Origin of the sequence: Pseudofrankia coriaricola, assembly GCF_032027725.1 — a bacterium.
Classification (GTDB): domain Bacteria; phylum Actinomycetota; class Actinomycetes; order Frankiales; family Frankiaceae; genus Pseudofrankia.
Genome location: NZ_JASNFO010000041.1, coordinates 1 through 57,671 on the forward strand (window position 1 = coordinate 1; position 57,671 = coordinate 57,671).

42 protein-coding genes and 3 rRNA genes (1 of these 45 running past the window's edge) are annotated in these 57,671 nt (G+C 71.5%); 23 read left to right on the forward strand and 22 right to left on the reverse strand.

Annotated elements, in window-relative coordinates; genetic code table 11:
• The first annotated feature begins 210 nt into the window (after positions 1 to 210).
• The 3 genes from QOZ89_RS22285 (at position 211) to rrf (ending at position 5,426) form a co-directional block, all read left to right on the forward strand.
• A 16S ribosomal RNA gene (locus QOZ89_RS22285) occupies positions 211 to 1,717 on the forward strand.
• 389 nt (positions 1,718 to 2,106) lie between these two features.
• A 23S ribosomal RNA gene (locus tag QOZ89_RS22290) occupies positions 2,107 to 5,215 on the forward strand.
• Between the two features lie 94 nt (positions 5,216 to 5,309).
• Positions 5,310 to 5,426, forward strand: a 5S ribosomal RNA gene (rrf, locus tag QOZ89_RS22295).
• The 16S, 23S and 5S rRNA genes sit together here, the layout of an rRNA operon.
• Positions 5,427 to 5,621: 195 nt before the next feature.
• Here the strand turns inward: rrf and QOZ89_RS22300 are convergent.
• The 3 genes from QOZ89_RS22300 to QOZ89_RS22310 all read right to left on the reverse strand — a co-directional run bounded on the left by QOZ89_RS22300 (position 5,622) and on the right by QOZ89_RS22310 (position 8,791).
• Entirely contained in the window at positions 5,622 to 6,920 is a 1,299-nt protein-coding gene (locus QOZ89_RS22300) for a hypothetical protein (protein WP_312624973.1), read from the reverse strand.
• Between the two features lie 279 nt (positions 6,921 to 7,199).
• Complete coding sequence (locus QOZ89_RS22305; RefSeq protein ID WP_312624975.1) at positions 7,200 to 8,180, reverse strand: NAD(P)-dependent alcohol dehydrogenase; 981 nt, start codon at positions 8,178 to 8,180, stop codon at positions 7,200 to 7,202.
• Positions 8,177 to 8,791, reverse strand: coding sequence for a hypothetical protein (locus QOZ89_RS22310; RefSeq protein WP_312624976.1), 615 nt, complete (start codon positions 8,789 to 8,791; stop codon positions 8,177 to 8,179). The genes QOZ89_RS22305 and QOZ89_RS22310 overlap by 4 nt, the downstream gene beginning before the upstream one ends.
• A 228-nt stretch (positions 8,792 to 9,019) precedes the next feature.
• On the opposite strand from QOZ89_RS22310, the gene QOZ89_RS22315 reads away from it, so the two are divergent.
• Entirely contained in the window at positions 9,020 to 12,049 is a 3,030-nt protein-coding gene (locus QOZ89_RS22315) for an AfsR/SARP family transcriptional regulator (protein ID WP_312624978.1), read from the forward strand.
• A gap of 46 nt (positions 12,050 to 12,095) precedes the next feature.
• Here QOZ89_RS22315 and QOZ89_RS22320 read toward each other — a convergent pair whose 3' ends face one another.
• On the reverse strand, positions 12,096 to 12,692 hold the full coding sequence (locus QOZ89_RS22320) for a CGNR zinc finger domain-containing protein (protein WP_116271702.1): 597 nt from the start codon (positions 12,690 to 12,692) through the stop codon (positions 12,096 to 12,098).
• Positions 12,693 to 12,801: 109 nt separating this feature from the next.
• Between QOZ89_RS22320 and QOZ89_RS22325 the strand changes: the two genes are divergently transcribed.
• Positions 12,802 to 13,254 carry a VOC family protein gene (locus QOZ89_RS22325; RefSeq protein WP_071051549.1) on the forward strand — a complete coding sequence of 151 codons (453 nt, stop codon included), beginning with the start codon at positions 12,802 to 12,804 and terminating at the stop codon, positions 13,252 to 13,254.
• Between the two features lie 39 nt (positions 13,255 to 13,293).
• Complete coding sequence (locus QOZ89_RS22330) at positions 13,294 to 14,181, forward strand: pyridoxamine 5'-phosphate oxidase family protein (protein WP_071051550.1); 888 nt, start codon at positions 13,294 to 13,296, stop codon at positions 14,179 to 14,181.
• A gap of 36 nt (positions 14,182 to 14,217) precedes the next feature.
• Here QOZ89_RS22330 and QOZ89_RS22335 read toward each other — a convergent pair whose 3' ends face one another.
• Entirely contained in the window at positions 14,218 to 15,039 is an 822-nt protein-coding gene (locus tag QOZ89_RS22335) for a maleylpyruvate isomerase family mycothiol-dependent enzyme (RefSeq protein WP_312624985.1), read from the reverse strand.
• A 77-nt stretch (positions 15,040 to 15,116) separates the two neighbouring features.
• Positions 15,117 to 15,950: a CTP synthase C-terminal region-related (seleno)protein gene (locus tag QOZ89_RS22340; RefSeq protein ID WP_312624986.1), complete on the reverse strand. Its 834-nt coding sequence runs from the start codon at positions 15,948 to 15,950 to the stop codon at positions 15,117 to 15,119.
• A gap of 106 nt (positions 15,951 to 16,056) precedes the next feature.
• Between QOZ89_RS22340 and QOZ89_RS22345 the strand changes: the two genes are divergently transcribed.
• The 5 genes from QOZ89_RS22345 to QOZ89_RS22365 all read left to right on the forward strand — a co-directional run bounded on the left by QOZ89_RS22345 (position 16,057) and on the right by QOZ89_RS22365 (position 24,071).
• Positions 16,057 to 16,944 (forward strand): LysR family transcriptional regulator, encoded by an 888-nt coding sequence (locus tag QOZ89_RS22345; protein ID WP_071051552.1) that lies wholly within the window; start codon positions 16,057 to 16,059, stop codon positions 16,942 to 16,944.
• Positions 16,945 to 17,106: 162 nt separating this feature from the next.
• Positions 17,107 to 17,322, forward strand: a complete 216-nt coding sequence (locus QOZ89_RS22350) for an antitoxin (RefSeq protein ID WP_312624987.1) — start codon at positions 17,107 to 17,109, stop codon at positions 17,320 to 17,322.
• 1,051 nt (positions 17,323 to 18,373) lie between these two features.
• Positions 18,374 to 18,883, forward strand: coding sequence for a MarR family winged helix-turn-helix transcriptional regulator (locus QOZ89_RS22355; protein WP_071051555.1), 510 nt, complete (start codon positions 18,374 to 18,376; stop codon positions 18,881 to 18,883).
• Positions 18,880 to 22,986, forward strand: a complete 4,107-nt coding sequence (locus QOZ89_RS22360) for an ABC transporter ATP-binding protein (RefSeq protein ID WP_312624988.1) — start codon at positions 18,880 to 18,882, stop codon at positions 22,984 to 22,986. Before QOZ89_RS22355 ends, QOZ89_RS22360 begins: the two co-directional genes overlap by 4 nt.
• A gap of 341 nt (positions 22,987 to 23,327) precedes the next feature.
• The gene (locus QOZ89_RS22365; RefSeq protein WP_312624990.1) at positions 23,328 to 24,071 is read left to right on the forward strand and encodes a hypothetical protein; all 744 of its coding nucleotides are present in this window, start codon (positions 23,328 to 23,330) and stop codon (positions 24,069 to 24,071) included.
• A gap of 230 nt (positions 24,072 to 24,301) precedes the next feature.
• On the opposite strand, the gene eutC is transcribed toward QOZ89_RS22365, so the two are convergent.
• From eutC to QOZ89_RS22385, 3 genes are all read right to left on the reverse strand, one after another.
• Positions 24,302 to 25,186: an ethanolamine ammonia-lyase subunit EutC gene (gene eutC, locus QOZ89_RS22375; RefSeq protein WP_312624993.1), complete on the reverse strand. Its 885-nt coding sequence runs from the start codon at positions 25,184 to 25,186 to the stop codon at positions 24,302 to 24,304.
• A 5-nt stretch (positions 25,187 to 25,191) separates the two neighbouring features.
• Complete coding sequence (eutB, locus tag QOZ89_RS22380) at positions 25,192 to 26,634, reverse strand: ethanolamine ammonia-lyase subunit EutB (RefSeq protein WP_312624995.1); 1,443 nt, start codon at positions 26,632 to 26,634, stop codon at positions 25,192 to 25,194.
• Between the two features lie 222 nt (positions 26,635 to 26,856).
• Positions 26,857 to 28,494 carry an APC family permease gene (locus QOZ89_RS22385; protein WP_071051558.1) on the reverse strand — a complete coding sequence of 546 codons (1,638 nt, stop codon included), beginning with the start codon at positions 28,492 to 28,494 and terminating at the stop codon, positions 26,857 to 26,859.
• 196 nt (positions 28,495 to 28,690) lie between these two features.
• On the opposite strand from QOZ89_RS22385, the gene QOZ89_RS22390 reads away from it, so the two are divergent.
• The 4 genes from QOZ89_RS22390 (at position 28,691) to QOZ89_RS22405 (ending at position 33,248) form a co-directional block, all read left to right on the forward strand.
• Positions 28,691 to 30,115 carry a class-III pyridoxal-phosphate-dependent aminotransferase gene (locus QOZ89_RS22390; RefSeq protein WP_116271703.1) on the forward strand — a complete coding sequence of 475 codons (1,425 nt, stop codon included), beginning with the start codon at positions 28,691 to 28,693 and terminating at the stop codon, positions 30,113 to 30,115.
• A gap of 200 nt (positions 30,116 to 30,315) precedes the next feature.
• A complete protein-coding gene (locus tag QOZ89_RS22395; protein WP_312624998.1) occupies positions 30,316 to 31,425 on the forward strand; it encodes a phosphotransferase enzyme family protein in 1,110 nt (369 codons plus the stop codon).
• Positions 31,426 to 31,563: 138 nt separating this feature from the next.
• Positions 31,564 to 32,346: a 3-oxoacyl-ACP reductase FabG gene (fabG, locus tag QOZ89_RS22400; RefSeq protein WP_071051560.1), complete on the forward strand. Its 783-nt coding sequence runs from the start codon at positions 31,564 to 31,566 to the stop codon at positions 32,344 to 32,346.
• A 125-nt stretch (positions 32,347 to 32,471) separates the two neighbouring features.
• Positions 32,472 to 33,248, forward strand: coding sequence for a GntR family transcriptional regulator (locus QOZ89_RS22405; RefSeq protein ID WP_116271704.1), 777 nt, complete (start codon positions 32,472 to 32,474; stop codon positions 33,246 to 33,248).
• A gap of 126 nt (positions 33,249 to 33,374) precedes the next feature.
• On the opposite strand, the gene QOZ89_RS22410 is transcribed toward QOZ89_RS22405, so the two are convergent.
• Positions 33,375 to 34,991: an MFS transporter gene (locus QOZ89_RS22410; RefSeq protein ID WP_071051562.1), complete on the reverse strand. Its 1,617-nt coding sequence runs from the start codon at positions 34,989 to 34,991 to the stop codon at positions 33,375 to 33,377.
• A gap of 193 nt (positions 34,992 to 35,184) precedes the next feature.
• On the opposite strand from QOZ89_RS22410, the gene QOZ89_RS22415 reads away from it, so the two are divergent.
• Positions 35,185 to 36,228 (forward strand): Lrp/AsnC family transcriptional regulator, encoded by a 1,044-nt coding sequence (locus QOZ89_RS22415; protein ID WP_312625004.1) that lies wholly within the window; start codon positions 35,185 to 35,187, stop codon positions 36,226 to 36,228.
• Here QOZ89_RS22415 and QOZ89_RS22420 read toward each other — a convergent pair.
• Together QOZ89_RS22420 and QOZ89_RS22425 are read right to left on the reverse strand one after the other, a co-directional pair.
• Positions 36,225 to 36,887, reverse strand: a complete 663-nt coding sequence (locus QOZ89_RS22420; RefSeq protein WP_071051564.1) for a DsbA family oxidoreductase — start codon at positions 36,885 to 36,887, stop codon at positions 36,225 to 36,227. The genes QOZ89_RS22415 and QOZ89_RS22420 overlap by 4 nt on opposite strands.
• Before the next feature lie 265 nt (positions 36,888 to 37,152).
• A complete protein-coding gene (locus QOZ89_RS22425; RefSeq protein WP_198543435.1) occupies positions 37,153 to 38,511 on the reverse strand; it encodes an ATP-dependent 6-phosphofructokinase in 1,359 nt (452 codons plus the stop codon).
• Positions 38,512 to 39,256: 745 nt separating this feature from the next.
• Between QOZ89_RS22425 and QOZ89_RS22430 the strand changes: the two genes are divergently transcribed.
• Complete coding sequence (locus QOZ89_RS22430) at positions 39,257 to 39,751, forward strand: DoxX family protein (RefSeq protein ID WP_071051565.1); 495 nt, start codon at positions 39,257 to 39,259, stop codon at positions 39,749 to 39,751.
• Positions 39,752 to 39,885: 134 nt separating this feature from the next.
• Here QOZ89_RS22430 and QOZ89_RS22435 read toward each other — a convergent pair whose 3' ends face one another.
• The 8 genes from QOZ89_RS22435 to QOZ89_RS22470 all read right to left on the reverse strand — a co-directional run bounded on the left by QOZ89_RS22435 (position 39,886) and on the right by QOZ89_RS22470 (position 48,588).
• Entirely contained in the window at positions 39,886 to 40,827 is a 942-nt protein-coding gene (locus tag QOZ89_RS22435; RefSeq protein WP_083419360.1) for a carbohydrate ABC transporter permease, read from the reverse strand.
• Between the two features lie 58 nt (positions 40,828 to 40,885).
• Positions 40,886 to 41,851, reverse strand: coding sequence for a carbohydrate ABC transporter permease (locus tag QOZ89_RS22440; protein WP_312625010.1), 966 nt, complete (start codon positions 41,849 to 41,851; stop codon positions 40,886 to 40,888).
• Between the two features lie 4 nt (positions 41,852 to 41,855).
• The gene (locus tag QOZ89_RS22445; protein ID WP_071051567.1) at positions 41,856 to 42,761 is read right to left on the reverse strand and encodes a metallophosphoesterase; all 906 of its coding nucleotides are present in this window, start codon (positions 42,759 to 42,761) and stop codon (positions 41,856 to 41,858) included.
• Positions 42,762 to 42,836: 75 nt separating this feature from the next.
• Complete coding sequence (locus QOZ89_RS22450) at positions 42,837 to 43,730, reverse strand: tyrosine-protein phosphatase (protein WP_071051568.1); 894 nt, start codon at positions 43,728 to 43,730, stop codon at positions 42,837 to 42,839.
• 242 nt (positions 43,731 to 43,972) lie between these two features.
• Entirely contained in the window at positions 43,973 to 45,355 is a 1,383-nt protein-coding gene (locus tag QOZ89_RS22455) for an ABC transporter substrate-binding protein (protein ID WP_071051569.1), read from the reverse strand.
• Between the two features lie 167 nt (positions 45,356 to 45,522).
• Positions 45,523 to 46,725, reverse strand: coding sequence for an ABC transporter ATP-binding protein (locus QOZ89_RS22460; protein WP_312625015.1), 1,203 nt, complete (start codon positions 46,723 to 46,725; stop codon positions 45,523 to 45,525).
• A gap of 300 nt (positions 46,726 to 47,025) precedes the next feature.
• Entirely contained in the window at positions 47,026 to 47,973 is a 948-nt protein-coding gene (locus QOZ89_RS22465) for a MurR/RpiR family transcriptional regulator (RefSeq protein WP_312625017.1), read from the reverse strand.
• A gap of 111 nt (positions 47,974 to 48,084) precedes the next feature.
• Complete coding sequence (locus QOZ89_RS22470) at positions 48,085 to 48,588, reverse strand: hypothetical protein (protein ID WP_312625020.1); 504 nt, start codon at positions 48,586 to 48,588, stop codon at positions 48,085 to 48,087.
• Between the two features lie 225 nt (positions 48,589 to 48,813).
• Here QOZ89_RS22470 and QOZ89_RS22475 point away from each other — a divergent pair, with 225 nt between their 5' ends.
• The 4 genes from QOZ89_RS22475 to QOZ89_RS22490 all read left to right on the forward strand — a co-directional run bounded on the left by QOZ89_RS22475 (position 48,814) and on the right by QOZ89_RS22490 (position 53,226).
• Positions 48,814 to 49,743 (forward strand): proline dehydrogenase family protein, encoded by a 930-nt coding sequence (locus tag QOZ89_RS22475; protein ID WP_071051572.1) that lies wholly within the window; start codon positions 48,814 to 48,816, stop codon positions 49,741 to 49,743.
• A gap of 333 nt (positions 49,744 to 50,076) precedes the next feature.
• Complete coding sequence (gene bfr / locus QOZ89_RS22480) at positions 50,077 to 50,547, forward strand: bacterioferritin (protein ID WP_198543436.1); 471 nt, start codon at positions 50,077 to 50,079, stop codon at positions 50,545 to 50,547.
• 104 nt (positions 50,548 to 50,651) lie between these two features.
• Positions 50,652 to 52,193, forward strand: coding sequence for an MFS transporter (locus tag QOZ89_RS22485; RefSeq protein WP_071051574.1), 1,542 nt, complete (start codon positions 50,652 to 50,654; stop codon positions 52,191 to 52,193).
• A 55-nt stretch (positions 52,194 to 52,248) separates the two neighbouring features.
• Positions 52,249 to 53,226 (forward strand): DMT family transporter, encoded by a 978-nt coding sequence (locus tag QOZ89_RS22490; protein ID WP_071051575.1) that lies wholly within the window; start codon positions 52,249 to 52,251, stop codon positions 53,224 to 53,226.
• Here QOZ89_RS22490 and QOZ89_RS22495 read toward each other — a convergent pair.
• Positions 53,199 to 54,074 (reverse strand): ABC transporter permease, encoded by an 876-nt coding sequence (locus QOZ89_RS22495; protein ID WP_071051576.1) that lies wholly within the window; start codon positions 54,072 to 54,074, stop codon positions 53,199 to 53,201. The genes QOZ89_RS22490 and QOZ89_RS22495 overlap by 28 nt on opposite strands.
• Positions 54,071 to 55,075 (reverse strand): ABC transporter ATP-binding protein, encoded by a 1,005-nt coding sequence (locus QOZ89_RS22500; RefSeq protein ID WP_071051577.1) that lies wholly within the window; start codon positions 55,073 to 55,075, stop codon positions 54,071 to 54,073. Before QOZ89_RS22500 ends, QOZ89_RS22495 begins: the two co-directional genes overlap by 4 nt.
• A gap of 405 nt (positions 55,076 to 55,480) precedes the next feature.
• On the opposite strand from QOZ89_RS22500, the gene QOZ89_RS22505 reads away from it, so the two are divergent.
• Together QOZ89_RS22505 and QOZ89_RS22510 are read left to right on the forward strand one after the other, a co-directional pair.
• Positions 55,481 to 55,699, forward strand: coding sequence for a hypothetical protein (locus QOZ89_RS22505; protein ID WP_071051578.1), 219 nt, complete (start codon positions 55,481 to 55,483; stop codon positions 55,697 to 55,699).
• An 85-nt stretch (positions 55,700 to 55,784) separates the two neighbouring features.
• Positions 55,785 to 57,671, forward strand: the 5' portion of a protein-coding gene (locus QOZ89_RS22510; RefSeq protein ID WP_071051579.1) for a helix-turn-helix transcriptional regulator. 1,212 nt of this gene lie beyond the right edge of the window; only the first 1,887 of its 3,099 coding nucleotides appear in the window; its start codon is at positions 55,785 to 55,787; its stop codon lies beyond the right edge, outside the window.

Here is a 57,671-nt window from a genome sequence, read left to right on the forward strand (position 1 = left end):
GTCCGCTCCTTGAGAACTCAACAGCGTGCCATAGAAGTCAGTGCCATATTTTGACCCCGTTCCGCGGGTGGTGCTGGTGTCGGGCCTGGATGGTCTGGTGCTGGTGTTGTCTGTGGGGGTTTGTAAGGTTCCTTTGGCATTTGATGGACGATCTACGGATCTGTGTCCATATTTTGTCGGGGTTTCTCCCATCGAGGGAGTTTTAGAGCATCGATGGAGAGTTTGATCCTGGCTCAGGACGAACGCTGGCGGCGTGCTTAACACATGCAAGTCGAGCGGACCTTCGGGTCAGCGGCGAACGGGTGAGTAACACGTGGGCAACCTGCCCCAGGCTCTGGAATAACTCCGGGAAACCGGGGCTAATGCCGGATATTCACACCTTCGGGCATCTGGTGGTGTGGAAAGATTTATTGGCTTGGGATGGGCCCGCGGCCTATCAGCTTGTTGGTGGGGTAGTGGCCCACCAAGGCGACGACGGGTAGCCGGCCTGAGAGGGCGATCGGCCACACTGGGACTGAGACACGGCCCAGACTCCTACGGGAGGCAGCAGTGGGGAATATTGCGCAATGGGCGAAAGCCTGACGCAGCGACGCCGCGTGAGGGATGACGGCCTTCGGGTTGTAAACCTCTTTCAGCAGGGACGAAGCGCAAGTGACGGTACCTGCAGAAGAAGCACCGGCCAACTACGTGCCAGCAGCCGCGGTAATACGTAGGGTGCAAGCGTTGTCCGGAATTATTGGGCGTAAAGAGCTCGTAGGCGGCCTGTCGCGTCGGCTGTGAAAACCCGGGGCTCAACCCCGGGCCTGCAGTCGATACGGGCAGGCTAGAGTCCGGTAGGGGAGACTGGAATTCCTGGTGTAGCGGTGAAATGCGCAGATATCAGGAGGAACACCGGTGGCGAAGGCGGGTCTCTGGGCCGGAACTGACGCTAAGGAGCGAAAGCGTGGGGAGCGAACAGGATTAGATACCCTGGTAGTCCACGCCGTAAACGTTGGGCGCTAGGTGTGGGGGACCTTCCACGGCCTCCGTGCCGCAGCTAACGCATTAAGCGCCCCGCCTGGGGAGTACGGCCGCAAGGCTAAAACTCAAAGGAATTGACGGGGGCCCGCACAAGCGGCGGAGCATGTGGCTTAATTCGATGCAACGCGAAGAACCTTACCAGGGCTTGACATGCGGGGAAATCCATCAGAGATGGTGGGTCCTTAGGGGTCCCGTACAGGTGGTGCATGGCTGTCGTCAGCTCGTGTCGTGAGATGTTGGGTTAAGTCCCGCAACGAGCGCAACCCTTGTCCTATGTTGCCAGCGAGTTATGTCGGGGACTCATAGGAGACTGCCGGGGTCAACTCGGAGGAAGGTGGGGACGACGTCAAGTCATCATGCCCCTTACGTCCTGGGCTGCACACATGCTACAATGGCCGGTACAATGGGCTGCGATACCGCGAGGTGGAGCGAATCCCAAAAAGCCGGTCTCAGTTCGGATCGGGGTCTGCAACTCGACCCCGTGAAGTCGGAGTCGCTAGTAATCGCAGATCAGCATTGCTGCGGTGAATACGTTCCCGGGCCTTGTACACACCGCCCGTCACGTCATGAAAGTCGGTAACACCCGAAGCCGGTGGCCTAACCCTTGTGGAGGGAGCCGTCGAAGGTGGGACCGGCGATTAGGACGAAGTCGTAACAAGGTAGCCGTACCGGAAGGTGCGGCTGGATCACCTCCTTTCTAAGGAGCATCCCGTGGTTTGTCCGCGGGGCCGGTTCCTGGCTGTGCATGCCGGGCTGGTTAGCTCAGTGGCGTGGAATGCTGACTTCAGAGGCCGTCCTGCGGCCAGGTGGTGGCTAGTACTCCCTGTCCTTCGGGGTGGGGGTGGAACGTGCCGGCTGGTGGGGAGGCGGTTTCGTGTGGTGCGCTGTTGGGTCCTGAGGGAGCGGAAATCGTTTCTTCGGTGGCCATCGACCCCCGGGTCCTTCCTCTTGTGGGGGGGGTTCGGGGGTTGGCTGCGGTACGGACCAGTCCTTCCAGACATCGGCCCCGGGTGGGGTGGCGGTCTGGGTGTGGGGTTGGGGTCGTCCGTTCTTTGAGAACTGCACAGTGGACGCGAGCATCTTTGTGGCCAAGTTATTAAGGGCGCACGGTGGATGCCTTGGCACCAGGAGCCGATGAAGGACGTGGGAGGCTGCGATATGCCTCGGGGAGCTGTCAACCGAGCTGTGATCCGAGGATTTCCGAATGGGGGAACCCGGCAGGATGCTAAGTCCTGTCACCCGCACCTGAACTCATAGGGTGTGTGGAGGGAACGCGGGGAAGTGAAACATCTCATTACCCGCAGGAAGAGAAAACAACCGTGATTCCGTGAGTAGTGGTGAGCGAAAACGGATCTAGGCTAAACCTGTTTCGTGTGATAGCCGGCAGGCGTTGCGGAACAGGGGTCGTGGGACGGCTCGGATGGTTCTGCCGAACTGTCAGGGAGTTATAAAGCGTCGTGTTAGTCGAAGACCATGCGAATGGGTCGCCGTAGCGGGTAACAGCCCCGTAGACGAAAACATGGCGCCTCCCGAGTTGTATCCCAAGTAGCACGGAGCCCGTGAAATTCCGTGTGAATCTGGCGGGACCACCCGCTAAGCCTAAATACTCCCTGGTGACCGATAGCGGACTAGTACCGTGAGGGAAAGGTGAAAAGTACCCCGGGAGGGGAGTGAAATAGTACCTGAAACCGTGTGCCTACAATCCGTCGGAGCTGGGCTTCGGTCTGGTGACGGCGTGCCTTTTGAAGAATGAGCCTGCGAGTTTGCGGTGTGTGGCGAGGTTAACCCGTGTGGGGTAGCCGTAGCGAAAGCGAGTCCTAACAGGGCGTTTCAGTCGCATGTCTAAGACCCGAAGCCGGGTGATCTACCCATGGCCAGGTTGAAGCGCGGGTAAGACCGTGTGGAGGACCGAACCCACCAGTGTTGAAAAACTGGGGGATGAGCTGTGGGTAGGGGTGAAAGGCCAATCAAACCCGGTGATAGCTGGTTCTCCCCGAAATGCATTTAGGTGCAGCGTCGTGTGTTTCTTGCCGGAGGTAGAGCACTGGATGGGCTAGGGGGCCTACAAGCTTACTGAACTCAGCCAAACTCCGAATGCCGGTAAGTGAAGCGCGGCAGTGAGACTGCGGGCGATAAGGTTCGTAGTCGAGAGGGAAACAGCCCAGATCGCCAGCTAAGGCCCCTAAGCGTACGCTAAGTGGAAAAGGATGTGGAGTCGCACAGACAACCAGGAGGTTGGCTTAGAAGCAGCCATCCTTGAAAGAGTGCGTAATAGCTCACTGGTCAAGTGATTCCGCGCCGATAATGTAGCGGGGCTCAAGCGTACCGCCGAAGCTGCGGCACTCACATGTTTGCCTAACTGTCTCCTTTGGGGGTGGTTCAGGTGTGTGGGTGGGTAGGGGAGCGTCGTGTGGCGTGTGAAGCGGCGGGGTGACCCAGCCGTGGATGCCACGCGAGTGAGAATGCAGGCATGAGTAGCGAATGACGGGTGAGAATCCCGTCCGCCGGATGACCAAGGGTTCCTGGGGCAGGTTCGTCCGCCCAGGGTGAGTCGGGGCCTAAGGCGAGGCCGACAGGCGTAGTCGATGGATAACGGGTTGATATTCCCGTACCGGCGCTGGTGCGCCAGTACCGAACCCTGCTGTACTAACCTTCTGTCGTGGTGGCCTTCGGGTTGCCTCGGTGGTGGGGATCTTGGTGGGTAGTAGGTAAGCGATGGGGTGACGCAGGAGGGTAGTCCATCCCGGGCGGTGGTTGTCCCGGGGTAAGCGTGTAGGACGTCAGGTAGGCAAATCCGCCTGGCATGTGTCTGAGACGTGATGCCGAGCCGATTGTGGCGAAGTGGATGATCCCATGCTGTCGAGAAAAGCCTCTAGCGAGTGCCAGGGCCGCCCGTACCCGAAACCGACACAGGTGGTCAGGTAGAGAATACCGAGGCGATCGAGTGAACTGTGGTTAAGGAACTCGGCAAAATGCCCCCGTAACTTCGGGAGAAGGGGGGCCACTACCGGTGATGACACATGCTGTCTGAGCTGGTGGGGGCCGCAGAGACCAGGGGAAAGCGACTGTTTACTAAAAACACAGCTCCGTGCGAAGCCGTAAGGCGATGTATACGGAGTGACGCCTGCCCGGTGCTGGAACGTTAAGGGGACGGGTTAGCTCTTCGGGGCGAGGCTCAGAACTTAAGCGCCAGTAAACGGCGGTGGTAACTATAACCATCCTAAGGTAGCGAAATTCCTTGTCGGGTAAGTTCCGACCTGCACGAATGGCGTAACGACTTTCCTGCTGTCTCGACCACAGACTCGGCGAAATTGCACTACGAGTAAAGATGCTCGTTACGCGCGGCAGGACGGAAAGACCCCGGGACCTTTACTGCAGCTTGATATTGGTGTTCGGTCCGGCTTGTGTAGGATAGGTGGGAGACTGTGAACCTGAGACGCCAGTTTCAGGGGAGTCACTGTTGAAATACCACTCTGGTCGTGCTGGATGTCTAACCTGGGTCCGTGATCCGGATCAGGGACAGTGTCAGGTGGGTAGTTTAACTGGGGCGGTTGCCTCCTAAAGAGTAACGGAGGCGCCCAAAGGTTCCCTCAGCCTGGTTGGCAATCAGGTGTCGAGTGCAAGTGCACAAGGGAGCTTGACTGTGAGACCGACGGGTCGAGCAGGTGCGAAAGCAGGGACTAGTGATCCGGCGGTGGCTTGTGGAAGCGCCGTCGCTCAACGGATAAAAGGTACCCCGGGGATAACAGGCTGATCTTGCCCAAGAGTCCATATCGACGGCAAGGTTTGGCACCTCGATGTCGGCTCGTCGCATCCTGGGGCTGGAGTAGGTCCCAAGGGTTGGGCTGTTCGCCCATTAAAGCGGTACGCGAGCTGGGTTTAGAACGTCGTGAGACAGTTCGGTCCCTATCCGCCGCGCGCGTAGGAGTCTTGAGAAGGGCTGTCCCTAGTACGAGAGGACCGGGACGGACGAACCTCTGGTGTGCCAGTTGTCCCGCCAGGGGCATGGCTGGTTGGCTACGTTCGGAAGGGATAACCGCTGAAAGCATCTAAGCGGGAAGCTCGCTTCGAGATGAGGTCTCCCACAGGGTTAACCTGGTAAGGCCCCCGAGAGATGATCGGGTTGATAGGCCAGATGTGGAAGCACAGCAATGTGTGGAGCTGACTGGTACTAATAGGCCGAGGGCTTGTCCTACAAAGATGCTACGCGTCCACTGTGCGGTTCCCGAGGAACGGCAGACCACCCCCCACTCGCCGTGGGGGGAGTGGTGTCGATAACTCGATAGTGTTTCGGTGGTTTTGGCGGAGAGGGTACGCCCGGTCCCATTCCGAACCCGGAAGCTAAGTTCTCCAGCGCCGATGGTACTGCTCGGGAGGCCGGGTGGGAGAGTAGGTCACCGCCGAACAATCATTGACGGAAGGCCCGTCGTCCCCCAGAGAACACTCTGGCCGTGGACGACGGGCCTTCCGCATATCCACCCTTCTACCCAACTGGCGGGTCGACAGGTCGCGGCGTCCCAGGTGCCATCGGCGGAGGTCGACCGGCCAGCGACCAGCCCGTCGGCCGCGAGCCCCCAGACGAGTTCCGGCTCTAGCGGGGGTCAGCCGATGGGTGGCCAGGTAGCGGCGTGCCAGGTGCCGTCGGCGGAGGTCGACTGGCCGGCGACCAGCCCGTCGGCCGCGAGTCCCGTCGGATCGACGGCGAGGCCCCCGAGAGTCCCGAGCACGACGATCCGGCCGTCGTGCCACAGGTAGCCGCCCGGTGAGGCGGTCGGACCCGTCAGGGCGGACACGAGAACGTCGCCGCGGTCATCGATGTCGACGACGAGGTCGGCGTCGGCGATTCCGAGCCGGGTGGGCTTGGCGTCCGCCGTCGCGGACCACACGACGACGTCGCGGGAGGAGCCAGACGGGTCCGCGACCACTCCGGCGACCTGGCCGGAATGGTTGATTCTCACCGGTCCAACGCCGTCGGCGCCCGCGGCGAGCGCGGTCATGGTGCCGGACTGCCAGCGGAACGCCGGTCGGAAGATGGGATGGGCGCCGGACGGGGAGTCCTGGTCGTCCAGCACCAGCCCGGCGATCTGGCCCGCGTCGTTGATTCCCGTGACCACGGGATGCGTCGTGGGCCCCGTGTCGAATGTCGTCAGCCTGCCCTGGTCCCAGAGAAAGCCATGCGGGCTCGTCCCGGAGTCCTCGAACGCCAGTCCCACGACCTGCCCGGCCTCGTTCAGATAGAGGTTGTGCTCGTTGAGGTCGGGGTCCACGCCGAGATCGACGGTCGTGGTCCCGTCGGTCAGGTAGGCCCGGGCGGTCGTCGCGCGGTCGGTCCCCTGGGCGGTGCCGGGCCGGCTGGCCACGGCGACGGCGGTGACCTGGCCGCGGTCGTTGAGGTCCTCGGGGATGACCTGGTCGCCGTGTACCGGCAGGACCGTGCTGTGCCCGTCCTGCCAGCGCACCAGGCTCGGGGGCTGATGCCCGGCCGGATCCGCCACGATCCCGACGACCTGGCCGGCGTTGTTCAGCAGGCTCGGCTCGATCGGCGCGCCGTCGTGCGTCAGCGGGATCGGCCGGGCACCGTGGGCCAGGTAGTAGAACTCGGCACCGGCCGGGCCGGCGCGTCCGACCACCATGGCACCGCTGTCGTTGACGGCGCTCACGGACATGACCGTGGCGAGATCCGGCGCCGCCGCGACAGCCGGCCGCACCGCCGGTGTGGCCTGGCTCGGTGACGTGGCTGGTGGTGGCGTCGTGGTATCCGTGTCCGCGCCGCAGGCCGCCAGGACCACGACGGCCACCAGTGCCGGGAGCGCCAACGCGACGCGTGGCCCGCCGGACGCGCATTCCCATTCGGTTCGAGCGGGACGGCCCCGCGGTCCAGGAACGGTCGCCATGGGCATTGCCTGACCTCTCGCGCGGCCGGACTCGCGTCGACGTCCCGGTCCCACCTCCGCCTCGGGAACTGTCGGGCCATGCTCAGCCCGCCAGGTCGAGGGCCGGTACGGCCGCCGGCAATCGCGGTCACGGCGTCGAGCCCGGTGGCCACATTGTGCCCGGCGGGCGGCGCGGGCGGCGCGGGCGGCGCGGATCTGTGTCGGGTGACGGCGGGTGTCCCGCGGCAGGGCCGAACCCGCACGAGAATCGCGCGAGAATCGCACCGGTCCGCGGGACGGCCCCGGTCACGCGATGGTGACGACCACCTTGCCCCGGGTGTGGCCGCCTTCGACGTGGCGCAGGGCTTCCGCGGCGTCAGGGAGCGCGTAGGTACGGTCGAGTACCGGAGCGAGCTTCCCGGCCTCGATGAGCTCGGTGAGAGCCTCCAGGTCGGCTCGTCGAGGTTTCCAGATGAACGGTCGGATCCGCTGGCGGACGACCGTGTTGAGCGCGAACCCGCGCGGAAAGTTCGTGACGGCGCCGAACACCTTGCCGGGTTTCCCACCGCTGTTGATGACGAGCGTTCCCGTCGGCGTCAGCACGCGCCGCAGCCGACGCAGCGGCCGGTTGCCGACGTTGTCCAGGATGGCGTCGTAGCGTTCGGGCTGGTCGAGGAAGTCCTCGGCGGTGTAGTCGATGGCACGTACGGCTCCCAGGGAGCGCACCAGCTCGGCGTTGCGGCCGCTGCACACGCCGGTGATCTCCGCGCCGAGCGCGGCCGCGATCTGGACCGCGAACGTGCCGATGCCGCCCGCGGCGCCGTTGACGAGCAGGCGCTGCCCGGCCCGCAGCCGGGCGATGTCGCGGACCGCCTGCAGGGCCGTCAGGGCGGCCAGCGGGACGGCGGCCGCCTCCTCGAAGGTGAGGCCCGCGGGCTTGGGCACGAGTGCCTCGCGTGGCGCGGCCAGCGCATACTCGGCGAGCGCGCCGGCGCACAGACCGAGCACCTCGTCACCGGGCCGCAGGTCGCGCACGTTCGCCCCCACCACCTCGACGACTCCGGCCGCGTCGATCCCGGGAACCCGGGACTTCGGCCGTCGCAGGCCCGTGCCGCCCATCAGACGCGCGAAGTACGGGTCGCCCCGCAGCATGTGCCAGTCGTAGGGGTTGAGCGCCGCGGCACGTACCCGTACCAGCACGTCGTCGGGGCCAACCCTCGGCACGTCGACATCGGCGAGCCGCAGGACCTCGGGCGCGCCGAACCGTTCCTGGACGATCGCCTTCACCGGCCGGCTCCGGCGACGGACACCCGGCGCGTGGCGGCCCCGTCCGGGCGGGCGCGCAGGGCCACCGACCCGCCGAGCATGACGGTGCTGATCAGGGACTGGGCGACCCACCACCCGCCGACCTGGTGGTGTTGCCAGGCAGGGCACAGCGCGCAGAGCGCGACCAGGCCGGCGCCTCCGTAGGTGGCCGGGCCAAGTCCCCAGCGCCGTCCGGCCAGGAGGGCGGTGACCGCGACCGCGAGCAGCCCCAGGGAGACGGCGGCGGCGACGTCGGCCCAGGCCGGCTGCGTCGGCGGCCGTGCCTCCGGACCTGGCTGGATCGCCGCGATCACCGCGAACCCGGCCACCAGCGCCGCGCCCCACAGCCGTGTCCGAACGGTCGTCGCGCTGGCTTCGCGCGCCACCGGACGCCGCGGCACCGACTCGGCCGTGTACCAAGGCTCGGCCGCTCGTCCCGGTTCGGCCAGTCGCTCGGCTCCGGCTGGCCGCTCGACGGCGTGGTGCGTCTCGTGCGCCCTCGCCATGGGCTCGGTCTGGATCTCCTCGGTCCATGTGGCGGGCCGGGCGTCCATCCGCGGGTCGCGGCGTGTTGCCTGGAATGGCAGCGTCACCACGTTCGTTCGTAGCCTTGCCGCTGTCGGCCCTGTCATTGGTGTCCGCCTCCTGCACTTGGCTGGCTGTGCCCTCCTATGACCGTCCTCTGTCGACGTCGAGCCATCGTTGAAGATCTGTTGAGCTACGGTTGAAGGGGCCAGCTCGTTGGCGGGCGGAAGACTCGGTGGGCACCGCGTCGGCGAGCACTGCGTACGCCACGACGGTGCGGCGCACATGAAGGAGCGGTGAGCACGGTGACGGCCCAGGCCCACGAAGGCCAGCCTGATGCGCGGGTCCACCTGCTCGGCGGGGTCCGCGCCGTGACCGGCCGAGGCGAGCCGGTGGCGGTCGGGCCGCCGATGTGCCAGACGCTGCTCGCGGCGCTCGCTCTCTCGGCCGGGACGGCGGTACCGGTGTCCCGGCTGGTCGACCTGATGTGGGGCGCGGACCGCCCGCGTACCGCCGAGAGGACCCTGCACTCCTACATCACCCGCCTGCGCCAGGCGCTCGGCGCCGGGACGATCGCGACCGTCGGCGCGGCCTACCGTCTCGACCTGCCGGCTGACGCCGTCGACGCGCTCCGCTTCCAGCGGCACGCCGACGCCGGTGACGCCGCCGCGGCGCTCGCGGAGTGGACGGGCCCGCCGCTCGCCGGCCTGCACGTCGCCCCCGGGCTGGCCGCGGTCCTGGACGGGTTGGAGGAACGCTGGCTCGCGACCGTGGAGCAGGAGCTCGCGGGCCGCGTCGAGACGGACCCGGTGGCGTCGGTCGGGCGACTGACCGAGCTGACCGCCGGCCACCCCACCCGTGAGGGGCTCTGGGCGCTGCTGATGACGGCGCTGTACCGCGCCGGCCGGCAGACCGACGCGCTCGCCGCCTACCGGACCGCCCGCCGCCACCTGGTCGAGCACCTCGGTGTCGAGCCGGGCCCGAGGCTGCGCGAGCTCGAGGCGATGATCCTCGGCCAGGACGACCGGCTGATCGCGCGCGGGTCCCCCGGGGGGCCACGCCTTCCGGCCGAGGACGGCCGCCCCGGGAACCTCCCGCTTCGGCTCGGTCGGCTGATCGGCCGTGACCAGGACCTCGAGACCGTCCGCCTGGCCCTGTCCGCCTGGCCGGTGGTCACGCTGATCGGGCCGGGAGGCATCGGCAAGACGAGGCTGGCGGTCGCCGCGGCCAGCCGGGAGGACGATGAGGACGGTGTCTGGCTCGTCGACCTGGTCGAGGTCGGTTCGTCCGTCGACGTGCCGCGTGCCGTCGCCGGAACCCTTGGCGTCAAGGAGAAGGCCGGGCGAGAGCTGACAGAGGCCATCGTCTCGGCCCTGCGCCCGCGCCGGGCCCTGGTCGTCCTGGACAACTGCGAGCACGTCCTCGACGGCGCCGCGGCCCTCGCCCAGGCCCTCGCCGACGGCTGCCCGGGCACGCGGGTGCTCGCGACGTCACGGGAGCGCCTCGGCCTGCGCGACGGCCACGAGAAGATCGTCCCCGTCGGCCCGCTCGAACCCGACGGCCCTGGCGTCGAACTGTTCCGGGAACGCGCGGCCTCGCTCTCACCGGGCTTCGGCCCGGCGGCCACCGACGGTGTGGTCACCGCGATCTGCCGGCGTCTGGAGGGAGTTCCGCTCGCCATCGAGCTCGCCGCCGCCCGGACGACGACGCTCGCCCCGACGGAGCTGCTGAACCGGCTCGACGACCAGCTTCGACTCCTCGTCGCCGTCGGCGGCGGTGGGCGTGCCAGCGCCCGCCGGCACCGCGCGATGCGGGCGACCGTCCAGTGGTCGTACGACCTGCTCGCCCCGGCCGAGCGGCTGTTGCTGCGCCGCCTGGCCATCTTCGTCGGCACGTTCGACCTGGCCGCGGCCGAGGCCGTCGCCGCCGACCCCGAGACGGCGCGGACCGTGACGGCCGACCCCGGGACGGCGGAGCGCCTAACGGCCGGCCCAGCCCCGGCCGAGGAACTGCTGGCCGGCCTGGTCGCCCGTTCGATGGTCGTGGCCGAGCCGGGTGTGGCTGGCCGGCGTTTCCGGTTCCTCGAGCCGATCCGCCAGTTCGCGGCCGAGAAACTGGCCGAGGCCGGCGAGACCGACCTGATGGCCGCGCGTCACGCCGCCTGGTGCGCCGAGCGGGTGGGCGTCATCCACCGGCTGCTGACCGGTCGCGGCGAGGCGGCGGGCACCACGCACCTGGACGACCTCTGGCCGAACCTGCGGGCGGCGTTCGACTGGGCCGGCGGCCGTGCGGACCGTCATCTCGCGCACGCGCTCGTCCGCCCCCTCGTCACCGAGATCCCGCGCCGCAACCGGGCGGAGCTGGGGGACTGGGTCGAACGTCTGCTTGCCATGACCCCGTCGCACGACGCCGACCTCGTCGCCTTCGGACTGACCTGGGCCGGCCAGCGCCACAAGCTCGCCCAGGACCCGGTCGCGTTCGAGCGCCTGGTCGCCCGGTACGGCCCGGGAGGCACCGGCGCCGCACCCGGCGTCTCCGCTGACGTCGACGCCGCTGACGTCGACCGCGCTGACCGCGCCGTCGTCGTCGCCGACGGGTTCGTCGACGTCGCCGTGCGGCACGCGCTGGCGTCCGTGCACCAGGACTTCCGCGTGCTCGGGGAGCTTGCCCCGGTGGTGATCGCCCGGCTCCGGGCCCGCGGCGAGGACGACCTCGCCGAACACTTCGAGCTCGACGTCGGCGCGTCGATGATCTTCGGCGGCCGGTTCGAGGACGGTGACGCGTTCGTCGACGCGCTCGCGAAGCGCTACGGCGCCGACGGTCCACCGACGCTCCTGAACATGGCGCTCGTGCTGCTCGGCTACTCCGCCCTGCTCCAGCGCAAGCAGGAACGCGCCGAGGCGCTGCTCGCCGCGGCCATCGCCGTCGAGGTGCCGGAACGCACCCACTCACCGAACCGGTGCGTGGAAGCCCGCGCCTACTTCCGCCGCGGCGAGACGGCCCGGGCCTTCGCGATCCTGCGCGCTCACATCGACGAGCTGCTCGACACCGGCAACATGCAGGGCATCTGCGTCACGGCCGTCGAGTTCGTCAACATGATGGTCCAGGCCGACCGCGTGGCCGACGCCGACCGCGTCCTGCGCCATCTCGACCGCACCGCGCCTTACTGGGCCACCCTGGTCGCCGACGCCCGCCACACCATCGCCACCACCCTCCGGGCGGCCCCATCCCGGGCCCACCTGCCCACGCCCGACCTCGACGACCACCAGGCCCTCGAGTACATGCGCTCGGTCCTCACCGAGCTCGCCCCGGCCGCCCGGGGATGACGGAACGGTCCGACGTCCGGCCCGGCCGTCGGCCTGGCAGGTCCGGTCAGGTGGCCTGGCGGACCTTGGCATAGTGGCGGGCGGCTCGGGCCCGGTTGCCGCAACCGGCCGAGCAGTAGTCCCGCCGCGGCGCGCCGTGGACGAAGTAGAGCACGCAGCCCGGGCCCTGACAGGCCCGTACCTCGTCGCGGGCGGGTCCGCCGAACAGTGCCACCGCCTCGTCGGCCAGCGCGGTGAGCACGAACGCGACGGATGGGCCCGCGCAGCTGGCCACGACCCGGGGCTCGGGGTCTACGCGCAGCTCGCGCCACCACGGGGTTCGTCGGGCGAGCCGGTTGAGGGCCGCGACCGCGTCAGGATCAGGCTCGCGGCCGTTCGCCGCCGCGTCCGCCAGCGACCGGACCGTGTCGCGTAGCTCGCGGGCTGTCCGAAGGTCGTCCTCGCCGATGCCGACCAGGTCCTCGTCGGCCAGGACGACCGGGAGCCGTGGACGGATCGCGCGCAGCCAGCCGACCAGGTCCGGCACCGTCCGCAGGCCGTCGCGTGGACGGCCCCGCACGGCGAAGGTCGTGTTGCCCAGCTCGATCACCGGCGGCTCGCCGAGCATCGGAGCGCCGCCGGGCGCGGGACTGGCCTGTTCCATCAATCTAACGCTACCCCCGGGTTGACACCGTTAGAAAACTGGGTCATCTTCTAACGGTGGTAGCACGGCGGTGCCGTGAGAACGGTCGATCAACGCGTCGGAGGTATACATGGGCAACCCTGGGCCGCAGACCGGCCACGTCGGTCTGAACGTGACCGACCTGACCCGCTCGACCGCCTTCTACCAGCGGGTTCTCGGGCTCGAGCGGATGGGCGGGCAGGCCGACGGCGACCGCAGGTTCGCGTTCCTCGGCCGGGACGGCACGCTCGTCCTCACCTTGTGGCAGCAGAGCGAGGGGGCGTTTCCGACGGGGCTGCCCGGGCTGCACCACCTGTCCTTCCAGGTCGCCGACCTCGACTCGGTCCGCGAGGCGGAGGCGGTGCTGCGCGAGATCGGCGCCCGGCCCTTCCATGACGGCGTCGTCGCGCATGGCGAGGGCGCCTCCTCCGGCGGGGTCTTCTTCGCCGACCCCGACGGCATCCGGCTGGAGATCTTCGCGCCGGTCGGTGTCGAGGCCGCGCCCGTGCCCACCCAGGGTGCGCCGACCTGCGGCTTCTTCTAACAGCGGCGAACCAACCCGACCAGGCGGAAGGAGCCGGTCATGCTCCACTCGGGCGAACGCGCGGTCCAGGCACGCGTGGGCCTGCCCCCCGACCCGCGCGGATCGGCCGTCGTCGGCGCCACCATCCCGACGGTGGCCGCGGACTTCCTCGGGCAGCAACGGATGCTCCTGCTCGGAGCCGCTGACGAGGCAGGCGCCGTCTGGGTCAGCCTGCTTACCGGCACGGCCGGTTTCGTCGCGGCGGTGGACGAGGAGACCATCGTCGTCGACGCCCTGCCCGCGGCCGGGGATCCGCTCGTGGGCGCCTTCGCCACCGAGCGGGACGTGGGCCTGCTCGCCCTCGACCCGGCAACCCGCAGACGGATGCGGGTCAACGGGAAGGCCCGCCGGGACGGAGGCCGGCTGATGGTCCACACGGAGCAGGTCTACGCGAACTGTCCGAAGTACATCCAGCTCCGTCACCTCGCGCGGGACGACGTCGCGGCGCCGCGCGGGCCCGTCTCGGTGAGCCCCGCGCTCACCGCCAGCCAGCGGCGCTGGCTCGCCGAGGCCGACACGTTCTTCGTCGCGACCCGGGTCGCCGGCCTGGGCGCGGACACCTCACACCGGGGCGGGAACCCGGGCTTCGTCACGGTCGCCGACGACCGGAGGCTGACCTGGCCCGACTACCGCGGCAACTCGATGTACATGACGCTGGGCAACCTGGACCTCGATCAGCGCTGCGGCCTGCTCTTCCTCGACTGGAACCACGGCCACACCCTGCACCTCACCGGCCGCGCCCGGGTCGACTGGGACCCCGTGCGGGCCGCGGCGGTGCCCGGCGCGCAGCGTCTCGTCGACTTCGAGGTGGAACGGGTCGTCGAGATCGCCGCGGCCAGCCCGCAGCGCTGGTCGTTCGACGGCTACTTCCGGCTCAACCCTGCCTAGCGGTCGGAGGTGAGGTGCGCCCCAGCCCAAGCCCGGTCAGGTGATCCGGGCGCGGTCACGCCAGAGGGCGAGAACGGAGCGGTCGCCGACGACCTCGATCCGGTCGGTGTCCCGGCGGTTCCACAGGAACAGGTAGAGATCGGAGGCGGCGCCACGGATCGTGCACTCGGCGTCGGCACCGGCGTCAGCGGTGGGGGAGGTGGCGTCGACGGGCTGGCGGCTCACCTCGCGCGTGTCGGGCCCGATCCGGATCGTCCAGCCCGCGTCGGCGTCCGTGCAGCGCACCGCCAGCGCGACGGGCCGGGGCGAGACCAGTCCCCGGTGCCGCCGGGCGTAGAACCCGGCCAGCAGCTCGTCGATCCCGTCCGCCCCGAAGCCCGGCGGTACGGACGGCCCGTCTACCGGCTCGGCGCCCGCGGCACCCTCCGCGCCCGCCCGCCTGGCGGTTGCGAGCGCCAGCTCGGCGTCGACCCGGTGCACGGCCGTCTCGTGGGCCTGCCGGCGCGCCCAGAAAGCCAGCGGTGACGGCGCTGCCGGCCACAGCGTCCAGCAGGACAGGCCGGGGCCGGCGCCGTCGAGCGCGTCGACGAGCGCCCCGTGCCCATAGCGGAACCAGCCCAGCAGGGCGTCGTCCGGCTCGGCCCGCATGCCGTCCCCCTCGATGTGGGCGGGTGACGGGTTGCCGGTGCGCAGGTAGGACGTCGCCCAGCGGTGGACGCGGCCGGTGTGGGCCAGCAGGTCGCGCACCCGCCAGCCTGGCGCCGGGGGCACCTCGGCGTCGAGCCCGGCGGCGGACGCCGCGGCGGCCATCCGGTCGCCCTCCCGGCTCAGCGCGTGGATGTGTTCGCTGATCCGCACCTCGTGCTCCCTCCCGCCCTCTCGCCGCCCTTCCAGACGAGCCACCGTGTGACCTGGCCGTGCCGGCACTGGCGAGATCAGCCGCTGATCGTGGGGATCTCGGCGCGGCGGCTGGCCAGCCGGGCGGCGGCCCGCGAGACCGCGGCGGTCGCGAAGGCGCGGATCACCGGGTGGACCCGGGCGGCGTCGGCGGCCAGCTCCGGCTGGAAAAGGGTCGCGAGGAAGAACGGGTGGTCGGCGAGCTCCAGGACGCGCACCTCGCCGTCGTCGTCGATACCGGTGAAACGCAGGCCGCCGGCGCGCAGCCGGTCGAGATAGTCGTCCGAGACGCCGTAGGAGCAGTAGTAGCGCTCCGTGCTGCGCTCCACGCCGAGCACCCACTCGGCCAGCGAGCCGCGCTCGATCCGCACGCCGCCCTCATGCCCCCGCAGCGAGCAGGCCAGCGGCACGATGACCAGGTCGGCGGCGTCCGGCGTCACCTCGGCGTGGGCTACGTGGCCGAGGCCGCAGACGTTGCGGGCGAACTCCAGCACCGCGTGCTGGAAGCCGCCGCAGGTGGCGAGGAACGGCACGCGGGCCTCGCGGGCGAAGCGGACCGCCTCGACGGCGCCCGCCTCGCTCGCGTACGGGCTGCCCGGCACCAACCAGATCGCGTCGAAGCCGTCGAGCGTGCCGGGACGCTCCGTGTCGGTGGTCGGGACCCAGTAGGCGTCGAAGGCGAGCCCGTCACGGGCGCGCAGCTGGCGGATGATCGTCGGGATGCGGCCGTGCGCGGCGACGTCGGCCGAGCGGTCACCGACGAGGGCGACGCGGGCCGAGGCGGCGACGACGGCCTGAGTGGCGGCCGGGGTGGCGGCCAGAACGACGGTCGGGGCGACGGTCGGGGCGACGGTCGGGGCGGCGGAGGTCATGTATCGATCGTGGCCAGCTGTCTGATTCAGGTCCAACGATAATTGTTGGTATATGGATAAGGAACGCTGATACTGGCGGCACGGGCGGACGGGACGGAGGAGTGGCATGGACCTGACGCTGCTGCGGACGTTCACCGCGGTGGCGCGCGCCGGCTCGTTCTCCGCGGCGGCGCGTGAGCTCGGCTACACCCAGAGCGCGATCTCCCAGCAGATCGCCGCGCTCGAGGCCTCGCTCGGCGGCATCCCGCTGCTGACCCGCCGGCCCGTTGCCCCCACCGGTGCCGGCGCCCGCCTGCTCGAGCACGCCGAGCCGCTGCTGCTGCGAGCCTCCGCCGCCCGGGCGGACGTCCTACGGGCCGCGGGCGGCCCGCCGGACCATCTGCGGGTCGCGGCCTGCCCGCTGGCCATGCCGCGGCTCGCGGCCGCCTTCGGCGAGATCACCGCGACGATGCCGCGCCTCGACATCACGATCTCGGTCGCCGCCCGCGACGACGTCGCGACCGAGGTCGCCCGCGGCGCCTGCGAGCTCGGCCTCGCGGTCGGCCTCGCCGTCCTCGGCGACCCGCTGCGGCTGCCCGACGTCGGCCCGCTGCGGTCGGCGCTGACCGGCACCGAGCCGGTCAGCGTCATCCTGCCCGCCGACCATCCGCTCGCCGGCCGCCCCGGCCTGCGCCTGGCGGACCTGGCCGACGCCCGCTGGTTGGACGCTCCCGCGGCGGCCACCCCCGCCGACGACGTGCGCCGCGCCGCCAGTGCCGAGAACCTGCTGCACTGCGCGCGCTACACCGGCACGGACCTGGCCGGGCTCGCCGCGCTGGTGGCCGCCGGCGCAGGCCTCACCCTCCTGCCCGCCTGGGCCGTCTCCGGCCACCCGGGCCTCGCCGCCGTCCCGGTCACCGCGCCTCAGCTCGTCTACCGCACCGAGCTCCTCTCCGGGGTCACCGTCGACAACGGCCCCGCGGGCCGCGCGCTGGCCACCCTCCTCGGCGGCTGACGCCCGGTCCGCTCTCTCCGACGCGCCCGGTCGGGCCTGGTGGGCGGGCACCAACGTGCCTACCGGCGGGCAGGCGCGCGGCGCGCCGCCGGGCTGTTCGTAGGATCGGGATCCCCGGCGGGGCAACGATGACCGCGGCGACGACAGCGGAGAGGTCCACGGATGTTCGACAACCTGAAGGATCTGGCGGGCAAGGCCGGCGACCTCAAGGAGAAGGCGGAGGACCTCGCCGACGAGCACGGCGACCAGATCAACGACGGGCTGGAGAAGGCCGGGGACTTCGTCGACGACCGGACCGGCGGCAAGCACGGCGACAAGATCGACACGGCCGTCGACAAGGCGCAGGACCTCGTCGACAAGCTCGGCGGCCAGGACTGATCTCCCGCCTGGCGACCGCCGCCACGGTCGCCAGGCGGGTTTGGCCGAACGGCCGGCGGTCGGCGGTCGGCGGGTGGTTCTCCGAACCACCCGCCTTTCGCCGTCTCCGGCTCCAGGCGCCCCGCATTCCACCGGCGAACCGCCGCGTCTTGCGCGACCCCTCGTTTGGCGGCCGCGGCGGTGGTTCGCACTCTCGATGACGTGACACTCACGATGCTGCGCGGTCTGTTCGCTTCAGCTGAGGCCGACCGCTAGACGACGCGGCCCCTGCGTCACGGGGACCTGCGGAGACCCGTCGCGTCCGTCGCCTCGGGTTCCCGGCGGAGCCGCCGCCGTTCGTGGTTCCGGCTCCGATCGTGGCCTTGGGGGCCACGCGCTATGGTTCGCATCGTCCTGGTCCGGTACGATGACCATGTGGGCCTTATAGTGCTCCTATTGCGGTTCATCGGCAGCGTCTGCGTATTTTCTGGCCTCTACTTCCTGGTTGAAACCCGCTTCGCCCTGGGGATTCCAATTTTCTTGCTCGGCCTCGCGTTTGGAGTTGCGGCGGGCTTTCTGAACGCGGCGAGGGAAGCGGGAAGGTGATTTCTTGTGCCCCGCGGAAAGACGGGTGATTGTGCGGTCCGGGTTCGGGCCACCGAACCCGGACCGAGGGACCGAGGGACGGCGGGTCGACGGTTTATCCTGCGTGTTCGATGCCCTGCCGCGCCCGACTGATGAAACCTGACCCGAGTTCGAGGCGCCACCCCTGAATCCGGACGAGGCGGCTGGCGGTTTTGGCCCACCGCGCCACCGGTTTCGCGCACGGTTTCCAGGACAAGGTCCGCCGCACAAAGAAGTTTCATCGCCGGCGGCTGTGCGCGGCCCCATGTCCCTTGCGGCACGAATGGTCGACATCGTCGAGCCCGTGCGCGCGCTCCCGGTGCTCCTCGCCATCGGTGCGTGAACCGGACCCCGGCCGTCCCGCCTCGGGAGGGCGGATGAGCCAACCGGAGGGGCCCGTCGGTCGCGTTTGGTTCGTTAGTCGAACTAAACTGGTAGCGTCGGGCGCATGGAGACGCCCACCGAAGCCGCCGCGCCTACCGGTGTGGTCGAGTCCGCCGAGGTCCGGATGCCCGTCGAGGCCGTCCGTGCGCTCGTCAGCGTGGCCCGGGTGCTCGAACGGGCGTCCGGCGAGCTGAGCCTGGCTCAGTACCGCGTGCTGGCCGCCGTCGCCGCCGGCGACGAGCGGGCGTCGCGGATCGCCACCCGGCTCACGCTCGGCAAGCCGGCCATCAGCGCGACCGTCGAGTCGCTGCGCCAGCGCGGGCTGCTGACCCGCGGGACGGTCGACGACGATCAGCGCGCCGCCGCGCTGCGGCTGACCGACCAGGGCCGGGCCGCGCTCGACGTGGCCGAGCGGGCGATGCTCGACCGGCTCGACCGGATCACCGCCCGTGCGCCCGATCCCGCCGCGATGGCCCAGGCGCTCGCCTCGCTGGACGGGGCGGTCAACGGCTACCTGGCCGATCACCTCGCCGCCTATCTCGCCAGCCGGGCAGCCGCGAAGGAACGCCGATGACCATGCCCCCGCACCTCCCGCTGCCCGCGAACGACCGCACGTCGCCCGACGCCCCCGCGGCGAGCCCGCCCGGCCGTGACGCCCGGACCTCGGACGGCCCGCCCCCGGACAGTCAGGGCTGGATCCGGCGGCTGGCGGGGTGCCTCCTGCGGCACAGGGGCGCCGTCGTGCTGGCGCTGCTCGGCTCGCTGTTCGGCAGCGGGGCGCAGGCCGTCGTCCCGCTGATCGGGCGCCAGATCGTCGACGGGGTCATCATCCGGCGGGACGCGGCGCTGTGGCCGTGGCTGCTGCTTCTGTTGGTGGCGGCGGTGGCGAGCTTCGGCTTCGCCCACCTGCGCCGCTACCACGGCGGCCGGGCGGCGCTGCTCGTCCAGTACGACCTGCGCAACGCCATGCACGACCACCTGCTGACGATGGACCAGGACAACCTGAGCCGGATGCCGACCGGCCAGCTCGTGGCCAGGGCCAACTCGGACTCGGCGCTGGTGCAGGGGCTGCTGATGTTCCTTCCGCTGCTCACCGGCAACCTGCTGATGATGGTCGCCGCGCTGGCCGTCATGTTCGTGCTGGCCCCAGGCCTGGCCGTCGTCGGCCTGGTGGTCGCGCCGGCGCTGGTGGCCGTCTCCTACCGGCTGCGTGTCCGGGTGTTCCCGGCGAGCTGGGACGCCCAGCAGCGCGAGGGCGACGTGGCGCAGATCGTCGACGAGGACGTGAACGGCGTCCGGGTCGTCAAGGCGTTCGGACAGGAGGAGCGAGAGCTGCGCCGGCTCGCCGACGCGACCGGCACTCTCTACGGCACGAAGATGCGCGCGGTGCGGCTGCGCTCCCGCTACGGCCCGCTGCTGGAAGCGGTCCCCGGTCTCGCCCAGGTCGCGATCCTCGCCCTGGGCGGCTGGCTAGCCGTCCGCGGCTCGATCACGATCGGCACGTTCCTCGCGTTCTCCACCTACGTCGCCCAGTTCACCGCCCCCGCCCGCCAGCTCGCCGGGGTGCTCACCATGGGCCAGCAGGCCCGCGCCGGCTGTGAGAGAATCTTCCAGCTCCTTGACCTGCCGCCCGCGATCGCCGACCGGCCGGGCGCCGTCGACCTGTCCGAGCACGGCGGGCTCCGTGGCGAGATCGTCTTCGAGGACGTCGAGTTCTCCTACCCGGGCGGCGTGCCGGTGCTGCGCGGCTTCGACCTGCGCATCGCCGCCGGCGAGCGGGTGGCGATCATCGGCCCGAGCGGTAGCGGCAAGTCGACGGTGGCGGCCCTGCTCGGCCGCTTCCACGACCCGAGCTCCGGCCGGGTGACCGTCGACGGGCACGATCTGCGTGACGTGCGGCTCGCGTCGCTGCGCCGGCAGGTCGGGTTCGCCTTCGAGGAGAGCTTCCTGTTCTCCGACACCGTCCGAGCCAACATCGCCTACGGCCGCGTGGGTGCCGTGGGTGCCGTGGGTGCCGCGGGCGGCCTCGGTGCCGAGGCGTCCCAGGAGGAGATCGAGGCGGCGGCGCGGGCCGCCGGCGCGCACGAGTTCATCCTCGGCCTGCCGCTCGGCTACGACACCGTCGTCGGCGAGCGCGGGCTGTCGCTGTCCGGGGGGCAGCGCCAGCGGGTCGCGCTCGCCCGCGCGATCCTCGCCGACCCGCGTGTCCTCGTCCTCGACGACGCGACCAGCGCCGTCGACGCCCGCACCGAGCAGGTGATCCACGACGCGCTGCGTGACGTCCTGCCCGGCCGGACCACGCTGCTGGTCGCCCACCGGGTGTCCACGCTGCACCTGGCCGACCGGGTCGTCGTCCTCGACGAGGGCCGCGTCCTCGACCAGGGCACCCACGAGGAGCTGACGGAGCGCAGCGCCACCTACCGCACGCTGCTCTCGGGCCTCGACCCGGTGCTCGCGGCCCAGCTCGGCGACAGCGCTGAGGCCTTCGCCGAGATCGCCGAAGCGGCGGGCGGGCCGGCCGCCACGACGACCGAGGCGTGGGACGCGGCCAGGGCTCGGCAGGCGGCGGAACGCGCCGGCGGCGGGCATGCCCAGGCGGCGGGCGTGGCCAGCCTCGGCGCCGGGCTCGGCGGTGGCGCCTCGCGCGGCGGCGGGGTCGGCGGCGGCACGTGGCGGCTGAACCTGGCGCCCACGCCGGAGCTGCTGGCACGGGTCGCCGCGCTGCCGCCGGTGCGCGACGAGGCGGACATCGACCTGGTCGTGGAGAGCCGGCCCGAGCCGCGGTTCAGCCTGCCTGGGCTGCTGCGCCGATTCCGCCGGCCGCTGTCCGTCGGTCTGCTGCTGGTCGTCATCGACGCGGCCGTGGGGCTGGCCGGCCCGACGCTCGTGAAGACCGGCATCGACCGGGGCGTCACCGACGGGACGACCGCCGTGGTGTGGGTGGCGTCCCTGGTGTTCCTGGCGCTGACACTCGTCGACTGGGTCAACCAGGTCGGCGAGACGTTCGTGACCGGGCGGGTAGCCGAGCGCATCATGCTCTCGCTGCGGATCCGGATCTTCGCCCAGCTGCAGCGGCTCTCGCTGGACTACTACGAACGCGAGATGTCCGGCCGGATCATGACCAGGATGACGACCGACGTCGACCAGTTCGAGTCGCTCATCGAGAACGGCCTGCTCTCGGCCCTGGTCGCGTTCGTGACGTTCGTCGGCGTCGGCGTCGCGCTGTTGCTGATCAACCTCGACCTCGGCCTGCTGACGCTGACCGTGGTGATCCCGTTGGTGATCGCGACCGTGCCGTTCCGCAGCCGGGCGGCGAAGCTGTACGAGCTGTCCCGGGAACGGATCGCGATCGTCAACGCCGACTTCCAGGAGAGCATCTCCGGGGTGCGCGAGGCGCAGGCGTTCGTCCACGAGGCCCGCACCGTCGAGCACTTCCACGGCCTCGGCCGGGCCTACCTGGACTCCCGGGTCGCCGCGCAGCGGGTGGTCGCGACCTACTTCCCGTTCGTGCAGTTCCTGTCGGCGGTCGCCGACGCGATCGTGCTCGGCGCGGGCTCGGCGCTCATCGCGCACGGCCAGCTGACCGCCGGCGCGCTCATCGCGTTCCTGCTCTACATCGACATGTTCTTCTCGCCGATCCAGCAGCTGTCCCAGGTGTTCGACGCCTGGCAGCAGACCAGGGTGTCGGTCGGGCGGATCGCCGAGCTGATGCGGCTGGAGACACTGACCCCGCCGCCGGCCGAGCCGCTCGCCCCCGGCCGGCTGCGCGGCGAGCTGGTGCTCGACGACGTCCGGTTCGCCTACCCGGCCGGCCCGGTGTCCGCCGCGTCGGCGTCGGTGGCGGCCGGGCTCGCCGCCGCCCGCGGCCGCGACCGCGGCTGGGCCGACGCCCGGACCACGGTCGCGGGGAAGGACCCGCGGACGATGGCGGCCGCGGCGGCGGCGCGGGCGGCGAAGCCGCCGGAGGCGCTGCGCGGGGTCGACCTGCGGGTGCGCGCCGGGGAGACGGTCGCGCTCGTCGGGGAGACCGGCGCGGGCAAGTCGACGGTGATGAAGCTGCTGGCCCGGTTCTACGACCCGGACACCGGCGCGGTCCGCGTCGACGGCCAGGACCTGCGAGCCTTCGACCTCACGGGGTTCCGCCAGCAGCTCGGCTACGTGCCACAGGAGGCGTTCCTGTTCACCGGCACCGTCCGGGACAACATCGCCTACGGCCGTCCCGGCGCGACGGACGCCGAGGTGGAGGCGGCGGCGCGGGCCGTCGGCGCGCACGACTTCGTCGCCGCCCTGCCCGGCGGCTACCTGCACGAGGTGGCCGAACGCGGCCGGTCGCTGTCCGCCGGCCAGCGCCAGCTCATCGCCCTGGCCCGCGCCGAGCTGGTCGACCCGGCGGTCCTCCTGCTCGACGAGGCGACGTCGAACCTGGACCTGGCGACGGAGGCCCGGGTGAGTGCCGCGATGCAGCGCATTTCCCGGGCGCGCACGACGATCCTCATCGCCCACCGCCTCCAGACCGCCCGCGGCGCCGACCGCATCGTCGTCCTCGACCGCGGCCGGGTCGCCGAGACCGGCACCCACGACGAGCTCCTCTGCGCCGCCGGCCGCTACGCCGCCATGTGGCGCGCCTTCGAACTCGTCACCACGACGGCCACCACCACCTCGGCGGCGGCAGACTGACCGGTGAGCCCGTCCTCGCGGACCGCCATCCTGTTGGTGGCGAGCTCATGAGGCCTCGCGCGATGTCCCGTTGGCCCCTTCTGGGTTGGTCCGATACTGTCGGGTCAGTCACTGGCTGACCCGACAGGGATGGACGAGCTATGCCAAGCGGTGAGCATGAATCGGCGGTTGCGGCCTTCGCGGCCTTTCCGGACGCGACGGCCACGTTGCTGGATCGGATGTTCCGTATCGGCCTTCCCGCGCACGATGACGCCCATCGGGGCCCCACGGTCTTCCAGAAGCTCGTACCGACCAGCTACCACGCCGACAACACGCTGGTGTTCACGTGTGCTGGTCAACGGGTGTACGCCGCCGTCATCGAGGTGCAGCTTCGATGGGTGCCAAAGAAGTGGTTGAGCTGGAAGATCTACGCCGCCTCGCTTGAAAAGGAGCTGGGCGTCGGCGTGATTTTGGCGGTCTTCTGTCCGGAAATCGAGGTCGCCGCGAAGTACCGCGGCCTGTCCGGAGCGGACAAGTTCAGCGTGCGGCTGTGGCCCTATGTGCTGAGCCCCGGCGACCTGCCGTTGGTGGAGGAAGCCGTATATGCGAGGGCGAACATCGCGCTTGCCGCACTGTCGCTGGTCTGCCACGGCGGCGACGACCCGGCGACGCTCGAACCCTCGTTCGCCGCGTTGTACGAGGCGATGCACGAGGTTGACTGGGAGCTGGCCCGCAGGATCTGTGACATGTTGTTCGCCGGGTTGTCGAAGGCAGCGCGGGCACGATGGGAGGAACATATGACCGTGGTCGACTCCGAGTACCGCAGCGAGCTCTTCAGAGAGATCGAGGCAAGGGGCCGGACCGAGGGGCTGACCGAGGGCCGGACCGAGGGCCGGGCTGAGGGCATGGCCAAGGCCAAGGCGGACGCTGTGCTGAGGATCCTGAGCCAGCGCGGTGTTCCCGTTCCGGATGTGGCGCAGGAGAAGATCCGCTCCTGCACCGATCTTGACCTGCTGGACACCTGGCTCGACCGGGTGCTGACCGCCACCAGCGCCGAAGACGTCATCGCCCCGCCGAGTCGAGGCGCGCGCCGTGTCGATCTTTAGCGAGGACGCCGACGTAGGCGTCGCGGACGCGCCGACCAGCCCGGCGCAGACCCGCAGGAAGGTGCTCTTTCCCGAGCCGTTGCCGCCGACCACCGCGGCGATCTGGCCCGCGCGGACCGTCAACGAGACGCCGGAGAGGACAGTGCGCCGCCCGTAGCGCTGATACCTGGCGCCGCCGAGCCCGCACAGCCACCAGCGTCGAGGCCGTCCGGGCTCCAGGCGGGCGGTACTCAGCTCGTCAGGGCGGACGGTCCGGCGGGATCCTCCTTGACCAGGACGCCGGAGGTGTTCGCTGCCCGCATGGCGGTGGCCAGAGCGAGGATGCGGGCCACCGCCTGGGGGATGTCGACGCCGCGGGCGTGGATGTTGGAGATGAGGTTGCGGTCGGCGTCGGTGTGGCCGGGGCGGGGGCGCCAGGCCAGGTAGGCGCTCAGGCTCTCGGCGGTGACCAGGCCGGGGCGTTCGCCGATGAGGAGGACCGAGGCCGCGGGGTCGAGAAGCTCGCCGATCTCGTTGAGGAGACCGACGCGGGCGTTGCGGACGGCGAAGACCTGGCCGACGCTCCAGCCCGCCTCGCGAGCGGCATCGAGCAGGGCCGGCAACAGGGCCGGGACCTGAGCGTCCACGGCGGCGACGGACAGGCCGTCGCCGACGACGACCTGCAGGTCGGCGCCACGGGGGCAGCGGCGGGCTACCTCAGCGCGGCCCTCGGCCGAGAGGCTCCGGCCGAGGTCGGGCCGGCGCAGGTAGGTCGCCCGGTCGGGAGCGGCCGAGCCGACGGCGAACAGGCCGAACCGGTCGCCCAGCGGGGCGAGCAGGCCTGTCTCCAGGTCGAGCGCGGCGTGGACGGCATCCTGGGCGGCGGCGTGGTCGGCGCGCAGGGCGAGCTGGTCGGCGGTGCGCAGCGACGTGCCGGAACGGCCCAGGAACAGCCTGGCCGGAGTCACGGCCCGCACCCGGCGCTCGAAGGCGCCGCCCTGGCCGGGGCCCGTGGCCGGGACAGCCGGTTCCGCGGAACCGGCGCCGGCCGGGATCGTCGGCCCGGTACCGGCCAGGGGCTCGGGCGTGGGTTCGACCATGGGCTCCGGCATGGGCTCGGCTGTGGGCTCGGGCATGGAGGTCATCGGCCGCTGGTCAGCGCGCGGGCGGGGGAGGGGACGTCGAGGACGGCCCTGTCGAGATCCGCCAGCAGCGCCGCGGCGACATCCGGGTCGGGGTCGGCGAGGCGGCCACCCCGGATCAGGCCGCGGTCGTGCAGCCAGGTGGTGTACTCCGGCGTCGCGGACAGGCCGAACAGGTCACGCATGCCGGCCGCGTCGTGGTAGCTCGTCGACTGGTAGGAGAGCATGACGTCGTCCGCGCCCGGAACACCCATCACGAAGTTGCAGCCGGCGGCGACCAGCAGGACGAGCAGGTCGTCGTTGGTGTTCTGGTCGGCGTCGACGTGGTTGGTGTAGCAGACGTCGATTCCCATCGGCAGGCCGAGCAGCTTGCCGATGAAATGGTCCTCGAGGCCGGCGCGAGTGATCTGGCGGGCGTCGGCGAGGTATTCAGGCCCGATGAAGCCGACGACGGAGTTCACCAGGAATGGCTGGTACGCGCGGGCGACGCCGTGCGCCCGGGCCTCGACGGTGAGCTGGTCGAGACCGCCGTGGGCGTCGGCGGAAAGGGCGCTGCCCTGCCCGGTCTCGAAGTACATGACGTTGTCACCGACGAACTCGCCGGACCGGTCGCGGTGGTGCGCGAGCACCGCGTCCCGGCCTTCGGCGAGCATCTCCAGACTGATCCCGAACGAGCGGTTCGCCGCCTCCGTCCCGGCGATCGACTGGAACAGCAGGTCGACAGGCGCGCCGGCGGCGAGCGCTGCGAGCTGGGTGGTGACGTGGGCGAGCACGCAGGTCTGCGTGGGCAGCGAGAGCTGGCGGATCAGGCTCTGCAGGCCGTGCAGCACCGCGCCGACACTGGCGACGGACTCGTTCACAGGATTGACGCCGAGGACGGCGTCGCCGCATCCGTAGAGAATGCCGTCGAGGGCGGAGAGCAGAATTCCCTCGACGTCGTCAGTGGGATGGTTCGGCTGAACGCGCACGCCGAGCACCCCGGCCTCGCCCATCGTGTTGCGGCAGCGGGTGACGGTGCGCAGCGGCTTCGCGCCGACGATGAGGTCCTTGTCGCTCATGAGCTTCGCGACGGCCGCCGCCATCTCCGGGGTGATGGCGCCCGCGAGCCCCGCAGCCGACCATGCGTCGGCGAAGCCGGGGGAGAGGACCAGCTCGCGGAACTCCCCGACCGTGAGGCTCGCGAGCCCCGCGTCGGCGAACGCCGCCGCGTCGTGCTCGCGCAGGATCAGCTCGGTGACGGCGTCGTCGAGCAGCGGGGTGGCGAGAATGTCGCCCAAGCGCACGTCGGCGAGCGCGAGCTTCGCCGCGACCCGCTCGGTGGCGGACACGGCGGCAACGCCGGCGAGCTGGTCGCCGGACTTCTCCTCGTTCGCCTTCGCGAGCAGGGCCGCGAGGTCGGGGAAGACGTAGCTGGTACCTCGCACCGTTGCCCGGAACGTCATCGTCCGCCGCCTCCCTTGTCATCACGACATTGCGTCATCGTCCTGTGCGCCGTCGACCCGGGTGGCGGAAGACTGCTGGTGGCCGGCTGGGCCGGAGCCCCGGTGATCTGGTGGACTCTTCGGCGCTGGAACTCCGAACATCCCACCGGATCATGGGACCAGCCATGATCCGGTGGGATCGCCGGCGCCCGCCCGCCCACTCGCCGGCGGGTGGGCCTCCCGTTATGCGGTTGTCGCCGTCTCGCCAGCAGGCTGGGCGGGAATGGCTCCGGCCGGTGGCAGGGCGTCCTCGGGCGCCCGCTCGTGGCTTTCCTCCATGACCATCCGCCCGATCGTCGCGTACTTCTCCGGGTTCCTGAACCGGATCCCGAGCGCCACCGCGAGACCGATCACGAACACGCCGAGCGCGATGTACGGCGACGCCTTGAACACCGGGCTGTCGGAGGCGGCGCCGGCGGCGAAGTCGAGGTTCTGGAACAGCAGGACGATGACGTAGATCTGCAACGCGGCGCCGAGGACCGGCGCGACAAGGGTCCGCCACCAGGAGGCCGTCTCCGGGTGCATCTTGCGGACGTGGAAGTAGCCGATGACGGCGATCGACGAGATGGACTGCACGAACAGCAGTGCCATCGTGCCGAGGATCGCCATCAGGCCGTACAGGTACACGTACGGGACGTCGGAGACCGTGTCGGTCGGCTTCTGCAGGAAGAAGAACAGCAGCACGATGACGAGGGTGATCGCCGTCTGGACGACCGAGGAGATGTGCGGCGAGCCGTGCTTCTTGTGGGACGCGCCGAGCGTCTTCGTCAGCCCGCTCGACAGGCCCTCCCGGCCGATCGCGTACAGGTAGCGCGAGGCGGCGTTGTGGAACGCCAGCGCGCAGGCGAACGAGCCGGTCACCGTCATGACCTTGTAGAGGTCGACGAAGAACGAGCCGAGCAGGTCGCCGGTGGGCGTGTAGAACAGCGAGAACGCGTCCGTGCGGGAGACGTCGACGGCGCCGGTCTTGCCGGAGTAGGCGACCGCCATCCAGGAGACGAACGTGTAAAAGACGCCGAGCCCGATGACCGCGATCATCGTCGCCCGGGGGACGATCTTCTTCGGGTTCTTCGACTCCTCGCCGTAGACCGCGGTCGTCTCGAAGCCGACCCAGGACCACAGGGCGAAGAAGATGCCGAGGCCGGCGACGCCGACGATGGCGCCGTCGGAGCTGGTGGGCACCGACTTGAACGCGCCGACCGGGTTGATGGCGTCGGGGAGCAGGCCGTCGGGGCCGCCGCCGGTGAAGAGCACGCCGAACGACATGACCAGCAGCAGGATGACCTCGGTGACGAGGAAGACGCCAAGGATCTTGCCGGAGATCGCGATGTTGAAGTAGCCGAGCACCGCGATGACCGCGATGCTGACCAGTGCGTACCAGACCCAGGAGACCGACGGCGCGCTGAACACCGTCTCCATCGTCGTCTTCGCGAACGACGAGAGAATGCCGATCAGCGAGCCCTCGAAGACGATGTAGCACATCGTCGCGAGGAAGCCCGAGGCCATACCGGCGGCCTGGCCGAGTCCCTGGGAGATGAAGCCGTAGAACGCGCCCGTCGCGGTGATGTGCTTCGTCATCGCGACGTAGCCGACGGAGAAGATCGTCAGAATGATGGTGGCGACAAGGAACGCCGCCGGGCCGTGGATGCCGTCGCCGTAACCGACGGCGATCGGCAGGTTGCCGGTCATCGCGGTGATCGGTGCGGCGTTGGCCGTCACCATGAACAGGACTCCGAAGAGGCCGATCGTGCCCGGCCTGAGCCGCTGCACGCTGCTGGTGCTGGCGGCTACTGGAACCGCGGCCTCGCTCTGCACGCTCACCTTGTGGCTACCTCCCGCTGTGCGCGGCCGCTGCGGCGGCTGGCGCGTATCGGGGCGATCGTGGCCCCTGCGCAGGGGGCGCCACAAGGCGGGGTCAGACCTTTTCACACGCCGAAACAGGCCACAACGTGGCGGAAACGTAAACGGTACGTACCTTTACCAGACCACTGGCCTCGGGCCACGCTACGGTCGACCCGTGGGCAACCGTGACCTCGCCGTGGGCACCACCGTGGACTCCGACAACCCCGTCAGTAACCCCGCGGGCAACCTCGTCGGCGGCGCCGCTCCGGCCGTTCCCGGCGCGGCCCGCGACGATCTTGTCGACCGGCTGCTGGCGACACCGAAGGCCGACGTGCTCGCCACGAGCGAGCGCTACTGGAACCCGAGCAAGACGAGGTTCTGGACCGACGCCGGCACCCCGCTCGTGATCGGGGAACGCGAGGGCTACCTGCTGCACGACCTCGACGGCAACACCCTCGTCGACGTCCATCTCAACGGCGGTACCTACAACCTCGGCCACCGCAACCCCGAGGTCATCGCGACGCTCGTCGCGGCGCTGGAGCATCTCGACATCGGCAACCACCACTTCGCCGCGCTCGGCCGGGCGGCGCTGGCCGAGGCGCTGGTCACCTCGGGGCCGATCCCGGACGGCAAGGTCACCTTCGGCGTCGGCGGCGGCGAGGCGGTCGACCTCGCGTTGAAGTCCGCCCGCTATGCCACCGGCCGCCTTAAGATCATCTCGGCGGTCGGCGCGTTCCATGGCCACACCGGCCTCGCCGTCGCCGCCGGCAACGACCGCTACGCCGAGCGCTTCCTCGCCGGCCGCCCCGACGAGTTCCTCCGGGTCCCGTTCAACGACCTCGACGCGATGGCGGCCGCCTTGGCCGGCGGCGACGTCGCCGCGGTGCTGCTGGAGACGATCCCCGCGACCTCCGGGTTCGTGATGCCCGAGCCCGGCTACCTCGCCGAGGTCGCCAAGCTGTGCGCCGCCGCCGGCACGCTCTACATCGCGGACGAGGTGCAGACGGGCCTCGGCCGCACCGGCGAGCTGTGGGCCATCACCAAGCACGGCGTCACGCCCGACATCCTGGTGACCGGCAAAGGCCTCTCCGGCGGCGTCTACCCAGTGTCGGCGACGATCCTCGGCCCGGCCGCCGCGGGCTGGCTGGAGGAGGACGGCTTCGCCCACATCTCGACGTTCGGCGGCTCGGACCTGGGCTGCGTGGTCGGCCTGCGCACCCTGGAGATCACCCAGCGGCCGGCGACGCGGGACCGGGTCGACACGCTGATCAAGACGTTCGCCGAGGGCCTCACCGCCATCGCCGCGGACAACCCGGACTGGCTGGTCGAGATCCGCCAGGATGGCCTGGTCATCGGCCTGCGCTTCGACCACCCGCAGGGCGCCCGGTTCGTCTCCCGCCGTCTCTACGAGCACGGCATCTGGGCGATCTTTTCCGCCCTCGACCCGCGGGTGCTGCAGTTCAAGCCGGGCCTGCTCCTGTCCGACGAGCTGGCCGGCGACCTGCTCGAACGCACCGCCACGGCGGTTCGGCTGGCGCATCAGGACGCGCTGTCCGGGGCGGACCTGGCGCCCGACCGGGCCCCGGCGCCGCCCCGGTGACCCGCTGAGGCAGCCTGCCGGGGCGGCCCCGGCGAGGGCCGGGCGCCCGCGAGGGCGGGGCGCCACGACAAGGACGATGGCGAAGCCTCGCGTGAGCGGAGGCCCAGATCCAGGCGGGAGGGCCCCGGCGGGCGGAGCCTCCTGACGGAGAGCTCGGGCGGAGGCCCAACGGAGACAGTGGTGGACGGGTGACTGAGTAGATGACGACGACCGAACCGGCAGCCGCCGGGGGCGCGGCGGCGGCGGACGTCGCCGTCACCGGCGAGCTGCGGGCGCTGGACGCGCTGCTTCCGGAGGTGCTGGCCGCCTACGACCTCGGCACGCGGCCAGAGGTCGCGCTGCTGAACCTGTCCGAGAACGCCACCTACCGGGTCGAGGACCCGGCCAGCGGCCGGCGGTTCGCGCTGCGGCTGCACCGCCCCGGGTACCACAGCCCGGCCGAGATCCACGGTGAGCTGGCCTGGGTCGCGGCGCTGCGTGCCGATGGGGTCGTGCCGACCCCGCCGGTGATCCCGAACCGGGCCGGCGAGGTGCTCACCACGGTGCGGCCGCCGGGCGTCGGTGACCGGCAGGCCGTGCTGTTCGCCTGGGTCGACGGCCGTGCGCCGGAGCCGGACGACACCGCCGAACTGGTCTCCTCCTTCGCCACCCTGGGCGACATCGCCGGCCGGATGCAGCTGCATGCCCGCGGCTGGGGCCGTCCGCCGGGCTTCGCCAGGTTCGAGTGGAGCCTGCCGACGACCATCGGCCCCGACGGCCGCTGGGGCGACTGGCGGAGCGGCCTGGCCTGGGCACTCGCCGGCGGTGGCGACGCCCGGCCGTCCCGGGCCGGCGCGCCGGCGGCCGAGCGTGAGCTCATGACCCGCGCCGCCGTGACCGTCGAGGGACTGGTCGAGGAGTTCGGCGCCGGCCCGGACCGGTATGGCCTGATCCATGCCGACATGCGGCTGGCGAACCTCATGGTCACCGCTGACGACGCGATCACCGTCATCGACTTCGACGACTGCGGCTTCAGCTGGTACCTCTTCGACCTCGCCGCGGCGCTGTCGTTCATCGAGCACCATCCGGCGATGCCCGACCTGGTCGCCGCCTGGCTGGCAGCCTATCGCCGCCACGTCCCGCTGACGGCTGACGACGTGGACATGGTGTCGACATTCATCCTGCTGCGGCGGCTCCAGCTGACCGCGTGGCTGGGCACCCACCCGCACGCCGACGCCGTCGACGACGTCGCCGCGTTCGCCCGCGCGACCCTCGGCCTCGCCGACCGCTACCTCTCCGGAACCCTGCTGCCAAAGGGGACCGCCGGGTAAGCCATTTCCTTCCCCCACTCGTCACCGGATCGTCCAGTGATCCTAGAGACGACGGCCGCCGGGTATGCGAAGAAAGATCATTTTCGCATACCCTTTGGCCCTCCAGCCGAGCAGTTCACGTTGGAAGGAAATGGCTCAATGTTCACGCCCGTTGACGGTCGCACGGTCGTCGTCACCGGCGGCACCCGCGGAATCGGGAAAGGCATCGCCCGGGTGTTCGCTGGCGCCGGCGCGAACGTCGTCATCACCGGCCGCGACGCCGGCGTCGCCGAGGCGGCGGCGACGGAACTCGCCAAGGCAGCCGGCGGCACGGTCTCCTTCGTCGTCGCGGACGTGGCGTCGGCCTCCGACACCGCGCGGCTGGCCGCCGAGGTGCTGGAGCGCCACGGCGGCGTCGACGTCGTCTGCGCCAACGCCGGTATCTTCCCGAGCGCCCCGCTCGCGACGATGACCGAGGGCGACATCGACGAGATGCTCGGCACGAACGTCAAGGGCGCGATCCTCACCGTCCAGGCGTTCCTGACGGCGCTGAAGGCGTCCGGCCATGGCCGGGTGATCCTCACGTCGTCGATCACCGGCCCGCACACCGGGTATCCCGGCTGGTCGCACTACGGCGCGTCGAAGGCAGCCATCCTCGGCTTCATGCGGACGGCCGCGATCGAGCTCGCCCCGCACCGGGTCACTGTCAACGCGATCCTCCCCGGCAACATCGTCACGGAGGGCCTTGCCGACCTCGGCGAGGACTACCTGCGCTCGATGGAGGCGGCCATCCCGATGCGGCGGCTGGGCGAGGTCGAGGAGATCGGCCACGCCGTCCTGTTCCTCGCCACCGACGAGGCCGCCTACATCACCGGCCAGTCCCTGGTGGTCGACGGCGGCCAGATCCTTCCCGAGTCGCCCGCCGCCCTGGAAGAGATCTGAGCCCACCCTGGGGCGACGAGGCCCTTGCCGGCCAGACCTGGACCGATACCCGGCCGCTGGAGCGTCGGACCGAGACACCATGCCAGGTTCGCCAGGCACCGGCTTTCGGCCAGACTGGAGCGGTGGTGCTCCAGTTCGACCAATCCGGCTCGCTCGACCCGTCCAGCTCGCTCGGTCCGACCGCGGCCGGCGCCCGGCGCCGGCTGCGCCAGCTGGTAACCGACGGGACACGCGGCCCCGGGGAGCGCCTCGGCGGCGAGCGCGACCTCGCCGCCGCGCTCGGCGTCAGCCGCGCGACCCTGCGCCAGGCGCTGACGGCGCTGGAGCGGGAGGGTGTCATCCTGCGGGTCCGCGGCCGCGGAGGCGGCACCTTCGTCGCGCCTCGCAAGGTCGAACGCGACCTGTCCCGGATCGTCGGCGTCCCCGAACTGTTGCGCGCCCAGGGCTTCACCGCCGGCTCGCAGGTGGTGAGCGCCGGTCTCGAGCCAGCCGACGTCGTCGTCGCGACGGCGCTGGCGCTCGCCCCCGGCGATCCCGTGGCGCGGATCGTGCGGATCCGCCTCGCCGACGGCGGGCCGATCTCCCTGGAGAACGCCTGCTTCCCCGCCTACCGCTTCCCCGGCCTGTTCAACCGGTCGCTGTCCGGCTCCCTTTACGAGCTGTTCGCCGACGAGTACGGCGTGCGCCCGGGTGAGGCCGTCGAACAGATCGAGGTCGTCGTCGCGGGCGACGAGGAGGCCGCGCTGCTGCGCACCCCCGCCGGGGCCGCGCTGCTCGCTTTGCAGCGCACGACCTACGACCCGGCGGGCGAGCCGTTCGAGTACTCGCACGACCTCTTCCGCGCCGACCGCATCCGCATCGTCGTCCGCTCCGCTGGCGCGACGGTCGCCACCACCCGCTGACCCAACTGGTAGATCACCGCCAAGGTGTCGTCGTAGTCGCGAATCTGGCCAGATCGCGACGGCGACAACACGTTGGCGGTGATCATGAATGCTGCTGGGCGGGGCGGGATCTACGCTGCCACGGCACTACGTCGTGGGGGCGGCGGGTTCGGGCGTCGCCGCGACCGGGGCCTCGGTCTGGGCTGGGGTCTCGGTCTGGGCTGGGGCTGGGCGGGCGTCCGTCGGCGGGGCCTGCTGGGGGACGGCGGCGAAGTCCTTGCCGCGGATGAGCGCGAGGGCGAGGACGCCGCCGACGAGGCCGAGGATGCCGGCGGTGACGAACAGGTCGTTCAGCGCGCCGGCGAAGCTGGCGTGGATCGCCTCGGTGAGCGGGCCGCGGGCCGCCGGCGGCGCGGCGCCGATCGCCTGGCCCGCGGCGCCGGCGTGCACCGCGTCGGCGATCTGCCCGTCGCGGCCGGCCAGCTCCGGGATGCCGTCGAGGCGCCCGCTCAGGCCGTGCGCGAGGCGGCCGGTGAAGATCGAGCCGTAGGCGGCGGTGCCGACCGCGATGCCGACCTGCCGGAACGTGGTGTTCACCCCCGATGCCATCCCGGACCGGAACGGGTGCACGACGCCGACCGCGGTGGAGGCCAGGGGCGGGTTCACCAGCCCGGATCCGACGCCGGCGACGACGAGACCGGGAATGAGGTGCGTCCAGCCGGAGCCCGCGCTGAGCCCCGCCATCAGCAGCAGCCCGGCGCCGACGAGCAGGAGGCCAGGACCGATGAGCCAGCGGACCGGCACGTGGGTCGAGAGCCGGCCGGCGACGGTGGAGACGACCATCGCGGTGGCGGACAGGATCAGCAGGCGCACGCCGGCCTGCAGCGCCGAGTAGCCCAGGTCGTTCTGCAGGTAGACCGTCAGGTAGAGCAGCATCGCGTACAGCGAGCCGTTCATCGCGAACGCGGCGACCGAGCCGCCGAGGAACGTCGGGATCCGCAGCAGCGACAGGTCGAACATCGGGTGCGCCACCCGCGTCTCGGCCACGACGAACGCGGCGAGGAGCAGCGCCGCCAGGACGAAACAGATGATCACGCCGCCGTCGCCCCAGCCGTCCTCGCTGGCTCGGATCAGCCCGTAGACGAGCGCGACCAGCCCGGACGTGAGCGTGGCGAACCCGGCCCAGTCCGGCCGGTGGGCGTGCGGGGCGCGCGACTCGGCGACCTTCCGCAGGGTGATCGCGATGGCGGCCACCCCGATCGGCAGGTTCACCCAGAAGATGCCGCGCCAGCTGACCCCGCTGGTGATCAGCCCGCCCAGGATGGGGCCGAGCGCCGTCGAGACGCCGGCGACCGCGCCCCACGCCCCGAACGCGACGCCGCGCTCCCGGCCGTGGAAGTTCATGGCGAGCAGCGCGAGCGAGGTGGCGAACATGATCGCCCCGCCGATGCCCTGCAGCGCGCGGGAGACGATCAGCATCATCGGGGTCTGCGCGGCCGCGCACAGCGCGGACCCGGCGGTGAAGATCCCCAACCCGATGAGGAAGAGTCGCCGGCGGCCGTACCGGTCGGCCAGCGAGCCGGAGGTCAGCAGCAGCGCCGCGAGGGTGAGGGCGTAGGCGTCGACCACCCACTGCACGTCACTGAAGCTGGTGTGCAGCTCCCGCTGGATGTCGGGCAGCGCCACCACGACGATCGTGATATCGAGCAGCAGCATGAACGTCGCCGCCAGCACCGCGACCAGCGTCCACCACTTGCGTTCCATCGAGCCTCCCATGTCCCGCGGCCGGGCGCGCTGCGCGGCCAGGACGACCAGGGCGGCGGGACCCGCCCCGCGGCGCCGGGTACCACTCTGCCCACCGCCATCCGAGGATCGGCCCCACAGCCTGGCCCGGTGTAGATTCCGGTCCGTGATGGCCACTGTGATTCGGGAATCCGACAGGGCGCGGGCTCAGCGCGTGGTTTCCGACCCGGACGATCTGCGGATCATCCGCGCCCTGCAGCTGGCGCCGAGGGCCCCCTTCGCGCGGGTCGCCGCGGTGCTCGGCCTGCCCGAACGCACGGTCGCGCGGCGTTACCGGACGTTGCGGCGCGACGGGATCCTCCGGATCTTCGGCATCGTCAACCCGGTCACGGCCGGCGAGCACCCGTGGATGGTCCGGGTGCAGTGCCGGCCCGACAGCTCCGAGGCGCTGGCCGTCGCGCTGGCGCGGCGCGACGACATCGCCTGGGTGGTCCTCGCCGCGGCGGGCTCCGAGGTGACGTTCTCGATCCGGTCCCAGTCCGCCGAGCAGCGTGACACACTCCTGACCCGTCGGCTGCCACGCGCGGCCCACGTCCTGAACGTCGAGGCGTCCGTCCTGCTGCACGCCTTCGTCGGCCACCACGCCGACGACTGGGGCGGGCTGGCCGGCCACCTCACCGCCGAGGAGGCCGCCCAGCTCCAGACCGCCGCGCCGTCCCAGGCAGCCCCGGCGGCGGCCGGGACCGTGCCGCTGGATCCCGCCGACGACGCGATCGCCGCGGTCCTGGCCCGCGACGGCCGCGCCAGCTACGCCGAGCTCGCCGCGGCGGCCGGGATCAGCGAGGGCCGCGCCACCCGCCGGCTTGCCGCGCTGGTCCAGAGCGGCGCGGTGTTCTTCGACGTGGACCTGTCAATGTCCAGGCTTGGCTTCACCGCGCTCGCGCGCCTCTACATGCGGGTCAGCCCATCGCGGCTGCACGCCACGGGGAAGGCACTCGCGCATCTGCCGGAGGTCGCCTTCGCGGCGGCGCTGTCCGGCCCGCACAACCTGGTGGCCGTCGTCGTCTGCCGTGACCTGAGCGACCTCTACACCTTCACCACCAGCCGCATCGGCGCGCTCGACGGCGTACAGACGCTGGAGATCTCGCCCGTGTTCCGCACCATCAAGCAGGCCGGCGCCATGACCGGCGACGGCCGCCTCCTCGACCCCCTGCCCGGCGCCCGCCCGCCCTACCGGCCGGCCGGCCGCGAGGACTAGGAGGCCGCCGCGGCGTCGACGGTGACCAGGTCCCAGGCCTTGGCCAGGGCCTTCTCGAAGGTCTCGCGGGGCTGGGCGCCGCTGATCGCGTACCTGGACTGGACGAGGAAGTAGGGGACGCCGCCGATGCCGAGCTGGCGGGCGCGAGCCTCGTCAGCGCGTACCTCGTCGGCGAACTCGCCGCCTGCGGCGACCTCGCGGACCCGGGCGCGGCCGAGGCCGAGGACGGCGACCGTGTCGGCGAGCACGTCGGGGTCGGCGAGGTTGGCGCCCCTGGTGAAGTAGGCGGCGAACAGCTCCTCAGCGGCCGCGGCCTGCAGGTCCTCCGTCGCGGCGTACCGCAGGATGCGGTGCGCGGCGAAGGTGTTGGTGGGTTTGAGGGCGGCGAAGTCGAAGGTCAGGCCGACGGTCGCCCCCATCGCCGAGACCCGCTCGTTCATCGCGATCGCCTGCTCGAGGGAGACGCTGTACTTGGTGGCGAGGAGCTGGTAGATACCGCCGGGGAACGTCGCCGGCGCGTCCGGGTCGAGCTCGAAGCTGTGCCAGCGGACCTCGACCTCGTCGGCGTGCTCGAAGGTGGCCAGCGCCCCCTCGAAGGACCGCTTGCCGATGTAGCAGAACGGGCACGCGACGTCCGACCAGATGTCGATCTCCAGCATGGCCTCTCCTGTTCTCCCCGAAGCCAGAGGCCAGTCCGGCCCCTCGCCGGTTGACCGTTACAGCCGCGCATGTCTCTCAACAGGTCCGCTCGACTCAACCACGACGGGTGACGGCGCATCGGCGCTGGCGCCAACGCACCCACCTCACCGACCCGGGATCAGCCGGGCCACCGCCATGCACGCCGGCCCGGAACCACCCGTCGGGCGCGGAGCGTCCGAAGGCGGTGCCCGGTGCCGGGCGCGGAGCGTCCGGCACGGGACCGCCCTATTGGAAGCGGGGCGGCTGGCCGGTGGCTTCGAGGACCGACATCCACAGGTCGCCGGACGGGTCGACCTGGTTGCGGTAGCCGATCGCCAGCGGGAGCGGGATGTGGATGAACCGGCGCCGCCAGCGGCCGACGACCATCTCGGTGCGGCCCGCCATCGCCGCGTGCACGGCGGCGTGCGCGAGCCGGATGCAGTACACGCTGTCGTATGGGTTCGCCGGCACGCTGCGGATCACGTAGCTCGGGTCGATGTACTTCAGGTTCATCTCGACACCGACGGACTGGAAGTGGTCGGTGATCCGGCGGCTGAGGAACTGGCCGACGTCGTGGAGCCTCCGGTTGCCCGACGCGTCGGTGCCGGTGAGGTGGCCGCCGTTCTCCGCCGCGGACAGCTCCTGGCCCGCGCCCTCGGCGGCGACGACGACCGCGTGGCCGGTCTCCTCCACCCGCCGGCGCAGGTAGCTCAGCAGGCCGCCCTCGCCGTCGAGCGTGAACGGGACCTCGGGAATGAGCACAACGTCGGCGTCGGACTTCGCCAGCGACGCGTAGCAGGCGATGAACCCGGAATGGCGGCCCATCAGCCGGACCAGCCCGATGCCGCCGGGCGCGCTGGTCGCCTCCGCGTGGGCCGCGGCGATCGACTCGGAGGCCTTCGCGAACGCGGTCTGGAAACCAAAGCTCTGGTCGATGAACGGGATGTCGTTGTCGATGGTCTTCGGGATGCCGACGACGGCGATCTTCTCGCCGCGCTCGGCCGCCACCCGGGCTATCTCGCCGGCGCCGCGCAGCGTCCCGTCACCGCCGATGACGAACAGAATGCTGATGTTCATCCTGGACAGGCAGTCGACGATCTCCTCCGGGTCCTGCTGGCCGCGGGAGGTGCCGAGAATCGTGCCGCCGTCCTCGCCGATCGTCGCGACCTTCTCCGGGGTGAGGTCGAGCACGTCGTGCCCGTACCTGGCGATGAACCCCTGGTAGCCATTGCGGAAACCGAAGATGCGGGTCACGCCGTAATGCGTGGTGAGCTCGGTCACCACGCCGCGGATGACGTTGTTCAGGCCGGGGCACAGACCGCCGCAGGTGACGATGCCCACACGGGTTTTCGCCGGGTCGAAGTAGATCTTCCGGCGGGGCCCGGCCGCCTCGAAGCTGGGTAGTTCCTCGATCGGCACTTTTCGTGCCGACACCATGGCCAATGTGTCGTCGAAGAGGACCTTGTCGGCCTCGTCGATGTAGTGCTCCGTCGTCGGCCGTTCGCCGAGCAATGGGAGCAGCGGGGATGTCACCCGGCACGGCCCGAGCGTCCGGACCGCCAACGCCTCATGATCGACGTTCAGTGGTCCGCCCAGCGTAGCCACCGTGCTCCGACCCTCTCCTCGCCCGCTCCGCCCGATGACCCCGGGCCACCTCACGGCTGATCTGATGACCGTGATCCCGCTAACCGTCATCCTGGCTGTCGTGGTCCTGGCTGTTCGGAGATCCTCGGCTGTTCCAGGACTTTCTCCGAGCCTACCGCCTCACCGCACCGCCAACCGGTCACTGCCGGAGCGCACCGGGTACCCCGCGTGAACGGCCACACAGCGTCACCGTCTGGCGTCGTTCGGCCGCGCCGAGAACACGACGGTCGGCCCGCCGGCCGTTAGGGAAAGTGATGCGCGAGATCGGCCGGACATGCCACGGTAACGAATAGCGGTATTCGCGGCCTCCCGTTGTGGAGTGGGTAGCGGTGGGAATGGGCCAATGGGTGCCGTGGCGGCGGTGAAGGTTCTCCGCGCCCGCCCTCGATGGAAGCCAAGATTCCTGGCCGTGGATGCCGGGGGCAGGTGAACTCACCCCACGTGGCGATAGGCGGCCTCGTCGACCCGCGCGATCGTCCAGCCTTCTCCGGGCTCACCTTCGCGAGGTGGTGGCACCCGGCGACCACGCCTTGAGTGATGGTTCGGATGCATGCTGTGATGGTGTTGGCAGCCGAGCGCGGAGCGGTCCTGGTCCACGGAGGCTCCGGTGACCACGTCGGGTGACGATCGGCGGCGCGCCCCGGCGGCGCGGACCAGGCCGGCCGTGGGGAAGCGGCCGGTAGGGGCGTGGCCAGGAGTACGGGCGATGCCGACGGCGTCCGGGCGCGACGTCGGCCTGCTCCTGCTCCGCGCCACCATTGGCGTGATCATGTTCGGTCACGGCACGCAGAAGCTGTTCGGGTGGTTCGGCGGTGGCGGCCTGGACGCCACCGCGGCGTCGTTCGGCCGGCTCGGCTACCCGGCGGCCCGGGTGTGCGCGGTCATCGCCGGGCTGACCGAGGCCCTGGGCGGGGCCGGCCTCGCGCTGGGGTTCCTCACCCCGCTCGCCGGCGCCGCCATCCTCGGCATCATGATCAACGCGATGGCGGTCGTCTGGCACGGCAGCCTGTACGGGTCGGACGGCATCGAGTACGAGGTCCTCCTCGCCGTGACCGGCGCGTCCCTCGCTCTGACCGGCCCCGGCCGTTACTCGATCGACGACTACCTCGGCGGGCTGCGCGAGCCCCGCTGGCCCGTCGGCGCCGCCGCGATCATTCTCGGTTTCGTCCTCGCCGCCGTCGTACTGCTCATCCGAGCCTGACGGCGCCCGGCTCTGCCGTGACGATGCCGGCGGGCGGCCCTCGTGGTGTCACAAGGCCGATCTCGGCGTCGCAAGGCCGACCTTGATGTCACCAGGCCGACCTTGATGTCGCAAAACGGTGCCCTGCCCAGGCCTCAGCGCAGGCCGGAGCGGACGAAGGCGTCGATGACCTGGCGCTGCAGCACCACGTAGAGAGCGAAGATCGGTAGACAGGCGAGGCCGGAGGCGGCCATGATGGCGCCCCAGTCGCTGCCCTCCTGGGTCAGGTAGCCGCGGATCCCGAGCTGGATCACCGAGTTCGCGCGCTGCAGCACCAGCGCGGGCCAGAAGTACTCGTTCCAGGCGGTGATGAACAGCAGGATCCCCAGGGACGCGAGCACGGGGCGGATGTTCGGGACAACCACCGTCCACAGCGTCGTCCAAGACCCTCGTCCGTCGATGCGGGCGGCATCGAGCAGCTCGCGAGGGAATGCCTGCATGTGCTGGCGCAGCATCAGCACCGCGAGTATCGCGGCCGTCGAACACAGGCTCGGCACCACGACGCCTGCCAGCGTGTTCAGCAGGCCCAGCTTGTTGAGTACCAGGTAATTGGAGATCATCGTCACCTGGAGCGGGACCAGCCAGGCGGCGACGAACAGCAGGAACAGGATGTTCTTGCCGCGGAAGTCCCAGACCCCGAACGCGTAGGCGGCCAGCAGACACACCAGCAGCTGGCCGACGGTCGACCCGGCCGCGATGACGAGCGTGTTGAACAGCAGCACCGGGACGTCGAGGGTGTCCAGGACGTGGCTGTAGTTGCGCAGGGACAGCGGCCACGGCAGCGGGTTCTGGCTGAGGATGTCGGCTGGCCGGCGGACCGACCCGGCGTACATCCAGTAGATCGGGAAGACGCTGGCCAGGCTCAGCACGACCATCACCGCGTGCCGGCCGGCCGTGGCGGCCCAGGCCCTCCCCGGTGTCGACGCCGCGCGGACGACGGGCCCGCCCTCCGTCGCGCCGCCGCTGGCGGCGCTTGCGGCGCCGGTATCGCCGCCGGGCTGCCGCGCCCCGCCGGCCTCGGCCGAGATGGTGCTCATGGTCGCGCGCTCCTTGTGGTCGTCTCCCGCGGTGGTCTGGCGGCCGGCGGAAAATGGATCAGTTGTCGTGGAAGCTGAAGCGGTCGGCGAGCTTGACCAGCACGGCGGCGATCAGGCCGAACACGATGAAGAACACGATCCCGGCCGCCGAGGCGAGGCCGGAGTCGAAGTTGCGGAAGCCGAGTTCCCAGAGCAGGTAGTAGACGTTCGTCGAGCTGTCCGCCGGGCCGCCCTGGGTGAGGGTGTCCAGCAGCGGGAACGACCACTGCCCGGACAGCAGCACGGTCGTCAGCACCAGGAACAGCAACGTCGTGCGCAGCAGCGGCAGCGTGACCCAGCGCAGGATCTGCCAGCCGTTGGCGCCGTCGATCGCGGCGGCCTCCGCGTAGTCGCCACTGATGCCGGTCAGGCCCGCCGAGACGATGAGCATCGCGAAGCCGCACATCGACCACGCGGTGATCGCGAGGATGGCCAGCAGCGCCGTCGACTCCTCGCGCAGCCAGTTGTGCGGCGCCAGGCCGAAGGCGCCGAGCACCTGGTTGGACAGTCCGGTCGGGTCCAGCAGCCAGCGCCACACCGTCGCCGCCGCGACCGGCGCGACGAGTATCGGGGTGAAGACCAGTGCCCGGTAGACGTCGCGCGAGCGCCCGCCGAACCGGCGGGTGACCAGTGCGATGACGGTTGGCAGCACCACCGAGAACGGCAGCAGCAGGACGACGTAGACCACGGTGTTGACGGCCGCGTTGCGCAGGCTCGGCTGGGTGAACACCTGGCGGTACTTGTCGAGGCCCACGTAGGTCATCGGCGAGGTCGGCAGCAGGTTCCAGTCGTAGAACGACAGCTGCACCGCCTCGACCAGCGGCTTGTACGTCCACAACACCAGGCAGGCGAGCGCGGGCAGCAGGTACAGGTAGGGCGGGGTGGCCGCGAGCAGGCGCCGGGCCAGCGAGGGCCGGGCCGCCTGGACGGCGGCCCGGCCCTCGTCGGCGAGGAGCGTCGCGGGGGCGGCGAGCTCGACGAACATCGGCCTACGCCTGGGTGAGCTTCTCGAGGTCACGCGCCGCGGTCTCGGCCTCGGCGTTGAACTCGGCGGCATAGCGGGCCAGCGTCTCCGGCTTTAGCTCGTAGATCCTGTCGCCGACCGTCACCGGGATGACCGTGGCGACGGCCTGGCCCGGGTAGACGTCGATCCGGGTGAACAGGCCGCCGGTCACCCCGGCGTAGCCGCCGGCCGGGCCGAGCGTGCGCGCCGCGTAGGCGACGGCGCCCGCGACCAGGACCGGCACGCCGCCGAGCATCCCGGCCGAGGCGTGGTGCGCGTGTCCGGCCAGCACGATCCGCACGTCGGTCCCGGTGATGACCTTGGCGAGCCGCTCCGGCTCGACCAGCACCATCGTGTTGAGCATCCCGATCGGCGACGGCACCGGCGGGTGATGCAGCGCGAGGATCGTGCCGGCGGGTGCCGGGGTGGCGAGCTCGGCGGCCAGCCAGTCCAGCTGGGCGTCGGTGAGCTCGCCGAGGACCTCGCCGGGCTCCGTCGAGTCGAGCGCGATGATGCGCAGGTCGCCGGCCCAGTGGACGTAGTCGCACGGCTCGGTGGTCGGCTCGGCACCGAGCAGGCCCTCGCGGAACGGCCCGCGGCTGTCGTGGTTGCCCATCATGTACAGCACGGGCAGGCCGAGCGCGCCGGCGCGCTTCTCGACGTAGGCGCGCAGCCGCTGGTAGGAGGCCAGGTCGCCGGCGTCGGCCAGGTCACCGGTCAGCAGCAGCGCCGCGACGTCGAGGCCCGACTCCTCGATCTGGTCGAAGGCGGCGGCGACGTTGGGCAGCGTGTCGAACATCCCGTGGTAGAGCTCGCCCTCGGGGACGATGTGGGTGTCCGAGAACTGGATGACGGTGTGCGTCGGAGTCGGGGTGTCGGTGATGAGGCGCACGGTGGGCTCCTAGTCTCTAGGCGGGGGCTGGCCAAAGGGGGCGCGACGATGGCGAAGCCGCGCGCCCTCGGAGGCCTAGGCGGGATCGTCGGCGACGAGCAGGGCTTCGGTCAGCGCGTCGAGCTGCTCGGCCGTCGCGCCGTGGGCGAGCAGGTAGCCGCGGGCGCCGCCGTGGCTCGCCCGAACCCGGTCCAGTGCCGCGCGGATCAGTTCCGGTGGGGCCTCCATGAGGTTGGCCGGCAGCTTGCGCGCGTCCCCTGCGCCGCTGGTGACCGCGGTGAGCCTGCGCAGGGCGGCGATCGCCTCGTCGTGCAGGAGCTCGGCGGTGAGCGCGTAGTCCCTCACGATCACCTCGTCCGGGACACCGAGCAGGTCCAGCACCAGCATGATCGTCAGACCGGTCCGGTCCTTGCCGGCGCTGCAGTGCACGATCGCCGGCAGCGCTTTCGGCTCGGCCAGCGCCAGCACGGCGGCGGTGAGCCTGTCACCCTTGTTGTCGAGGATGAAGGTATAGATCGCGCCGAGGTCCATCTCCAGGCCGGCCGCCTGCGCGGCCCGCACCCCCTCGGCCGCCGCCGCGCCCGTGCCCGGCGCGTTCTCGCCCGCCTCGCCCGTCCCCGCATCCGTGGCGGCGTCCGTCGCCGGCAGCGGCGAGCCGCTGGAGTACAGCGGCATCCGGACCGTGGTGATCGGCAGCCGGCCGAGCGCGTTCGGCTCGTGCGCGACCTCCGTGTCCTCGCGCAGGTCGACGACCGTGCGCACCTGGATCTGCGCGAGCGTCGCGCGGGCCTCGTCGCCGAGGCCGTGCATCGCGGCGGAGCGCAGCAGCGTACGGCGGCGGACCCGGCGCTCGCCTGCGGCCGGGTAGCCGCCGACGTCGCGCAGGTTCAGCGCTCCGGGCAGTCTGAGCACCCGGTCGGCGTCCGCCGGATTGTCGAGATCGGGGATCGCATCAAGTTCGAGAGTCATGGTCCTCAGCGTTCCAGAGGCCCGCGCTGGCGGGCGGTCGCTGTTTCGTAGAAGTCAGCCGCCGGTGCCGGCCGCCGCCCGGGCGGGTGGGTGGTTGGGTGGGCAGAGGGTTCCCACCTCGCGCGCCCTCCGTCCGGGCCGGCGCCGGCCGGCCGCGCCCAGCGGTGGGCCCGGACGCGGCCGGCAGACGACGCGGATCTGGCCATCGGGGCCGGGTTCGTCGGCCCACGGCGCGCGGGTCGTCAGGCCTTCGGCAGCAGGTCGGTCGCCTGCTTCTGCGCGTCGGCCATCGCTGTCCGCGGGTCCTTGCCCTGGTAGATGGCGCCCTCGGCGGCGGACATCATCAGGTCGGTGATCTGCTGGTACCCGTTGCCCGGGAAGGACACCCATGGCTGCAGGCGGGTCAGCTGATCGAGGTTCGGCTTGATCAGCGGGTGCTGGTCCGCCCACGGCTTCAGGAAGGCCGGGTCGTCGACCAGGCCGGTACGCAGCGGCAGGTAGCCGATCTTCGAGGAGATCTCGGTGTAGGCGTGGTCGCCGGTCAGGTACTTGATCAGCTCCCAGCCGGCGCGCTGCTTGGCCGGGTCGTTCGAGAAGATCGACAGCCCGGACCCGGAGTTGGTCGGGACCGGCGGCTTGGCGCCGAAGCCCGGCTCCGTGGCGGCGGTCAGCTCCCAGCCGCCCGACTGCGCGCCGCCGATGAACAGGCCCTGCAGGGCGGATGTCTCCAGGATCATGCCGATGTTGCCCTTGGAGAATGCGTCGAGGGCCTGCGCCTGGGAGAAGTTCGGGGAGAGGCCGGCCTTGTACAGGTCGGCGGCCATCGAGACCGCGCCGACCGCGGGCTCGTCGGCGAAGGTCAGCTTCTTGCGGTCGGTCGAGATGACCTGGCCGCCGTTGGAGCGGACCAGGCTCTGGAAGCACCAGTCACCCGAGCCCTTGGTGGTGCAGTCGATGTAGACGCCGTCCTTGCCGGCCTTCTGCTTGATGGCCGTGGCGGCGGTCTTGACCTCGTCCCAGGTCTTCGGCGGGTTCGCCGGGTCGAGGCCCGCCGCCCTGAACAGCGTCGAGTTGATCCACAGCACCGGCGTCGAGAACACGTACGGCATCGTGTAGGTGTGGCCGTTCAGGTCGCCGAGCGTCGTCGCTGCCGCGGCGAACGGGTGGGCACCGGCGAAGTTGGCCGTCACGGCGTCCTTGCCGACGAGGGTGTCGATCGGCTTGGCGGCGAGCGCGGTCGCGGCAAAGTCGAGCGCGTTGAAAGTGATCTGGGCGACGTCCGGCGGGTTGCCGGCCAGCGCCTGGGTCTTGATGGAACTGGTGAAGTCACCGGCGGTCGCGTTCTGCGGCGGCTGCGCCTTGACCGTGATGTTCGGGTGCTGCTTGGCGAAGTCCGCGAGCAGCCCCTCGATCACCGGCTTCCAGGTGCCGGTGTTGGAGAGGTTGTAGCTCTCGAAGGTGATCGTCACCTTCTGGTCGGGCTTCAGCTCGGGAATCGTCGCCGCGGCGGCCGATGAGGCGTCGGCGGACGTGGGCGAGGTGGATCCGCCGGTGGCGCATGCTGCCACCAGCGTCGAGAGCAGCGCGATGCCGACGGCCGCGCGCGCGAGGCGTGGACGTGCCACGTCAGGGCTCCTAACTTTGTGCGTTCCGTAACTCTGTGCGTTCCGCGTGCCCGGGGGACCGCGGGCACGCCTGGCAGCCGCGCGGCCCAGGCACGGGCCGCCGGTGCGTGGACGTGGGACGGGAGCCGGCGGGCGTCAGGCGCCGGCTCCGGAGCCGCTGTCGGGTGTCAGGCGCCGCTGGTGGTCAGCTCGACCGGTCGGGACGGGTGCGGCACCTTCGCGTCCGGCCGCCAGGCGAGCCGACGGCCGGAGTCCCGGCTGAACAGGTGGACGTGCTCGGGGGCGACGGTCAGGGCGACCCGGTCGCCGATCGCGAGGCTGAGCGGCCGCGGCCCGCGCACCGCGACCGCGGCACTCGCCGCGTCGCCGCCTGTGCCGCCCTTGCGATCGGTGCTGGCAGCGCTCGCGGCGCCGACGGCGAGCCAGCCGACCTCCTCGCTGCCGAGGTTCTCGACGCCGGTCACCGTGCCGGCCAGTCGCGCGGAGCCCACCGGCGCCGGAGCGCCGGCCGGCAGCATCCGCAGGTGCTCCGGCCGGATGCCGAGGGTGACCTCGGTCGGGTCGGCTCCGCCGGGCCACAGCGGGATCTCGACGCCATCCGCGGTCACGACGACCTGGCCGCCGCGCCCGGCCGCCGTCGCCGGCAGCAGGTTCATCGGCGGCGCACCGAGGAAGCCGGCGACGAACACCGAGGCGGGCTGGTCGTAGACCTCGGTCGGCGTGCCGACCTGCTCGACGCGGCCACCGTCGAGCAGTGCGATCCTGGTCGCCATCGTCATCGCCTCGACCTGGTCGTGCGTGACGTAGACGAACGTCGAGCCGAGCCTGCGGTGCAGGGCGGTGAGCTCGGTGCGGGTGGCCGTGCGCAGCTTGGCGTCCAGGTTCGACAGCGGCTCGTCCATCAGGAAGGCCCGCGGGTCGCGGACCAGCGCCCGGCCGAGCGCCACCCGCTGGCGCTGCCCACCAGAGAGCTCGCGCGGGCGGCGGCCGAGCAGCCCGTCGAGCTCCAGCTGGGCGGCGACCTCGCGGACCCGGGCCGCGATCTCGGCCTTCGGGCGGCGGGCGGCGCGCAGCGGGAAGCCGATGTTGCGCTCGACGCTCAGGTGCGGGTACAGGGCGTAGCTCTGGAACACCATCGCCACGTCGCGCTCGCGCGGCGGCAGGTAGGTGATGTCGCGGTCCTCGACGAGGATCCGCCCCGTGCTCGGCTGGATCAGGCCGGCGATCATGCGCAGCAGGGTCGTCTTGCCGCAGCCGCTCGGGCCGAGCAGGACGAGGAAGTCACCGTCGGCGACGTCGAGGGAGACGTCGTCCACCGCGCGGGTGGCGCCGAACACCTTGCTCAGGCCCTCGATACGGATCCTTGCCACAACCGTGCTCCTGTGTGACGTGGCACCTCCGCCGGCTCTGCCGGAAGGGCGCTGGACGCGGCCCATGCCCGTCGACGGAACTGGTGGAGATCCCTGGCTATGTACGAACGTTCCATGAATCGGAGATCCATGGATCGCTGTTACAAGCTCAGAGTCCGAGATCCAGGTGAACGGTCCAGGTACTCCCAACGAAGCCACACGGACGGCTAGGGCAACGCTGTCCATGTCGCCGGGGACGCGGGAATCCGCAGATGGCGGGTCTGTGAGCGCCGTCTCACGGGCGGGCGCCGCCCGGTCCGCCTAGTCCGCCCGGTCTGCCCGGTCCGGGCTGACGATCATGCTGTCGAGCAGTTCCCGCTGCTGCTCGAGCTGGTGCGCGAGCGACGTGCCTGGCACGTCCTCGCCGCGCAGCATGACCGCCTGCTGCAGCGCGGTGATCAACAGCAGCGACGGTACCCGGCTGCCGATCGTGTCGCTGCCCAGCGGCCAGTGCGGCGAGCCCACGACGAGGAGCGCGTCGGCGAGTGCTGGCAGCGGGCCACCGGCGTAGCTGGTGATGGCGACGATCGACGCGCCGCGGCCGCGCGCGATCTCGGCCACCCGGATCGTCAGGTCGTTCACGCCACTGCCGGTGACCAGCAGGCAGACGTCGCCGGCGGACAGCCCGTTCGCCGCCAGCTGCTGCACGAGCGCGTCCGCCGGGGCCTCGACCGCCCGGCCGGCCGCCAGGAACCGCAGCGCCGCGTCCTGGGCGACCGGCGACGAACCGCCGTTGCCGACGAGGAGCAGCCGTCGCGCGCCGATGAGCAGGTCGACCGCGGTGGCGAGCTGGGCCCGGCCGAGGCCGGCCAACGAGTCCGCGAGCACGGCGGCGGCCGCCTGGAAGACCGTGTCGACGATCAGCTCCGGCGGGTCGCCGGCGCGCGGCTCGCATAGGCCGCGGCGACCGCCACCGGGCGCGCCAGCGCCAGCGTCCTCGGCATCGCGGGCGAAGACGCCGGCTTCCCTGGCGAACGCCACCCGCAGCTGTTGGAAGCCGCGGAAGCCCATCGACTGGCAGGCGCGCACCACCGTCGCCGCCGACACGTCGGCCGCCGCCGCCAGCTGCGCGGCAGACCACTCGACCACGTCGTCCGAGCGCAGTAGGCATACCTCCGCGACGCGCCGCTCGCTCGGGATGAGCGTCGGCAGCGCCGCCCGGATGCCGGCGAACAGGCTGCCGGTGCGCGGCGGCGATGAGCTGACCATGCGTCCGTTCTTACCCGACCAGCGCGCCGTTCGGGCCAACTCGTTACGGGCATGCTGCGCGCGGACGTCGGGGAACGTCCGGCGCCCTGCGTGCGATGCGGCCTGGCTGGGCTACGCCGTCACCTTCGGCTTGAGCACGTACCAGCAGACCGTGGTCCAGTCCGGTGTGGTCGGCTCGCCCAGGTAGTACCAGCCCGCCGGCAGGAACGTGCCCCAGGTGGGCGGCGTGATGTCGGTGTAGACGGCGGGGGAGGCGTCGGGGATCAGGAACGGCAGGGCGCTGGCGTCGCAGCCGCCCTGGCCGATCCTGATCAGCGGCTGGCGCAGGTCGGGCGCGGTCTTGCAGACGGCGGCCGTCGCCGGCGGCCAGAACAGGCCGGCCTGGGCGTAGTAGCCGCCGGCCAGGTGTGCCGCCGAGACCGGGTAGTCGTGGTTGGACGGGATGTTGGCCCTGGCGCCTGGCAGGCAGTCGCGGGTCGGGTCTCCGCCGGCCACGGCGGGGGTGGCCTGGCCGAGGACCGCGCCGCAGGACGCGGCGGCGGCCGTGGCCGTGACGAAGGCGGCGATCCGGTGGCCGAGCCGCCGGTGCCGTGCATGGGGTGTCCGCTCTTTCACGGAAAGCAACTTAGCGACCACGCAGGTGTATCCGGTGGCTGTGCGGCGGCATGTCGGGATCGTGGCGTGGTCCCCCTGTCGCGCACCGGCGCGGCTCGCGACGATGCCGAATGGACAGGGCCGGCTGGGTGGCTGAGGCTGGAGCCGTGCCGGTGGGGACACCGCCAGTGACGACGCCCACGCCGGTACGGCGCGGCCCGCGCCACGACCGCGAGGAGGCGTCGGATGATCCGTGGGGTGCTGCTCGCCGCGTCCCGCAGCGCCAGGGCGCGGGAGCTCGTGGTCGCCACCAGGCCGACCCGCCGCGTGGTCGACCGGTTCGTCGCCGGTGAGCGGCCGGTCGACGCCCTCGACGCGGTCCGCGGGCTCGCCGCCGACGGGATCGCCGCCACCGTCGACCGGCTCGGTGAGAGCGGCGTCGACCTCGCCAGCGCGCGCGAGTCGACCGACGGCTACCTCGCGCTGCTCGACCTCGCGGAGGACGCGGGGCTCGCCGCCGGGCTGGACGTCTCGGTGAAGCTGTCCGCGCTCGGCCGGCTGGTGCCCTACGGCGGCCTGAAGATCTGTTACGAGAACGCCGCGGAGATCTGCGCCCGCGCGGCCGCCGTGGGCGCCACGGTGACCATCGACGCCGAGGACCACACCAGCGTCGATGCGAGCCTGGCGGTGCTCGCCGACCTGCGCCGCGACTTCCCGGCCACCGGGGCGGTGCTGCAGTCCTACCTGCGCCGCGCCGAGGCCGACTGCCGCCGCCTGGCCGTCGCCGGCTCGCGGGTGCGGCTGTGCAAGGGCGCCTACCGCGCGGCGGGCGACGTCGCCTTCACCCGCCGGGCCGACGTCGACGCGTCCTATGCCCGGTGCCTGGGCATCCTGATGGCCGGCGACGGCTACCCGATGGTCGCCACCCACGACCCACGTCTGTTGGCGCTCGCGGGCCGCCTCGCCGACGCGCGCGACCGGGACCGGGACGACTTCGAGTACCAGCTGCTGCACGGCGTGCGACCGCACGAGCAGCTCAGGCTCGCGAGCCTCGGCGCCCAGGTCCGGGTCTACCTGCCCTATGGCCCCGACTGGTATGCATATCTGCTTCGCCGGATGGCCGAGCGCCCCGCCAACCTGGCCCTATTCCTGCGCGCCCTGCGCACCCGCTCCTGACGCAGCCCGGCGCAGTGACGCCGGGTTGGGCGGTGAACGGTCATGCCCCGTTCGGCCGCGCCGTTCGGGCACGCCGAATTCACCGAGAAGTGAGGTTTACCTCAGTGAGGTTTACCTCCGCGAAGGTTAGGCGGGCCTGAATAATGCCGCCTTGGTGGCTGTAATGCCCGCCCATACCACCTGTGTCATTTCTGTGGTTTGCTGTCTGTTGGGTGGAACTGGCGGCGGTCGCGCGTCGTCTTCGCTGGTCACGGATCGTGGCCGGACAAGTGCTCCGCCCTCGGATAACCTGCCCGCCCGCGACGGCGGGGTGATGGCGGAAGGTGCATGAACATGCGCGGGGACACGGAGATCATCGAGCTGTTGAACGCGGTGCTCACCGACGAGTTGACGGCGGTGAACCAATACTTCCTGCATTCGCGTATGCAGCGTAACTGGGGGTACAAGCGGCTTTCCGAGCATTCCTACCACGAGTCGATCGACGAGATGAAGCACGCCGACGAGCTCATCGAGCGGGTGCTCTACCTCGGTGGGCACCCCAACCTCCAGCGACTGCACACGCTGGCCATCGGCGAGGACGTGCCCGAGCAGCTCACCCTCGACCGCAATCACGAGGAGCGGTCGGTCGACGTGCTGCGCCCCGGCATCGCGCTGTGCCGAGAGCGCGGCGACATCGGTTCCGCGCTGCTGCTCGAGCGGATCCTGCATGACGAGGAGGAGCACATCGACTGGCTCGACGCCCAGCACGACCTGATCGCGCAGATCGGAACCGAGAACTACCTGGCTCAGCAGATCCACGACTGAGCGCCGGCCGGCGGCCGCGGCCCGCCAGCCCGCGTGCCCGGCGCGGGCCGCCGGACCCTCTCATATCTCAGAATATGAGACAGTAGTATCAGGGTGTGAGAAGCATGGGTGCGGGCTACCGATGGGTGGTGCTCGCGGTCGGGACCGTGGCGCAGGCGACCACCAGTGCGTACTTCCAGGGGCTCGCCGGGATCGGGCCGGCGCTGCGGGCCGAGCACGGGCTGACGCTCGGGGGGCTGGGACTGCTGCTGGCCTGCCCGACTGCCGGCATCCTGCTGACGCTGCTCGCCTGGGGGCCGGTGGTCGACCGGTACGGGGAGTGCCCGGCGATGACGGCCGGGCTCGCCGGTGCGGCGGCGTGCCTGTTCGGCGCCGGGCTCGGCCACGATCTTGCCACCCGGGCGGTGCTGCTGGCGCTGGCCGGGGCGGCCGGGGCCAGCGTCACGACGGCGAGCGGCCGGGCCGTGCTGACCTGGTTCCCCGGCGCGCGCCGGGGCGTCGCGATGGGGATCCGCCAGTGCGCCGTACCGGCCGGCTCGGGGCTCGCCGCCGCCGGGCTGCCGGCGGTGACCGGCCGGTTCGGCGTCGCCGCCGCCTTCTACGCCCTCGCGGCCTGCTGCCTGGCCGCGGGCATCGCGGTGCTCGCGTTCATCCGGGAACCACCGGAGGCCGTGCGCGCGGCCGCCCCCCGGCCCGCGGCCGCGGGGCCGGCGGTGTCCGCGGGGCCGGTGGGGCCGGACCTCACAGGCGGAAGGGCGGCGTCGACCCGGGACGTACTGCGTGACCGGCGGCTGTGGCGGCTGAGCGTGGCCGCGGGGCTGCTGGTCGTGCCGCAGTTCACCATGGTCGCGTTCCTGGTGGAGGTGCTGCACGACGGCCGGGGGATGAGCGCCCAGCGCGCGGCCGTCGTGCTGACCGTCGCGCAGGCGGCGGGCGCGCTCGCGCGCATCCTGGTCGGCGCCTGGAGCGACCGGGTGGGGGCCAGGCTGCGCCCACTGCGGGTGCTCGCCGTCGCCGCCGCGGCGGGGATGGTGGCCGCCGCCGCGGCGACCGCCACGGCGCCCGTGGGCCTGCTCGTGGCGGTGCTGGTGCTCGTCACGGCCCTGACCGTCTGCTGGAACGGGCTGGCGTTCACCGCGGCCGGCGAGCTCGCGCCACCCGGCCGGGCGGCGACCGCGATGGCCGCGGAGAACACGCTGAACTTCGTCGCCGCCGCCGCGACCCCGCCGCTTGTCGGCCTGCTCGTCACGGGGACCGGCTGGTCGCGCGCGTTCCTGCTGGTCGCCGCCGCGCCCGTCGTCGCCGCTGTCGCCCTGCGCCCCATCCTCGAGCGCAGGCCACCACGCCCACCGCACCCACCAGGCACCCGACCAGACGCCGTGACCCCGGTGCCCAACCCGGCGCCACCGCCCGCGCGCCTCGCCGCCGACAGCCTCCTCTGCACCGACCCCTCCGCGGGGTCCCGCCGATTGGCGGCCGAGCCTGACAAGGCGGGACGTCCTGGCAGGCGTCGACCCCCTGCATCGCCGATCGGTGGGGAAGGGGCAATCGGTGGGGGAGATGCCCGTTCCGCAATGCGCCCGCTGGCCTTCATGTTCGCGACGTCCGGACGGGCTAACAGGCGACCGGTTCCGCCGCTATCGTGAGGCCCATGCGAGGCGCTGACGGCGTGTTCACCGCCGCCGGGGCGTCCCGCCCACCGTGCTGATCGTCGTCGCGCTCAGCCTCCTCGCCGCGTTCCTGTGGGCGTGGTCGGCTGTCCTGCAGCAACGGGCCGCGATGCGGGCGAGCCGCCGTGGCTCGCCCGCGCTCGACAGGGTCGTCCCCGGGCACGGCCTGATGCTGGCCCTGATGCGTGACCCGCTGTGGTTCGCCGGCTGGCTGGCCAACCTCGGAGGCTTCGTCGTCCAGGCGGGAGCGCTCTACCTGGGCTCGGTGGCGGTCGTGCAGCCGCTCATCGTGGCGCAGCTGCTGTTCGCGCTGCCGCTGTCCCGGGTCGGCTCGGGCCGCCCGCTGCCGCACGGGGCCTGGTGGGCCGCCGGTGCGGTGTCCGCGGGGCTCGCCGTCCTGCTGACGGTGCGCGGCAAGCCGCCCGCGGTCGTGCATGTGGACGACGCGCGTCTCATCGCCGCCATCGTGGTCACGGTCGCGGTCGCCGTCACGATCACGATGGTGTCCCTCGGCCAGCCCCCGTCGCTGCGGGCGCCGATGTTCGGCATCGCCGGTGGGTTCTTCTACGCGCTCAACGCGGTGCTCATCAAGCGCACCGTCGGGCTCGCCGTCGACCACGGCTTCGTCGCGCTGGCGACCTCGTGGTACGTCTACGCGCTGATCGTGGCGATGATCACGAGCATGACGCTCAGCCAGACGGCCTACGCCTCCGGGCCGTTCGCCGGCGCGGTGACCGGCATGAACATCACCAACCCGGTTGTGTCATACCTGCTCGCCGTGCTCGTCTACGGCGTCCCGGCGCCGACCGCGCCCCACCAGGTCGTCGGGATCACGGCCGCGGCCGTGCTGGTCGTGGTCGGCGTCATCGGCCTCGCTCGGATGCTCCCGACGCCGCGCCCGGCAGGCCCTCCGGTTGTGGTGCCCACCCAGGAGCCGGCCCGGCGCCGCCGGGTGGGCGGCGCCGGACGGCGGCCCCAGGCTCAGGCGTCCCGGCGGACCATCGTGTAGGCGGCCGCGCCGAGGCCGACGACGATCCAGGCGAGCAGGACGACCAGGCCGCCCAGCGGCGTCATCACGTCCGAGTCGCGGACGACGGTCACCAGCGCCTCACCGCCGCCGTCGGGCACGAACTTGTGGATGCTGCCCCAGTCGCCGGGCAGCAGGCCGGTGATGATCGGCACCACGAAGATCAGGCCGAGCAGGGCGGCGATCGAGCCGCCGGTGCTGCGGATCAGGGTTCCGAGCGCGAGCCCGAGCAGGCCGATGGTGGTGACGAAGAACGCCCCGCCGAGCAGCACCCGCACGACGTGCGGGTCGCCGATCGAGACGCCGAGGCCGATCTGATGGAGGATCGCCTGCCCGCAGAAGAACGCGGTGAGGATCGAGACCAGGGACAGCGCGAAGCTGGCCACGCCGAACACGGCGGCCTTCGCGAACAGCACCGGCAGCCGGTGCGGGACCGCGCCGAGCGACGTGCGGATCATCCCGGTCGAGTACTCGCCGGTGATCAGCAGCACGCCGAGGACGCCGATGGCGATCTGGGAGAAGTATCCGCCGGCGAGGCTCGTCATCACCGGCTCGGTGAAGTTCTCGGCCCGCTCCTGCGGAGTCGAGTTGTGCCACTCGCTGACGGTGATCGCGGGAATGAGGCAACCGAAGCCGACCGTGACGACGAGCGCCGCGAGCATCGTCCACATCGTGGAGCGCAGCGACGTGAGCTTCGTCCACTCGGAGCGCAGGACCCGGGAGATCGTGACCTTCGCGGTCGTGTGGAACGCGGCCGGCTGCCGAACGGGTGCCGGCGCCGCTATCCGCGGTTGGAGGGTCTCGCCGGACCCGAGTGGTGTGGTGGTCATGCCCGCCCCCTCGCGGTGGTCGCGCCGGCCCCGACGGAGCCGTCGTCTACGGAGCCGCCGGCAGCGGTCGCGGAGGCCGGGACGCGTGCCTGCTGCGGCTGGCCGTGGTTGTACTCGACGGCGTCACGGGTGATGTCCATGAACGCGTCTTCCAGCGACACCTGCCGCGGGGTGAGCTCGTGCAGCGGGACGCCCGCCTCGAACGCCAGGTCACCGATCCGCTGCGCGGTCAGGCCGTTGACCGCCAGCGTGTCCAGCCCGGTGGGCGTGGTCTTCGCGTTCTCGCGGTCGAGCACCTCGGCGAGCCGGTTGGCCTCGGGGGAGCGCACGTGCACCAGGTCGCCGGAGGCGGACCGGATGAAGTCCTCGACCGACATGTTCGCGATCAGCTTGCCGCGCCCGACGACGATGAGGTGGGTGGCGGTCAGCGCCATCTCGCTCATCAGGTGCGACGAGACGAAGATGGTCCGGCCCTCGGCGGCGAGCGTCTGGAGCAGGGTGCGGATCCAGCGGATGCCCTCGGGGTCAAGCCCGTTGACCGGCTCGTCGAGGATGAGCACCCCCGGGTCGCCGAGCATCGCCGACGCGATCCCGAGGCGCTGCCCCATGCCGAGCGAGAAGCCGCCGACCCGCTTGCCCGCCACGTCGGACAGGCCCACCAGGCCCAGCACCTCGTCGACCCGCCGGCGGGGGATGCCCTGCGTCTGCGCGACCGCGAGCAGGTGCTTGTAGGCCGACCGGCCGGTGTGCACGGCCTTCGCCTCGAGCAGCACGCCGACCTCGCACAGCGGGGCGGAGAAGTCCCGGTAGGCGCGGCCGTTCACGGTGATCTTGCCCTTGGTTGGCCGGTCGAGCCCGATGGCCACCCGCATCGTAGTGGACTTCCCAGCGCCGTTCGGGCCCAGGAACCCGGTGACCACACCCGGCTGGACGCTGAACGTGAGGTCGTCCACAGCTGTCTTGCTGCCATACCGCTTTGTCAGGCTGCGCGCCTCTATCATCCGCCCACCTCGCGGTCTGTCGGCTGTCCGTCCCGTCCACCTTAGGGGTACCGCGTGGGCCCTCCTGACCCCGGAGGTAGCGACATGCCGGCCTTGACATGTACGCCGGGTGACATCGCGTCGGGCCGGGAACACACGGCCGCGCCACCTGGATGCTCGACGTCACCATTCGCGCAGGTCAGTTGCGCGGCACCCTCGGCCGGTCGGCGCGGGCGCGGCCGGCGCGCGTCCCGTGGGCCTGGGCCCTGTCCGCTATCCGACAGCCGCGCCCACGGGTAGGGCGGTCGGCCCGGGCGGGAATCGGGCACCTGCCCGATGCCCTCACCCCCGTCCGACGGTGATCGTAGAAAGCGGCACACGAAGACGGGGACACGCGCCGAGGGGCGCGAGAGGACGTGACAGACGATGTTGTCCTGGCAGATAGCCGCGGCGGCGGCGGGCGAGCACGGAGACCAGCTACGGCGGGACGCGGCGGCGGCCCGGTCAGCCCGGGCGGCGCGGGCGAGCGCCGACGAGACACCGGCGAGCGGGCGGCTGGCGCTCGACCCGGAGGACGTCTACCCCGACGAGCCGGCCGAAGGCCGCGGCGCCCGGCGGCGGGCGTCGAGCGGCCGGCGGCGCTGAAAGTAATGCTGAAAGTGATGAGGACTGCCGGCCGGTGGCCGAAAACCGGGTGGAGTTGTCGCAGCTGTCAGCCAGACTAGGAGTCATGACGCAACTCGCCAGCTCGGTGTTCGTCGGCCGCGCGGCCGAGCTCGCCCGGCTTGAGGGCGCGCTGCGGCGCGCGGCCGACGGCGACGGCGCGGGCGTCATCATCGGCGGCGAGGCCGGCGTCGGCAAGACGCGGCTGGTCGAGGAGGTTGCCGCCCGGGCGGCCGCGGCGGGGCACACCGTGCTCGCCGGCGGCTGCGTCGAGCTCGAGGGCGACGGGCTGCCGCTGGCCCCGGTCATCGAGGCGTTACGCGGGCTTGCCCGCCGGATCGGCCCGGAGGCGCTCGCGCGGCTCGCGGGCGGGCGCCGCGACGAGCTGGCCCGCCTTCTGCCCGAGGTCGCGGGCCCCGCGGCCATCCCCGCGGCCGCGGGTGACGACGCCCAGGGGAACGGCATAGGCAACGGCATAGGCCGGCTGTTCGACCTTGTGCTCGGTGTCGTCGAGGCACTGTCGGCCGAGCAGCCGGTGCTGTTCGTCATCGAGGACCTGCACTGGGCGGACCATTCGACCCGGGCGCTGGCCGCGTTCCTGCTGCGCAACCTGCGCGGCTGCCGGGCGACGCTGGTCCTGACCTACCGGGCCGACGGCGTCGGGCCGGGCCACCCGTTGCGGACGTTCCTGGCCGAGTCCGAGCGACTGCGCTGGATGTCCGGCTCGGAGCGGCTGCGCTGGGTCGAGCGGATCGAGCTCGCCCGGTTCGGCAGGGCCGAGGTGGCCGAGTTGGTCGCGGCCGTCCTCGGCGAGGCGCCTCCGGACGACCTCGTCGACGCCGTCATGGCCCGCTCGGACGGCAACGCGTTCTTCGTCGAGGAGCTGGTCTGCGCCGCCGGCGCGGGCGGGGTCGACACGATCAGCCCGACGCTGCGCGACGCGCTGCTCGCCCGGATCGAGGCGCTGCCGGCAGCGACGCGCCACCTGCTGCGGGTCGCGGCCGCCGGCGGCCAGCGGGTCGAGCACCAGCTTCTCGCCGCCGTCCTGGGCCTGCCCGAGGAGCAGCTGTGGGATGCGCTGCGCGCGGCCGTAGCCACCGGTGTGCTGATGGTCGCCCCGGCGGACGACGCCTACTGCTTCCGCCACGCGCTGACCCGCGGCGCCCTGCGCCACGAGGCGCTGCCCGGAGAGCTGTCCCACCTGCACCGGCGCTACGCGCAAGCGCTGGAGGCCGACCCCGGCCTGGTCGGCGGCGGCGCGCGGGCCGCGGCGGCGGTCGCCTACCACTGGTACGCGGCCTGCGAGCATCCCAGGGCGCTGCCGGCCCTGCTGACCGCCGCCCGCGCCGCGGCCTGCGCCTATGCCTTCGCCGAGGCGCTGCGGCACTACGAGCGGGCGCTCGCCAGCTGGGACGAGGTGCCCGACGCGGCGGACCGGGCGGGCCTCGACCATCTGGGGGTCCTGGAGGCCGCGATCACGGCGGCGAAGATGGCCGGCGAGCTGCGCCGCGGGCTGGACCTCGCGAACCGGGCTCGCACCGAGGCCGCCCTTCTCGGGGACCCGGTGCGCCTGGCTCTGGCACTGACGGAGCAGAGCTTCCTGCTGCGCATGCTCGGCCATTCGGACGGGGTCGAGGAGGCACAGGAGGCCGTCCGGCTGATGCCCGCCGAGCCGCCCACGCCGACGCGGGCGAAGGTGCTCGTCTCGCTGGGCAAGGCGCTGTCGATGGTCCCGCGGCGCGCCGCGGCGCTGCAGGCGATCGAGGAGGCGCTGGCGGTCGCCCGTGCCACCGGCGCGCGCCGGGTGGAGGGGACGGCGCTGATGAGCACCGCCTGCCTCGCCAGCGCCTGGACCCTGCCGGAGGACGCGCGCCTGGGCCGGGCGATCGCCCACGAGCTGGGCGACGACGACCTGCTGCTGTCCAGCTACACCAACGAGTCCGACACCTGGCTC

Bases quoted from the DNA above. Each gene is read 5' to 3' on its own strand.
- QOZ89_RS22300 (WP_312624973.1), bottom strand. From the start codon at position 6,920: ATGCCCATGGCGACCGTTCCTGGACCGCGGGGCCGTCCCGCTCGAACC.
- QOZ89_RS22320 (WP_116271702.1), bottom strand. From the start codon at position 12,692: ATGGAACAGGCCAGTCCCGCGCCCGGCGGCGCTCCGATGCTCGGCGAG.
- QOZ89_RS22325 (WP_071051549.1), top strand. From the start codon at position 12,802: ATGGGCAACCCTGGGCCGCAGACCGGCCACGTCGGTCTGAACGTGACC.
- QOZ89_RS22330 (WP_071051550.1), top strand. From the start codon at position 13,294: ATGCTCCACTCGGGCGAACGCGCGGTCCAGGCACGCGTGGGCCTGCCC.
- QOZ89_RS22340 (WP_312624986.1), bottom strand. From the start codon at position 15,950: ATGACCTCCGCCGCCCCGACCGTCGCCCCGACCGTCGCCCCGACCGTC.
- QOZ89_RS22345 (WP_071051552.1), top strand. From the start codon at position 16,057: ATGGACCTGACGCTGCTGCGGACGTTCACCGCGGTGGCGCGCGCCGGC.
- QOZ89_RS22350 (WP_312624987.1), top strand. From the start codon at position 17,107: ATGTTCGACAACCTGAAGGATCTGGCGGGCAAGGCCGGCGACCTCAAG.
- QOZ89_RS22355 (WP_071051555.1), top strand. From the start codon at position 18,374: ATGGAGACGCCCACCGAAGCCGCCGCGCCTACCGGTGTGGTCGAGTCC.
- QOZ89_RS22360 (WP_312624988.1), top strand. From the start codon at position 18,880: ATGACCATGCCCCCGCACCTCCCGCTGCCCGCGAACGACCGCACGTCG.
- eutC (WP_312624993.1), bottom strand. From the start codon at position 25,186: ATGCCCGAGCCCACAGCCGAGCCCATGCCGGAGCCCATGGTCGAACCC.
- eutB (WP_312624995.1), bottom strand. From the start codon at position 26,634: ATGACGTTCCGGGCAACGGTGCGAGGTACCAGCTACGTCTTCCCCGAC.
- QOZ89_RS22395 (WP_312624998.1), top strand. From the start codon at position 30,316: ATGACGACGACCGAACCGGCAGCCGCCGGGGGCGCGGCGGCGGCGGAC.
- fabG (WP_071051560.1), top strand. From the start codon at position 31,564: ATGTTCACGCCCGTTGACGGTCGCACGGTCGTCGTCACCGGCGGCACC.
- QOZ89_RS22410 (WP_071051562.1), bottom strand. From the start codon at position 34,991: ATGGAACGCAAGTGGTGGACGCTGGTCGCGGTGCTGGCGGCGACGTTC.
- QOZ89_RS22420 (WP_071051564.1), bottom strand. From the start codon at position 36,887: ATGCTGGAGATCGACATCTGGTCGGACGTCGCGTGCCCGTTCTGCTAC.
- QOZ89_RS22430 (WP_071051565.1), top strand. From the start codon at position 39,257: ATGCCGACGGCGTCCGGGCGCGACGTCGGCCTGCTCCTGCTCCGCGCC.
- QOZ89_RS22435 (WP_083419360.1), bottom strand. From the start codon at position 40,827: ATGAGCACCATCTCGGCCGAGGCCGGCGGGGCGCGGCAGCCCGGCGGC.
- QOZ89_RS22440 (WP_312625010.1), bottom strand. From the start codon at position 41,851: ATGTTCGTCGAGCTCGCCGCCCCCGCGACGCTCCTCGCCGACGAGGGC.
- QOZ89_RS22450 (WP_071051568.1), bottom strand. From the start codon at position 43,730: ATGACTCTCGAACTTGATGCGATCCCCGATCTCGACAATCCGGCGGAC.
- QOZ89_RS22465 (WP_312625017.1), bottom strand. From the start codon at position 47,973: ATGGTCAGCTCATCGCCGCCGCGCACCGGCAGCCTGTTCGCCGGCATC.
- QOZ89_RS22475 (WP_071051572.1), top strand. From the start codon at position 48,814: ATGATCCGTGGGGTGCTGCTCGCCGCGTCCCGCAGCGCCAGGGCGCGG.
- bfr (WP_198543436.1), top strand. From the start codon at position 50,077: ATGCGCGGGGACACGGAGATCATCGAGCTGTTGAACGCGGTGCTCACC.
- QOZ89_RS22485 (WP_071051574.1), top strand. From the start codon at position 50,652: ATGGGTGCGGGCTACCGATGGGTGGTGCTCGCGGTCGGGACCGTGGCG.
- QOZ89_RS22495 (WP_071051576.1), bottom strand. From the start codon at position 54,074: ATGACCACCACACCACTCGGGTCCGGCGAGACCCTCCAACCGCGGATA.
- QOZ89_RS22500 (WP_071051577.1), bottom strand. From the start codon at position 55,075: ATGATAGAGGCGCGCAGCCTGACAAAGCGGTATGGCAGCAAGACAGCT.
- QOZ89_RS22505 (WP_071051578.1), top strand. From the start codon at position 55,481: ATGTTGTCCTGGCAGATAGCCGCGGCGGCGGCGGGCGAGCACGGAGAC.